The following is a 53,754-nucleotide window of genomic DNA, read 5'->3' as shown; positions in this document are numbered from 1 at the left end:
AGCAGGCCGAGATCGCGGCGTCCCCCGACGACAAGCCGTCCTTCATCGAGGGCAGCCTGTTCACCAGCCTGTTCGAAGGCCCGACCGCCGTGCTGTCGGCAGAGGCCGATCCTGCCGCGCCGACGCGCGTCGCGGTCGGGATGCGCTATGCCGGCGAGGCTGAAACGCGCTGGCGCGATCATGCGCTGATGCGTTGCGAGAACGCGCAGTGGCGCGTCGACGACGTCGAGCTCGGCGGTGACTGGGAATTCGCGTCCGGTGGACGCCTGCGCGATGCGCTGGACGCACGATGAGCCGTCCCGCCCTGGTGCTCGTCGCCGCGCTCGATCGCCAGCGCGCGATCGGCCGCGGCAATGCCATGCCCTGGCACCTGCCCGACGATTTCCGCCACTTCAAGACACTCACGGTCGGCAGGCCGATCGTGATGGGGCGCCGCACGGCGGAGTCGCTGGGGCGCGCGCTGCCCGGACGGACCAACCTGGTGTTGACCCGCAGCGGGCGTGCGCCGTTCGATGGCATGCAGGCCGTCGCGACGCTCGAGGCGGCGATCGCAGCGGCGAAGGCGCAGGACGCGACCGAGCTCTGCGTCATCGGAGGCGGTGAGATCTACGCGCTCGCGCTGCCGTGTGCGGACGTCCTGCAGTTGACCCACGTCGACACGGTGGTCGAAGGTGCGGACGCGTTCTTCCCGGCCTGGGATGCGGCGACGTGGCAGGAGATCTCGCGCACCGCACATGCCGCCGATGCGCGTCATGCGCACGCCTTCGCCTTCGTCGAGTACCGACGCGCCTGATCAGCGCGCCGTGCGGGCGGCGGGCAGGTCCGGCCGGTATCGGCCGATCACCGGATGCGCGAACAGCAGATCCTCTTCGCGCGTGCCGCGGGCGATGTTGTGCAGGATCAGCGGCGTGCCCGCCGTGCTGCGGCGATCCGACACGATGCCGATGTGGAGCAGGCCGCTGCGCAGACGCCAGGCGACGATGTCGCCCGGCCGGTAGTCCGCCGGCCTGTCGCTGATCGCGCGTTGCCAGCCCTGCCGCTCGAACCAGCGCATCTGGTTGGGCACGCGCCGGTGGTCGATGTTGCGATCGGGCGCCCGGGCGCCCCAGTCACGCGGGTATGCGGCGAACGCGGTGCGCATGTCCTCGTGGACCGCGCGCTGCAGATCCAGTCCCTGTGTGCGCAGCGCGCGCACGATGACATCGGTGCAGACGCCGCGGTCTTCGGGCACGTCGCCGCCCGGATAGGACAGACGCACGTATGCGGGGTCGTAGCGGACGGTGACGCCCACCTGGGCGCGCGCGGCGTCGACCAGCGCCGGCATCGCGGCCGCCTGCATGGCAACGCAGGAGAGCAGGAGCAGCAGTGCGAGCCGCGCCGGTGCCCGCATCGGCGTCAGGCCTGGATCTTCCGCGGTGGCAGGCCGGACACGTCACGGCCGGGTACCTGCACCAGGCGCAGGGTGTCGGCGTCGAGCTGGAGCGCGGTGAGGGTGCCGCCCCACACCGCGCCCGTGTCGAGTGCATGCACGCCCATGCCGAGGAACAGACCCAGCGTCGACCAGTGGCCGCAGACGATCTTCAGATCGCGCTCGGCGCGCCCCGGCACTTCGAACCAGGGGTAGATGCCGGGCTGCTGGGTGCCGGGCGTGCCCTTCTCCTCGAACGCGATGCGGCCGCGCGGGGAGCAGTAGCGCATGCGCGTGAACACGTTGATGATCGCGCGGTCGCGGTCGTAGCCGGTGAGGTTCGGCGACCACGCGGGGCGATCGCCGTACATGTTGCGCAGCAGCTTCTTGTAGCCCGGACCGCGCAGCTTGTGCTCGATCTCGCGTGCATGGCGCTGCGCGAGCTCGACATCCCAGCGCGGCGCGAGGCCGGCGTGCAGCATCATCCAGCCGAGTTCGCGGTCGACGTGCAGCAGGGGACAGGTGCGCAGCCAGTCGAGCAGCACATCGCGGTCGTGCGCGAACAGCACGCCCTGCAGGTCGGCATTGACCTTGCGCTGGTCTTCCTCGCGCCGCTCGGCGATCGCCAGCAGCGACAGGTCGTGGTTGCCCAGCACGCTGACGACGTTGTCGCGCAGCGAATGCACCAGCCGCAGGGTCTCGACCGATTCGCCGCCGCGGTTGACCAGATCGCCGCAGAACCACAGACGGTCGACCGCCGGATCGAAGCGGATCGCCTCCAGCAGTCGCTGCGTGGGGCCATAGCAGCCCTGCAGATCGCCGATCGCCCAGACCGCCATCAGTGCAGGGTTCGCGGAATGGAGAGCGTGAACGGCGGGATCGGCGCGTCGAACTGCGCGCCGTCGTCGCCGACCATGTCGTAGGAGCCTTCCATCGTGCCCACCGCGGTCGAGAGCACCGCGCCGGAGGTATAGGTGAAGGCTTCGCCGGGTTCCAGACGCGGCTGCTCGCCGACCACACCGTCGCCATGCACTTCCTCGGTGCGGCCGTTGGCGTCGGTGATGAACCAGTGGCGGGCCATCAGCTGCGCGGGCAGGCGCCCGGTGTTGCGGATGCGGATCGTGTAGGCGAACACGTAGCGATCGTCGTCGGGCGTCGATTCCTCGTCGAGGAAGCGCGTCGCGATCTGGATCTCGAGGGTGTAGTCGGCGGTCTCGTCCATGCTGGAGACAGTGTATCCGCAGGCCATGAATGCATCGACTACGCAGTTACCGGATGATTCGCCAGACGTACGAAATCGGCGACTGCGAGCTGTTCGGCACGCAGCTGCGGATCGATGCCGGCGGCCGCGATCGCGTCACTCTCCATCACGCTCGACAGTGCATTGCGCAGCGTCTTGCGGCGCTGGCCGAACGCGGCGCGCACGATGTCGGAGAAACGGCGCGGATCATCGATGCCGACGCTACCGGGCGCACGCGGCCTGAGACGCACCACGGCCGAATCCACCTTCGGTGGCGGCCGGAACGCGCCGGGACCGACGACGAACAGCATCGTGACCTCGCAGTAGGCCTGCAGCATCACGCTGAGCCGGCCGTAGACCTTGCTGCCGGGGCCCGATGCCATGCGCTCGACGACTTCCTTCTGCAGCATGAAGTGCATGTCGGTGATGACCGCCGCATGGTCGAGCGCGTGGAACAGGATCGGCGACGACAGGTTGTAGGGCAGGTTGCCGACCAGCCGGATCGACGCATCGCCGGCGAGCGCGGTGAAGTCGACGTCAAGCACGTTCGCGTGGATGAGTTCGAGCGCGCCGTGCGCGGCGGCCTGGAGGGTCAGCGGTTCGAGCAGGTCGCGGTCGAACTCGATCGCGGTCAGCGCGCCGTGACGCTTGAGCAGGGGAAAAGTCATCGCCCCCTGGCCGGGGCCGATCTCGACCAGTCGCTCGCCGGGCTGCGGATTGACCGCGAGCACGATGCGCTCCACAACGCCGCGCTCGTGCAGGAAGTTCTGGCCGAGGGATTTCTTCGGCGGCTCGGAGAACGCGCCGGGCGCGGCAGGGGAACGCATCATCGTGTGGTCAAGCCAGGATGTATGGAGAGGGAGATCACAGCAGGCGGGTGCCGGGTGCGACGTCGCCGTCGGGCAGGCACAGGCGCACGTGGCCGTCGACATCGTGGAAGCCGGTGACCAGGCATTCCGACATCAGCGGGCCGATCTGCTTGGGCGGAAAATTGACCACGCCGACCACGAGCCGGCCGAGCAGCGTTTCGGGCGTGTAGTGCGCGGTGATCTGCGCGCTTGCCTTGCGCACGCCGAGCTCGGGGCCGAAATCGACCTGGAGAATGTAGGCGGGGCGTCGCGCTTCCGGGAACGGTTCAGCCGACACCACGCGGCCCACCCGCAGGTCGACGCGCATGAAGTCGTCCCAGCCGATCGCGGCGTCCGTGCTCACGCAGCAGACCTGCGGTTGCGGCCGAGTGCGGTGCACTGTTCGATCGCAGCGAACAGGCTCGACGGATCGGCGCGGCCCGTGCCGGCGAGTTCCAGCGCAGTGCCGTGATCCACGGCGACACGTGGATACGGAAGGCCGAGCGTGAGGTTCACCGCGGACTCGAAGCCGCTGTACTTGAGCACCGGCAGGCCCTGGTCGTGATACATCGCGAGCACGGCGTCGGCATTGGCCAGACGCGCGGGCAGGAACGCGGTGTCTGCCGGAAGTGGACCTTCGAGCAGCAGGCCGCGTGCGCGCAGGCGTTCGAGCACCGGTGTGACGGTCTCGATCTCCTCGTGTCCCAGGTGCCCGGCTTCGCCTGCATGCGGGTTGAGGCCGAGCACGGCGATACGCGGTGCGGCGATGCCGAAATCCGTGCGCAGCGCGGTGTCGAGAATGCGGATCACGCGTTCGAGCAGCGGCGCGGTGATCGCGTCGGGCACGGCCCGGAGCGGCAGATGCGTGGTCGCGAGCGCGACGCGCAGCGTCGGATTGGCCAGCATCATGACCACATCGCAGCCGGCGTCCTGCGCCAGCAGTTCGGTGGTGCCGGTATAGGGCACGCCGCCGGCATTGATCGCCGCCTTGTGCACGGGCCCGGTCACCATCCCATCGAAGCGGCCATCGCGGCAGCCCGCAGCGGCGTGCAGCAGGCCGTCGAGCACGCTGCGTGCATTGCGGGGATCGGGACTGCCGAACGTGGTGGCCGTGGCATGCGGCAGTTCGATCAGTCGCAGTGTGCCGGGCGGCGCGTCGACGGCTTCGGCATCGGTGAAGGCGATCGACAGGTCGATCGCAACGGCGGCGCGCTGGAGGGTGGCACGATCGCCGATGGCGACGAGATCACAGCCCCAGTCACGCCACGCGGCACGCACGCAGAGTTCCGGTCCGACGCCGGCCGGTTCGCCCGGGACCAGCGCCAGCCGGACAGGGCGCATCTCAGCCGCCGCTGCCGATCTCGGGATCGCGGTTCGGACCGACGCGCACGCTGACGTACGCTTCGCCGCGCAGTTCGCGCACGTAGCGGTCCCACTCGTCCTCGAGCTTGCGCTGGCCGATGGCCTCGCGCGCCTGGGCGCGGCGGTTGTTGTCGTTGCCGGCACTCTGGCGCGTGGCCTGGCGCTGCACGATGTGCCAGCCGGCCTGGGTGCGGAACGGCTGGGACACGTCGCCATCGCCGATGGCGGCGACCTGGCTGCCGAAGTCCGGGCCGAACTCGTCCTGGGTGAACCAGCCGAGCTCGCCACCCGTGGCCTTGGTCGCGTTGTCCTCGGAGTTCTCGCGCGCGACTTCGGCGAAATCGGCGCCGCCTGCCAGACGGGCGCGCAGGCTGTCGGCGCGACCCTTGGCAGCGGCGTCGTCCCCGGGCGTGCTGCGGATCAGGATGTGGCGGGCCTGGAACTCGGTGACCGACCCGGCATCGGCCGACTGCGCGGCCTCGCGGCGGTCGACCAGCTGCAGGATCTGGAATCCGCTCGGGCCACGGATCGGGCCGATCGTCTGGCCGGGCTGCAGGCCGGTGACCGCGGCGGCGAACGCGGACGGGATCTCGTCCGCACGACGCCAGCCCAGGTCGCCGCCTTCCAGCGCATTCGGGCTGTCGGAGTAGCGCACGGCAGCCGCCGAGAATTCCATCTCGTTGCGATCGAGCAGGGACTTGATGCCGTCGACCTTCTGCTGGCCGGTCTGGATCTGCTCCGGCGTCGCGCCTTCCGGCAGCGCCACCAGGATGTGGGCCAGACGGTACTGCGCACCGGTCGCCGCGGCCGACAGCGCCGCATCGACTTCCGCGTCGCTGACCGAAATGCGGGTCTGGGCGAAGCGCTGGCGCATGCGCTGGATCATCAGCTCTTCGCGTAGTGATGTCCGGAAGTCGTCGAACGACATGCCGTCACCCGCCAGCTGCTGGCGCAGCTGGTCGATGGAAAAATTGTTCTGCTGGGCGATCGCGGCGACCGCCTGATCGACTTCCTGATCGCTGATGCGCACGCCGGTCCGCTGCGCGTTCGCGGTCTGCAGGCGCATCGTGATCAGGCGTTCGAGCACCTGGCGCTCGAGGATTTCCTGGGGCGGCAGCTGGTCCTGGCGGGTCGCGTACTGGCCACGGATATTGGCCACGGCGCGCTCGAGTTCGCTGGCCAGGATCACGTCCTCGTCGACGACCGCAGCGATGCGGTCGAGCGGCTGGAGGTCCTGCGCGTGCGCAGTCGATACGAACAGCGCGGCCGCGGCCGCGAGGGAATAGATCAGTGTCTTCATTGGCTCAGGCCGGGGGTCAGGGTCTCATCATCGTCGCTGTTACGCAGCTCCGACGGCGGCACGAGATAGAGGTCATCGCGGTAATAACCGAGAATAGCACGGCGCAAACGGTCTTCCGTGTTGGGTCCGGCCGAGCCCAGACCCTTCAGTTCAAGTTCGAACATGATGGCGTTGTTCAGCTCGCCCTGGCGGTTGCGCAGGTAGCGGCGCGCCACCACGCGGGCCGCGAGGCAACAGCTGTCCCACTGGAAGCCGGCAATGCTTTCGAGCAGCCGGTTGTCCGTCAGCGAGTAGTAGTAGCGGCCAATGACGCTCCACGCCGGCGAGATCGGATACAGGAACGACAGATCCACCTGCTCGATCAGGTCGCCGCGGCTTCGATAGGAGAAGTTGGCGATGCCTTCGTCACCGATGAGGTAACGCGTTCGCAGACTGGCCAGATCTTCCTGACGGCTCTTGGGGTCCCACTGGTAGCTGGCGCCGACCGTCCAGCGGTCGTTCACCGCATAGGTCGTGTCCGCCACCCACGCCGAGCGCCCGCGTTCGATTGGCGACCGGTTGGGCAGCGAGACCCGCGAGTCGTCGAGATAGAAGATCTGTCCGACGCTGGCCGACAGTTTTTCCATGCCATCGGATTCGCGGATCAGGCGGGTGCTCGTGGCCAGCGTGATCTGGTTCGCATCCGCCTGACGATCGGCCCCTGAGAACCGGTTGTCGCGGAACAGCTGGCCCCAGCTGAAAGTCAGATCCCGCGTGTCGAACACGGGCAGATCGGACTGGTCCCGGAACGGGGTATGCAGGAAGAACACCCGCGGCTCGAGCGTATGCAGGAAATCCTCACCGCGGAAACGGGTGTTGCGGTCGAAAAAGAGGCCGGCGTCGACCGAGGCGATCGGCAGGTTTCGGCTGGGCGACTCATTGGGAGTGCCCCGGCCGTTGGTGCGGGCGACCTGCGCGGCAAGTTCGTTGGACAGATCGTAGCCCGTATAACGCCACGCGACCGTGGGACGCACGAACCAGCTCGCGCCCTCCAGCGGCATGCTGATGTACGGTTTGATGTCGACGCGGGCGCCACCCGGGCGGGCGGTCGAATCCAGGTGACTGAACTTCGTCGCCTCAGCGTCCAGACCGGCGACGAACAGCCGGCCGATGGGCTGGTCCCAGCTGACCTGCGCATAGGGCAGCCTGTGATACGCCAGCCTGCTTTCGTTGAGCGTGTAGTCCGTCAGCTGGTAGTAGTCGGCACCGATAGCGGCGTTCCAGTACAGGCCCCGGCCGAATACGCCCAACGTACTGCGCGTCGATGTGCTGGAAATGCCATCGATGTTGTTGCTGAAATCCTCGAGATACCGGGGATCGCTCATGTAGGTCAGGTTCGCGCGCGCCTGCCAGCTTCCGGTCACGGCCTGCTGCCCTGCGTAGCTCAGCAGGAAACGGTCGTCTTTGCGCCGATTCTCGGCGATTGGAACTTCGATCAGTTCCAGTTCCCGGTCGTCACGCGTGAGGCCGTCTGACGGCAGGACGTTGAAGTCGAATTCGCCCTTGCCGCCTTCGTTGAGATACCGGAACTCCGTCGCCAGGCCCACGCCGCGCTTGCTCATCCAGCGCGGTTCGAGCGTCATGTCGTAATTCGGTGCCAGGTTGAGATAGATCGGCTGGCTGTAGTCGAACCCATTGCGACCCGACTGCGAGATACGCGGAAACAGGAGACCCGACAGGCGGCGCTCGTCGATCGGGAAGCGGAACCACGGGACGTACAGCACCGGCACCTTGCCCACGCGCAGGGTCGCGCTGCGCGCGGTGCCCATGCCCATGTCGGTGTCGATGTCGATCTGGCCGGCCTTCAGCTCCCACCAGCGGTCGCTGGGCGGACAGGTCGAATAGGTGGAGCCGAGCAGGGCGCCGACGGTGCCGTCCATGCGGATGTGGTCGGCGCCGCCGTTGCCGCGACGCGCGGTCAGCTGGTACTGCACGCTGTCCATGCGGTAGGACTCGGCGATGGTGTCGCCTTCCACGCGGTCGGCCACGACACGCATGCCGCGGTCCTGGTAGCGCACGTTGCCGTCGGCGACGAAGGTGCCATCGTCCTGCGAGAACTGCAGGTCGTCGGTGCCGAGGAACTGGTCGCCGCGGCGCAGGGTCACATTGCCGCTGACGTTGCCGGTGAAATCGCTGTCGATACCGGCCAGGCCGTCGAAGGCGTCGCCGTCGATGTCGGTGGGCTGGCGTTCGCGGTCCTCGACCGTGCCGACGGGGGCCTGTGCGTCGACGAACGCGGGGACGGCGTCTTCGATCGGACACAATGCCCAGTAATTCGGACGCAGCCGGTCGTCGGCGTGGGCGGACAGCGAAACCGCGATGCAGAACGGCAGGGGAAGCAGGCGGAGAGCTGTGCGCACGGTCGATCCGTTCAGCGGGAAAAACGGGCGCCAGCATGACCGATCCACCGGGCAGCGGCAATGCGGCCGACCCGCATCCCGTTCACCTGCGATGCCGGCGTCGTCCGCTAGGGCCGCAAGCGCGCCCAGGCGCGTCTCAGCCGGTCAGTGCGCGCAGGTGGGCCACGCTGCTTTCGCGCAGTGCCTGCAGGTCGTAGCCGCCCTCGAGCATCGACACCACCCGGCCCTCGCAGTGCCGTTCGGCAATCGCGACGAGCTCGCGGGTCAGCCAGCCGAAATCCTCGGCATCGAGCTGCAGTTGCGCCAGCGGGTCGCGCCAGTGGGCGTCGAAGCCGGCCGAGATCATCAGCAGTTGCGGGGCGAAGGCGTCGATTTCGGGCAGCAGGCGCTCGCGCCAGGCCTCGCAGAACCGCGGGCTGCCGGTGCCCGCGGCCAGCGGCACGTTGACGATGTTGCCGACGCCGCGCTCGTCGCGCCGGCCGGTGTCGGGAAACAGCGGCATCTGGTGCGAACTGACGTACTGCACGCGCGGCTCGGCTTCGAAGATCGCCTGGGTGCCGTTGCCGTGATGCACGTCGAAGTCGACGATCGAGACCCGGGTCAGGCCGTAACGGTCGAGCGCGTGCGCCGCGGCGACGGCGATGTTGTTGAACAGGCAGAAGCCCATCGCGATGTCGGCCGTGGCGTGGTGGCCGGGCGGGCGCACGGCGCAGAACACGCGGCGCTCGCTGCCGCCCTGCACCGCGTCCACCGCGGCCACGCCGGCGCCTGCGGCATGCAGCGCGGCCTGGGCCGAACCCGGCGACAGCACGGTATCGCTGTCGAGCGGAATGCGGCCGGTCGGTCGGGAATCGAGCACCGTCTCCAGCAGCGCGGCGTCATGGACACGCAGCAGTTGCCCGCGGGTCGCGGGCGGTGCCTGACGCAGGTCGAGATCGGGAAACGCGGTGCGCAGCGCCTCGATGACCGCAGCCAGGCGTTCCGGGCGTTCGGCATGGCCTGGGCCGGTGTCGTGGTCGAGCAGGCTCGGGTGCGAGAACACCGGTACCCGCCGCAGGTCACCACCGCCGAAGCCGACCGGATGGTGCATCGCTCAGCGTCGCCGCGTGTGGTGCCACAGCACTTCGCCGTGGCCGCTGGCGCGCGCCAGTACCCGGGCGAGCACGAACAGCAGGTCCGACAGGCGATTCAGATAGTGCACGGCCTGCGGACGCACGTCCTCGACCCGCGACAGCGCGACCGACTCGCGTTCGGCGCGGCGCACCACCGTGCGGGCGATGTGGCAGCGCGCGGCTGCTTCGCCGCCACCGGGCAGGATGAAATCCTTCAGCGGTGGCAGATCGTCGTTGTACCGGTCGAGCTGCTGCTCGAGTCGCTCGATATCGGCGTCCTCGATCGCGGCGTGGCCGGGAATGCACAGCTCGCCGCCGAGATCGAACAGCTGGTGCTGCACGGTCGTCAGCAGATCCCGGATGTCGTCGGGCACGTCGGCGGCCAGCAGCAGGCCGATCGTCGAGTTGGCCTCGTCGACCGTGCCGTAGGCGGTGACCCGCAGCGAATCCTTGCCCACGCGCGCGCCGTCGCCCAGACCGGTCGAACCGTCGTCGCCGGTGCGGGTGTAGATCTTCGAGAGCCGGTTGCCCATCGGCGCGACGTCAGTCGGCGCGCAGCGGGCGGCCGGCGGTCGCGGGCTTCGGCAGCACGCGCGTCAGCAGCACGTGGGCCATCGCGGTGGCGCCGACGTACAGCGCGGCGACGCGCAGGTAGGGCAGCAGCCAGTCGCTGTAGTTCTTCCACCAGCCCGCGAGGGTCGGATCGGCCACCGAGGCGCTGATCCAGTAGAAGCTGCCCTGCGCCAGCAGATGGCAGAGCGCGACCGAGGCCACGAGCGCAACGATCAGCTGGCCGATCGCGACCGGCGCGGAGGCCGACAGACGTCGACGCAGCAGGCCGCCACCGGCCCACAGCGCGAAATAGGCCGGCACCAGGCACCAGTAGGCCGGCGACACGCAGTAGTGCTGCCAGAACGACAGGCCCTGGCTGGTGATGACGAACCAGTCGACCGCGACGGCCAGCACCATCAGCGCCGGAAACGCCCAGCGCTGCCAGCGGGCCAGATAGAAACCGCCGATGAAGAACACGGCCCACGACGCGTCCGGGACGGCCCCGAAATGATGCAGCCGAGTCGCGGCCATCAGCGCGGCCAGCAGGGCGAAAATCGTGGCGCGGCGGGCGGTGACGGTCATCGCAGGGCTCCGGTACAGCATCAGGTCGAGGGCGCATTCTAACGGAGCGGCGACCCGGGGCGCAGGAGGCGGCGCGTATCATCACCGGCATGGTCGAAACCTCTCCAGCACCGGTGCATCCGGTCCTCATCGTCGGCGGTGGTCTGGTCGGCGCCTGTCTCGCCATCGCGCTGGACCGCGCGGGCGTCGATGCCGCGCTGGTCGAGGCCACGCCGGCGGGCGCGATGCCCGCGGTTTTCGACGAGCGCAATCTCAGCTTCGCCGAGGCCACGGTCAACGCGCTGACCGCGCTCGGCGTTCTGCAGAAGCTGCGCGCGCCGGGCGGTCCGATCCGCGAGATCCATGTCAGCCGCGCCGGCGATTTCGGCCGGGTGACGCTGGCTGCGGCCGATTACGGACGCGAGACCTTCGGGCAGGTCGTGGTCGCGCGCGATTTCGGCCAGGCGCTGGAAGCGCGGCTGGCGGAACTGCCGCGACTGGTCCGCTACCGGCCGGCACGCTTTGCCGGCTTCGAGGGGATCGAGGACGGTTGCCGCGTGGTCCGGCTGGACGGCCCGGACGGCGACGTCCGCGTGCGCGCACGGCTCGTGGTCGGCGCCGACGGGGCCGACAGCGCGGTGCGCGGCGCGCTGGGCATTGGCGCGGACATCCACGACTACGCGCAGACCCTGTTCATCGCCCGCCTGCGTGCGGCGCGTGCACCGGATGGTCGTGCGTTCGAGCGCCTGACCGATACCGGACCCACGGCGCTGCTGCCGCGCGGCGACCGGCATTACGGTCTGGTCCACGGCGTGGCCAGCGACGACGCCGAGGCGGTTGCCGCACTCGACGATGCGGCCTTCCTCGCACGCGTGCAGATGAGCTTCGGCTGGCGCGCGGGACGGTTCGTGTCGGTCGGTCCGCGCAGTCGCCATCCGGCGCGGCGCGTCGTCGCCGGGCGCTGCATCGACACGCGCGCCGTGCTGGTGGGCAATGCGGCGCAGAGCCTGCATCCGATCGGTGCGCAGGGCTTCAATCTCGGTCTGCGCGATGCGCTCACGCTAGCCGAATGCATCGCCGGCGCGGTCGATCCGGGCGCCCCCGGCGTGCTCGAGCGCCACGTTGCGCGTCGTCGGGAAGACCGCACGCGCACGCTCGCATTCTCCGACGGCTTGGCTCGCGTCACCTCGAACCCCGCGCGGCTGCTGCGACCGCTGCGCAGCCTCGGGCTGCTGGCGATCGATCAGGATTCTGCACTGCAGGCCATGCTCGCCGGCGGCGCGATGGGCTACCGCGGCGACGTGCCGGCGCTGTGCCGTGGAGCGGGCGCATGAGCCGACGCGAGCGACGCGATGTGGTGATCGTCGGCGGCGGCGTGGTCGGCGCCGCGTGCGCGCTGGCGCTGGCGGCGGAGGATCTCGACGTGGTGCTGGTCGAGTCGCGCGTGCCGGCGGCGTGGTCGACGGCGCACCCCGATTTGCGCGTGTACGCGTTCGCCCCCGACAGTGCCGGCCTGCTGCGTGCGGCCGGTGCCTGGGACGCGGTCCGCGCCGCGCGCGCCCATCCCTACCGGCGCATGCAGGTCTGGGATGCGGGCGGGGGCAGCGAACTCGTGTTCGACGCCGATCAGCTCGGCATGCGCGAGCTCGGCTGGATCGTCGAGCACGGCCTGCTGGTCGACCGGCTGTGGGCGCGGCTGGCCTCGGCCGGCGTCGACGTGCGTGCGCCGGCCCAGGTCGATGCGCTGGAGCAGGACGCCGATGGCGTGACCCTGCGGCTCGATGCGGGAAGCCGGATCGAAGCCCGTCTGGCGATCGCGGCGGACGGTGCGGCCTCGACGCTGCGCACGCTCGCCGGCATCGGCGCGCGCGCACACGACTACGCGCAGGCGGGCGTGGTCGGCTACGTCGACAGCGGCGAGCCGCATCGCGACACCGCGTGGCAGCGCTTTCTGCCCACCGGCCCGCTGGCGCTGCTGCCGGTCGGGCAGGGCCGCAGCTCCCTGGTCTGGACGCTGCCCGCCGACGAGGCGGCCCGCGTCTGCGCACTCGACGACGCCACGTTCGCGGATGCGTTGACGCGCGCGTCCGGCGGTCGGCTTGGCGCGCTGACGCCGGTGTCGGTGCGCGCGGCGTTCCCGCTGCGGCGCCAGTTGGCCGATGCGCAGGTCCAGGGCCGCGTGTTGGTGGTCGGCGATGCGGCGCACGTCGTGCATCCGCTGGCCGGGCAGGGCGTGAACCTCGGCCTGCGCGATGTGATCGGGCTGGCCGAAAGCGTCGCCGATGCGCGGCGACGCGGTGCGCGCTGGGATGCGCCGCAGCGGCTCGCGCGCTGGGCGCGCACGCGGCGCAGCGAGAGTGCGGTCGCCGCGCACGCCTTCGAATCGATCAACCGTGCGTACTCGAACGACGCGCTGCTGCCGGTGCTGCTGCGCAGCCACGCGCTGGGGATCGCGCAAGCGCTGCCGCCGTTGCGCAACCTGCTGTGGAAGCGGGCCGCCGGGCTTTGAGACCGTTGCTCCGGTCCCTGCAGGCCTCCGCCGTGGCGCTGTTGGCCTGCGCCGCATCGCCGGCATTCTCGATGACCCGGTGCCCGGTCGAAGCGGTCAAGCCGGGCGGGTTCGTCGCGCTCGGCTACGCCGTGCTCGCGCTTGCGTTGTGCATCGGACTCGCGGCGCCGCTGCTCACCTGGCGGCGCACCCGCGCACTGCGGGCGGGCCTGCGCGCGCTGTGGCTGCTCAGTGCGTGCACCGTCATGCTCGGGATGTGGCTTGCCGGCCTGCTGGTCTGGCTCGGCGCCTTCGTGCTGCCCTGCTGAGCGCCTGCCGTCAGTGCGCAGTCGCCGGCTTGCCGCGCATGCGACGCACCAGGGTGACGACGCCCACTGCTAGGCCACCGGCCACGATGCCGACGACCGCGTTGATCAGCGTCGGCAGCACCGCGCCGAGCACTATGCCGATCTCCGGCAGCGCGCCCAGGCCGCTCGCGGCGTCGTCGATCCAGGTCTGCACGTCGTGCACGCCGTGGGTCAGGATGCCGCCGCCGACGAGGAACATCGCCGCGGTGCCCACGATCGCCAGCGTCTTCATCAGCCACGGCGCGACGCGCAGGATGCCGCGACCGACTGCCTGCGCCGCGCTGGACGCACGCTTGCTCAGATAGAGGCCGGCGTCGTCGAGTTTGACGATGCCCGCGACCAGGCCGTAGACGCCGATGGTCATCAGCGCGGAGATCGCCGCCAATGCGCCGAGCTGGGTCAGGAAGGCGGCGCCGGCGACGGTGCCGAGGGTGATCGCGATGATTTCGGCCGAGAGGATCATGTCGGTACGCACCGCGCCACGGATCTTGTCGCGCTCGAACGCGACCGGGTCGACATCGGCGCCCGCCAGCGCGGCCGTGCGGCCCGGTTTGGCGGCATCGTCCTCGGCCTTGTGCAGCAGCTTGTGCAGCACTTTCTCGAAGCCCTCGTAGCAGAGGAACAGGCCGCCGGCCATCAGCAGCGGCGTGACCAGCCACGGCAGCCAGGCGCTGATCGCCAGCGCTGCCGGCACCAGGATCAGCTTGTTGCGCGCCGAGCCCTTGGCGACCGCCCAGACCACCGGCAGTTCGCGATCGGCCGTGACGCCGGTGACCTGCTGCGCGTTGAGGGCCAGGTCGTCGCCGAGCACGCCGGCGGACTTGCGCGCGGCCACCTTGGTCATCAGGGCCACGTCGTCGAGCACGGTGGCGATATCGTCGAGCAGGGTGAGCAGGCTGGACGCCATGCGGATCAATCCGGAGTGGAGGGCGGGCGCAGTATGCCGCGCGGATGTGGCGGCTGCGTCAGCAGCGATGCGATGTCACAACGCAGCGATGGCCGCCGGCGCCCGCCACCACTGTGCACGTCCGCGCTGGCGTCGTGCGCGCAGCGTGCTCCCAGGTGGACGCCGGCGAGCTCGTGTATCGCAACCGCTTCTAGCGCGCGAGCGCCCAGGCGGCGAGGCCGAACGCGAGCACCGCGGCGGTGGTCGCGACCACCGCCAGGACCTGCGCCCGCAGCAGGCGCCGTTCCACACGCGCCGCGCCCAGCTGCAGCGCCTCGATGGTCTGCTGCATGTCGGCGGCGAGCTTGCCGATCGAATCGGCATTCTGGCTCGCGGCGTCCTGCAGTTCGGTGATCTGCGCGTCGATCACGTCGTTGCGTCGCTGCTGCCCGAGGTCGACCAGGGGCGGGGGCGTCCGGGTGAAGATCGGCCGCGCCAGCCGGACGATTTCCGGCAGGTACGGGGCGACGACGGTGATCCAGCCTGCAGCCATGACGCGCGCTCCGGTTCCGGGTTACTCGACGCTGGCGTAGACCGTGATCTCTTCGCGGTCGTGGTAGAGCTGCCGCGCGCGGATCACCAGGTTGTCGTGCTCGCCGGCGTTGTTGGCGAACAGGTCCAGTGCCAGCAGCGTTTCCTGCCAGCGCTTCTTCATCGGCAGCTTGAGGTTGAAGACCGCATTGCGGCACCAGCCTTCACGGAACCAGGTGGCCATGCGCTCGGCGACCTTGCGCGGCTGTTCGACCATGTCGCAGACCAGCCAGTCGACGGCGCCGACGGGCTGGTAGCGGAACCCGTCGACCCGGTGGTGGTCGACCAGGCCGGTCTCCATCAGATCGGCCTGCATCGGACCGTTGTCGACCGCGACCACGCGCATGTGCTCGCGTGTCAGCACCCAGGTCCAACCGCCCGGGGCAGCGCCCAGATCCACGGCGCGCATGCCCGGCTTGATGCGCGCGTTGCGCTCGCGCTCGGTGAGCAGCGCCATGAACGCTTCCTCGAGCTTCAGCGCCGAGCGCGACGGTGCATCGGCATGGGTGCGCAGGCGCGGGATGCCCATCGCCCACGGCGCGCTGTCGCCGACGACCGACTGGGCGATGTAGGCATGCGTGCCCGACACGAAGAACACATGCAGCCGCGGGAACCGCGCTTCATCCTTCTGGCTCAGGAAGCCGCGCTTGCGCAGCGCCGGACGCAGCGCATTGGCGAAGCTGCGCGCCAGGCCGGCGAGCTGCTTGCCTTCGTCGGATTCGGGATGCTCGACCATCAGCTCGCCGTGGCGGCCGCGGCCGGCGAGCACTTCGAAGATCGGCGTGATGCGGTCGGTCGGGTCAAGGTCGCGCAGTTCGGCCAGCAGCATCATCTTCTGGCGCGCGAAGATCAGCTCGCGGAACGGCAGTTCGCTGGTCAGCGACGGGCCGTTGTCGGAATGGAACAGCACGTAGCCGTCGCCGCGCCGGGTCTGCGCGTAGCCCGCGACGTGCACACCAGCCGCACGCTCGGTCAGCTCCGCGGCCAGGTCGGGCTCGAAGCCCGGGCGGCAGTAGCAGAGCAGGCCGCTGATCGCGTGCAGGGGCGAGGTGGCGTCGTCGGCCGGGCCGGCAATGGTCGGGTCGTGATCGATGTCGGTCATGTCAGTACTTCGCCCCGTCGGTTTCGCCATAGGCGCGCAGCACCGCGCGCGCATCGTCGCGTCGCAGGTCACGCACGACCTCGATGCCGCGCTGGTTGAGGGCGCCGATCCAGTCTTCGGGCAGCGGGCCTTCGTCGAACGGCGTCAGCGCCTCGACGTCTTCGGAGCGTGCGCCGATCAGCAGCCGGTCGATGCCGGCCCAGACGGTCGCGCCGTAGCACATGCAGCAGGGCTGCGAGGACGTCGCGAGGGTGATCGGACCGCCGCGCTCGTTGAGCCGTGGCGTCTGCAGGCGCTGCTGCGCGAGCATGTAGGCCATGGTCTCGGCGTGCGCCACCGAGCAGCTGTGGGGCATCACCCGGTTCACGCCCACGGCGATGATGCGATCGTCGCTGCCGAACACGGCGGCGCCGAACGGACCACCGCTCTGCGCTTCGATGTTCAGGCGTGAAAGATCGATCGCGAGCGCGACCTTGGCGTCGTCGCCGGCGTAGTCACGCGAGACGTCGACGTGTTCGTGCACCCACGCGGGCAGGGTCAGGTGGACCTGGGCATACAGCATTGGAATTTCCGGAAACGAAACGGGGAATCAGCGCAGCAGGCTGCCCGGGGCGGGCGCCTCGCAGCGCGAGTTGACGCAGGCGCAGGACTGGATCTCGACGAAGCCGCAGACCCCGGCGATGCCGCGGCGTGCGCAGTCGGCCTGCACCGCCTGCGGATCGACCTGCGCGTTCGCATTGACGCAGGCCGGCTGGTAACCGCAGCAGCTGCCGACGTTCTTGACCGCGCAGTCGCTGTCGACGCGGCAACTGGTATCGAGATCGGGCACACCCGATGGGGCGACGGGGCCGTCGATGACCGGCACGCCTGCGGGCGGCGCGGCCTCGGCGACCGGCGGGGCAGGCGCCGCGCACGCGACGAGCGCCAGCAACAGCAGGGCAGGCAACAGGCGGAACGACAGGGCGCGCAGGCGGATCATGCCGGCGATGTTACCTGCTCCGGCGCGCCCGCCGCCGCCCGGCGTCCAGGCCGCAGCGCAGGCACCGGCAGCCGACGGGACCGGTCAGCCGCCGGTCCGGTCCGCCGTCCAGGTGTCGCGCAGCGTCACGCTGCGGTTGAAGACCGGCCTCGCGGCCGTGTGGTCGACACGGTCGGCGACGAAATAGCCGAGGCGCTCGAACTGGAACGACTGCTCGGGCGCGGCCAATGCTGCGGCAGGCTCGACGTAGCCGGTCACGCTGCGCTTCGACTCGGGATTCAGATGGTCGCGGTAGGTCTTGCCGGTCGACTCGTCGTCGGGTTTCTCGACCACGAACAGGCGATCGAACAGCCGGACCTCGGCTTCGACCGCATGCGCGGCGCTGACCCAGTGGATCGTGCCCTTGATCTTGCGGTTCGCGCCGTCCATGCCGGGGCGCGACTCGGGATCGAGCGTGCCGCGGAGTTCGACGATCGCGCCGCTGTCGTCCTTGATGACCTCGTCGCAGCGCACGATGCCCGCGCCGCGCAGGCGCACTTCGCCGCCCGGAATCAACCGCTTCCAGCCCTTGGGCGGCACTTCGGCGAAGTCGTCGTGCTCGATCCACAGCTGGCGCGAGAACGGCACCTCGCGCACGCCCTGCGCCTCGTCCTTCGGGTGGTTCGGGAAGCGCAGCGTTTCGGCATGGCCGTCGGCCAGGTTGGTCAGCACCAGCTTCAGCGGATTGACCACCGCCATGCGGCGCGGCGCGCGGGCGTCGAGATCGTCGCGCAGCGCGCCTTCGAGCACCGAGAAATCGATGACCGAATTCTGCTTGCTGATGCCGACACGATCGACCAGCAGACGCAGGCTCGCCGGCGTGTAGCCGCGGCGGCGCAGGCCCTGCAGCGTGTACATGCGCGGGTCGTCCCAGCCGTCGACCAGGCCTTCGGTGACGAGCTGGGTCAGCTTGCGCTTGCTCATCACCGTGTAGTTGATGTTGAGGCGCGAGAACTCGATCTGGCGCGGTTTCGCGGCGACGTTCGGCAGGCCGCGCGCGGTCAGCGAGTCGAGCAGGTCCGGCGTGCCGGCCAGGTCGACGCGGTCCACCACCCAGTCGTACAGCGGGCGGTGGTCCTCGAACTCCAGCGTGCAGAGCGAATGGGTGATGCCTTCGATCGAGTCGCCCAGCGCGTGGGCGAAGTCGTACATCGGATAGATCGGCCAAGCGTCGCCGGTGTTCTGGTGCGTGACCTGCTTGATACGGTACAGCGCCGGGTCGCGCAGGTTCATATTGCCGCTGGTCATGTCGATCTTCGCGCGCAGCGTGCGCGTGCCGTCGGCGAACTCGCCCGCGCGCATGCGCCGGAACAGGTCGAGGTTCTCCTCGACGCTGCGGTCCCGGAACGGGGAATTGCGGCCCGGCTCGACCAGCGTGCCGCGGTACTCGCGCACCTGCTCGGCCGTGAGGTCGCAGACGAAGGCGTCACCCTGTTCGATCAGCTTCTCGGCGGCCCGGTAATAGACGTCGAAGTAGTCCGAGGCGTGGCGCAGCTCGGCCCACTCGAAGCCGAGCCACCGCACGTCATCTTCGATCGCGCGGACGAACTCGAGGTCTTCCTTTTCCGGATTGGTGTCGTCGAAACGCAGGTTGCAGCGGCCGTCGAACTCCGAGGCGATGCCGAAATCGAGGCAGATCGCCTTGGCGTGGCCGATGTGCAGATAGCCGTTGGGCTCGGGCGGGAAACGGGTGCGGACCGAGGCGTGTTTTCCGCTGGCCAGGTCCTCGCGGACGATCTGCCGGATGAAGTCCTGGCGTGCCGGGGTGGCGGGATCGGTCGACGGAACGGTGGAGTCGGCGGAGGACATGGAGGCTCGGGTGGCGGCTGCGGAAGAGCCGCGCAGTGTAGCGGACCGTCCACAAGCGACGCGCCGGGCCGGGCGTGATGGCGTCGTAGCGATCGATGTGACGCAGTCCTGCCATAATTTTGTGACGACGGTACGGAAACCGTGGCACGCGAGTTGCGATGGAACAGACGAGACCAGGGGGGCGACGCATGCGCGATCCAGCGCATCGGGGCATCGGACAGATCCAGGAGCGGCCCTGCGCGGTCGACGGGCAGGCATATTCATGGAGGTAACCGCCTCGCGTGCAATGCCCGGCCACGGCTGGGTGCTGGCCGCCTGCCTGCTGCTGTTGATGGGCCTGTTCGTGGCGCTGGTCTCCGCCACCCAGCTGCGTCCGGGCGAAAGCGTTCCGGTCGAGGTGCAGCCGCAACCGGACGGACGGATGACGCTCGCGTTCGAACTGCCCGGCGAGGTGACCACGCGCTGGGCGCTGTGGTTTCCGCGCGAGCCGGTCAGCCGGCTGCAGCTGGTCGCCACCGACGGCTGGCGCAGCGAGGCACTGGATTTCTTCGCCGTCGGCGCCGAGGAGGGCATCCTGCCGGCCGGCTACGCGTTCCTGTTGCCGCGCGATGCCCACGGTCCGATGGTGCTCGAGGTGGAGGCCGACGGCGGTCTGCGCGGCAGCATGCAACCGGTGCTCGCCCAGGCGATCGACATCCGGCGCGTGGAGCGGTCCGGCGTGGCGCTGGCCGGTGGCGTCTATGGCGGCCTGCTGACCCTGGCGGCGCTTGCGCTGGCCCTGGCCTATGCGTCCCGTGACCGGCTGTTCATCGGCTTCTTCGGGTTCACCGTCGCGCTGGTGCTGTTGCTCCAGGCCATGAACGGGCATCTGTACGGGCTGCCGGGCGTGCGGTTCTTCGGCCTGTGGCGGCTGCAGGGCGTTTCGGCGCTGACACTCCTCCATGCGGCCGCTGCGCTGTGGCTGATCGAAGCCTATGCGATGCGCGGCGTGGTCTATCGGCACGCCCGCCTGGTGCGGGGCATCGGGATCGGCCTGGTCGCCCTGGCTGCGGTGTTCCTGCTCAACCTGCCCGGGCTGGGCGAGGTGTCGCAGGCGCTGAGCGCGGTGGGCTGGACGATCGCGGGGCTCGCGGTGACCGGGATGCTGATCGACGCGGGGCGCCGGGGCGTGCCGATGGCATGGGCACTGACGGCCGCGACGGCGCTGACCGTGCTGACCGGCATGTGGGTGGCCCTGGCGCGGCATGGCCTAGCCCCCGACGGACCGATGCTGCATTTCGGTTACCAGGGCGCCGCCGTCGCGTTCGCGCTGCTGCTCGCGCTGGCGTTGACCCATCGCATCGGTGACTACCGCGAAGCCCGCGACCGGGACCGGCTCGCGCGCCAGGACACCGAGCGCAAGATGCGCCGCGAATCCGCGCGCGCGGACCTGTCGACCGCCCTGCAGACCCAGCTCCACGGTCTCGACCCGGGCGAGATTCCGTGGCAGGGCTTCCGGCTGCTGATGGACCATCTGCTGCCGCTGGTGCCGACCGAATCCTGCATCGCGGTGCTGCGCGGCTACCAGGGCCGCGACCATCTGCTGGTCGAGCCCTCGGACGCGCTGCCGTCGGTGGAGCACGAGATCAACCGCCGTGGCCTGCTGCTGCGCCGGCAGGCGACCGCGGGTCTGGCGCTGCAGCAGCCGGTGCGACCGTCGGTCGGCGGCCCGGTGGTGGCGATGGAAGCGCTGGTGCCGTTCCAGGTCCGCGCCCCGGGCTGGGGCGTGCTGTTGCTGCGCCGCGCCGGGGACGAAGGCTTCACGACCGACGAGATGTCGGTGATCGGCGAGCTCGCGCGCGTGGTGCAACTGCACGTAGACCAGGCCGCCGCTGCGGTCAAGCTGCGCCGCTCGGCGGAGATCGACGCGCTCACCGGCACGATGAACCGCCGCACCATCGATGTCTGGATCGAACGCACCTTCACCGATGCCGAGCGCACGGGGCGGCCGGTCTCGGTGCTGTTCATCGACCTCGACCATTTCAAGTCCGTCAACGACCGCTACGGTCATGCCTGCGGCGACGACTGCCTGCGCGCGGTCTCGACCGCGCTGCGCAGTGTGCTGTCGGACGCCGACATGTTCGGCCGTTACGGAGGCGAGGAATTCATCGCGGTGCTGCCGGGTCGCGATGGCGCGGAAGCGCGTGCGGTCGGCGAGCGTATGCGCACCGCGGTCGAGAACTGCGAGGTGCGCCACGAAGGCCAGCGCGTGCGGCTGACGGTGAGCATCGGCATCGCCACCCGCCAGCGCGGCGAAGACACGCCGGCCGCCGCGGTCGCACGTGCCGACAAGGCGCTGTACGCGGCGAAGCGACAGGGCCGCAACTGCGTACAGGTGGCGCCCGCGGTCTTCAGCTGAAGACCGCAGTGCGGCGCTGCTACGCTGCGCGCTCCCCACGCGAGTCCAACCGATGCACGACACCCCGGCCGGTCGCGCCGCCCTCGCGTGGATGCTGACCGGCGCCGCGCTGATCGGCACCAACGGCCTGATGGTGCGTCTGGCCGGCACGCCGCCGACGGTCTCGGCCTTCTACCGGATGCTGTTCGCCGGCGTGCTGCTGGCTCTGTTCGTGCATCTGCGCCGCGACTGGCGCCCGCTGCCGCGACGCATGTGGTGGCTGGCGCTGCTGCCGGCCACCGCGTTCGCCGCCGACCTGTGGCTGTGGCACCGGAGCATCCTGCTGATCGGCCCGGGACTGGCGACGCTGCTGGCCAATGCGCAGGTGTTCTTCATGGCGCTGGCCGGGGTCGTGCTGTTCGGCGAACGTGTGGGCCTGCGCTTCGTCGCCGGCATTGCGCTGGCGTTCTTCGGCCTGTGGCTGATGCTCGGCGCAGACTGGGCGACGCTGCCGGCCGATTACCGCTGGGGCGTGTGGCTCGGGCTCGCGACCGGCCTGTGTTACGCGGTCTACAACATCGGCCTGCGTCATGTGCAGCGCGCCGGCAATGTCGGCGCGTCGAGCGCAGCCGCTTCCGCGCCGGTGGCGCAGGTGCTGGCGATGGTGTCGCTGCTGTGCGCGGGGCTGCTGGGGCTGGCGGGGGTCGCAGAGGGCGTGTCGTTCGCGATTCCGGCCTGGCAGGCGCTGGGCTGGTTGCTGCTGCTCGCCGCGCTCGGCCACTGCCTGAGCTGGATCCTGATCTCGCGCGCCATGCAGCATCTCTCGGTCGCACTGGTCGGCCTGCTGCTGCTCGTGCAGCCGGTCTGCGCGTTCCTGCTCGACATCCTCGTGCTGCAACGCGAGACCCTGCCGCGCGAATGGCTGGGTCTCGCGTTCACGCTGGCCGGCATCTTCCTCGCGAGCCTGAAGGGCCGCGCGCGGGTGCCGCAGCAGCCGGGCTGAGAACCTGTTCACGTTCCCGGCGTATGTCGCGCCGGAGCGTGCGGGCCTGCATGCCCACAGGCCCGGCCCGCAAGGTGGCCGCAACGCGGCCACGCGACGTGCGTCGGGAGCGCGAACAGATGCTGACACCTTGGAAGCGGGCACGCGCGCCCGCATCCAATACGGACGGCAATCTGCCGCGACCCGGAGATATCGCGATGCTCGGAATCGGAGCCTGGAAACAGCGTCTGCCGCGGCCCCAGGACGCGCTGCCCGGTCGCGACACGCCGGTGACGCTGGACAACACGCATGCCGTGCACGGCCGCCCGCTGCAGGATGCGTTCGAAGGTCTGGAGCAGGTGCAGTTCGGCATGGGCTGCTTTTGGGGCGCGGAACGCAAGTTCTGGTCGCTGCCGGGCGTGGTCACGACCGCGGTCGGTTACGCCGGCGGGGTGACGCCGAACGCGACTTACCGTGAAGTGTGCTCCGGACAGACCGGACACACCGAAGTCGTGCTCGTCGTCTACGACCCGGCGCAGGTCGCGTTCGACACGCTGCTGCAGACGTTCTGGGAAAGTCACGATCCGACCCAGGGCATGCGCCAGGGCAACGACGCCGGCACCCAGTACCGCTCGGCGATCTACTGCACGACGCCCGGACAGGCCGTGTTGGCCCATCGCAGCCGCGACGCCTACGCCGCGAAGCTGCATGCAGCAGGCTATCCGGACATCACCACCGAGATTCTCGACGAGGCGCCGCCGTTCTATTACGCCGAGAACGAACACCAGCAGTACCTGCACAAGAACCCGGGCGGGTATTGCGGCATCGGCGGTACCGGCGTGGCCTGCCAGGTCGGCGTGCCGCTCTGAATCGTTGCGTTGAACCGTGCGGCGCCCGGGTCGGCGCCGCACGCAGGGCGATCAATGATCAGCGGGCGCGACTTCCAGCACGCGCAGGCGCAGGGTGCGACCGCCGCTGACCGGCCAGTCGATGCGCTGGTCGATCGTCAATCCCAGCAGGGCCGTGCCGACGGGCGCGAGGACCGACACGCGGCCGGCGTCCACGTCCGCTTCGTGCGGATAGACGAGGGTGAGGGTGTGTCGGGCGCCGGTGGCGTCGTCGATGCACGTCACGCGTGCATGCATGCCGACGGTCGCGTCGGCGGGCGCATCGTCCGGCAGCAGGTCGGCGCGGTCGAGTTCGCGCTGCAGCGCAGCTGCGCCGGGGTGTTGCCGCCAGGTCGGTGAGGCGAGCAGCGCGTCGAGGCGCGCGAGATCGTGACGGGTCAAACGGATCGACGGTGCGTCGGAGGGCGGCAGGCCGCTGGTGGAATGCGATGACATCAGGAATTTCCTCGGGTTGGGAGGGCGCTCGAACGACGCCCATACGAAAGGCGACGCAGTGCGCCGCCCGGGGTCCATTGTGACGTGTCCCGCGTGCGCGGGAATGACTCAGGCCGCAGCGTGCTCGAACAACGCGGGTGGCAGATCGCGCAGTACGCCCGCCAGTTCCAGCAGGAACGCGTGCATGGCCGAGCTGCGGCGCCAGACCAGGGCGATGCGCCGGGTCGGGCGGGTGTCGCTGAAATCGAGCAGGCGCAGATGCGGCGACGGCGCGACCGGCGGCTTGGTCGCCAGCACCGGCAGCAAGGTCACGCCGACATTCGCGGCGACCATCTGCCGCAGCGTTTCCAGACTGGTGGCGCGGAACTCGGCATGTTCGCCGGCGCCCGAGAGACGACAGACGTCCAGCGCCTGTTCGCGCATGCAATGCCCATCCTCGAGCAGCAACAGCTTCTGCGACGACAGCTCCTGCAGACTCAAACGTTCGCGCGCGGCCAGCGGATGCTGGTCGGACACCGCGAGCAGGAAAGGTTCCTCGAACAGGAATTCGGCATGCAGTGCGTCCTCGTCGACCGGCAGCGCGAGGATCGCAGCATCCAGGCGGCCGTCGCGCAGTCGCGTCAGCAGCACGTCGCTCTTCTCTTCGACCAGCAGCAGTTCCAGCTGCGGAAACCGTGCGCGCAGCGGCGGCACGGCATGCGGCAGCAGATACGGGCCGAGGGTCGGAAACAGGCCGAGCCGGATCGAACCGGCTTCGGGATCCATGCTGCGCCGGGCCAATGCTTTCATCTGCTCGACATCGCCGACGATGCGGCGCGCGCGGTCGGCGACCTGCACGCCGATCGGCGTCAGCATGACCTTGCGCGGTGCGCGTTCGACGAGCGCGACGCCGAGTTCTTCTTCGAGCTTGCGGATCTGCGTCGACAGCGTCGGCTGACTGACGAAACACGCGGCCGCGGCGCGGCCGAAATGCCGCTCGTCGGCGAGCGCGACCAGATAGCGCAGGTCGCGCAGGTTCACGGCGCGCGCTCCGCACACGTCCCGGATCGCGCAGGCGATGCCGGGATATGCAGGACGCGGGCCGCGCGCGGGATCACGCCGCTTCGGCCTCGGCCGTCTCGACGACCGGCACGCGTATCAGATGATCGAACGCGCTGAGCGCAGCCGTGGCGCCCTGGCCCATTGCGATGACGATCTGCTTGTAGGGCACCGTCGTCGCGTCGCCAGCGGCGAACACACCGGGCAACGAGGTCTGGCCGCGATCGTCGACGATGATCTCGCCACGCGGCGACAGCGCGACCACGCCCTTGAGCCATTCGGTATTGGGCAGCAGGCCGATCTGCACGAACACACCCTCCAGTTCGACACGGTGGCTGTCACCGCCGACCCGGTCGCGGTAGACCAGCGCATTGACCTTCGCGCCGTCGCCGAGCACTTCGGTCGTCTGCGCGCTGGTCACGATGCGCACGTTCGGCAGGCTGCGCAGCTTGCGCTGCAGCACTTCGTCGGCGCGCAGCTGCGCGTCGAACTCGATCAGGGTGACGTGGGCGACGATGCCGGCCAGATCGATCGCGGCTTCGACACCGGAATTGCCACCGCCGATCACCGCCACGCGCTTGCCCTTGAACAGCGGCCCGTCGCAGTGCGGGCAATAGGCCACGCCCTTGTTGCGGTACTGGTCCTCGCCGGGCACGCCCATCTGCCGCCAGCGCGCGCCGGTCGACAGCACGACGGTGCGCGACGTCAGCGACGCCCCGTTATCCAGCTGGATTCCGATCAGGCCGTCATCGCCCGCCGGCACCAGCTGCGTCGCGCGCTGCAGGTCCATGATGTCGACGTCGTACTCGCGCACGTGCTGTTCCAGCGCCGCGGCCATCTTCGGGCCTTCGGTCTCCTTGACCGAAATGAAGTTCTCGATCGCCATCGTGTCCAGCACCTGGCCACCGAAACGCTCCGACGCCACGCCCGTGCGGATGCCCTTGCGCGCGGCGTAGATCGCCGCGGCCGCGCCGGCCGGGCCGCCACCGATTACCAGCACCTCGAACGGCTTCTTGGTCGCGATCGCCTTCGCCGCGCGGTCGGCCGCGCCGGTGTCGAGCTTGGCGACGATCTGCTCCAGCGTCATCCGACCCTGGTCGAACTTCTGGCCGTTGAGGAACACCGTCGGCACCGACATGATCTCGCGCGCCTCGACTTCCGCCTGGAACAGCGCGCCGTCGATCGCGGTGTGGCGGATGCGCGGATTCAGCACGGCGGCGAGGTTCAACGCCTGCACCACGTCCGGGCAGTTCTGGCAAGACAGCGAGTAGTAGGTCTCGAAGGTGTAGTCGCCATCGAGCGCCGCGACCTGCTCGATCGTGTCCTTGGCCGCCTTCGACGGATGACCGCCGACCTGCAGCAGCGCCAGCACCAGCGAGGTGAACTCGTGACCCATCGGCAGGCCGGCGAAGCGCACGTCGATGTCCGTATGCGGCGAAGTCAGTGCGAACGACGGCTTGCGCGCGTCGGTGCCGGCGGCGTCGACGGTGATCTTCGGACTCGCATCCTTGAGGTCTTCGAGCAGCGACAGCAGCTCGCGCGACTTCGCGCCGTCGTCGACCGACGCGACGATGTGGATCGGGCGCACCGCGCGTTCCAGATAGGCCTTCAACTGCGCCTTGAGATCGGCTTCCAACATGGCAACGCTCCTGACGACGGGTGGGGGCGTCCGCGACGCGCCGGCAAAGCGGCGCGCCGGAACCGGGGGAGAGGGGTGGACCGCAGCCGGCGGGGGAGGGTGCCGGCTGCGGTCCACCCCCATCCTCGCTGTGCGGGATGGGGGTGGAAACGGCGCGATGGACTGCGCCGTCGTGTCACACGATCAGATCAGGCGATCAGATCTTGCCGACGAGGTCGAGCGACGGGGCGATGGTCTTCTCGCCGTCCTTCCACTTGGCCGGGCAGACCTCGTTCGGGTTGGCGGCGACGTACTGGGCAGCCTTGAGCTTGCGCAGGGTCTCGCTGACGTCACGGGCGATCGCGTTGTCGTGGATCTCGACGGTCTTGATCACGCCTTCGGGATTGATCACGAAGGTGCCGCGCAGGGCCAAGCCGGCTTCTTCGATGTGCACGCCGAACGCGCGGGTCAGCTGATGGGTCGGATCGCCGACCAGCGGGAACTGCGCCTTGCCGACGGCCGGCGAGGTTTCGTGCCAGACCTTGTGCGAGAAGTGCGTGTCGGTGGTGACGATGTAGACCTCGGCGCCCAGCTTCTGGAACTGCGCGTAGTTGTCGGCGGCGTCCTCGACTTCGGTCGGGCAATTGAAGGTGAAGGCGGCCGGCATGAAGATCAGGACCGACCACTTGCCCTTGAGGCTCTCGTTGCTGACTTCGATGAACTCGCCGTTCTGGAACGCGGTGGTCTTGAACGGCTGGACTTCGGTGTTGATGAGGGACATGAAAGCTCCTGGACGGGGGAAGGCGTGCGACTTGCCATCGCGGCCGGCGAATCCGGCTGCACATAGAGTAGGCGCCATCTATCGATATGGGAAATCGATAATAGGAATTCAATCGATAGCCTATGGCTATGGAACGCTGGCGCGAGATCCATCGAAACAGTCTCAATGGAAACGATTACATACGCGCTTGCAATCGCTGTTGCGCTGCAGCAATATCGGGTCAACAGGCGTCGCGCAGTGGTTCTAGGCGGCGCCAGCGGCCCCAAGGGCCGCGCATCGGATTCCGTGTCCGTACCTCCCTCCCACACGCGTCACGGAATTTTTGAAGGCGGCTTCGGCCGCCTTCATTTTGCGTCGGTGTCGGCGTCCACATCGCCCGATACGGGCAGGCCGACGAACCGGCGCACCGCGGGCAGCACATCGGGCGCGCGCTCCGGATCGTAAAACGCGGCCGCGGTGATGAAGTGGTTACCACCCGGGATGACTTCGAGGGTCGAGGCGATGCCCTTGCGGCGCAGAGCGAAATCCAGCTTGCGGCTGTTGCCGACGTCCACCGTCCGGTCGCCGTCTCCGTGGATGAGCAGGAAGGGGGGCTCGTCGCCGTCGACGAAGCGCAGCGCCATCGCCTCGGGCCACTGGCTGCGCGGGCCGAAGATGTCTTCGAGCTTGCCGCTGATCACGAAATCGTACGGACCCGACAGGCCGATCACGCCGGCAAGGTCGCGGGGGCGCAGATCGACCTCGGCCAGATGCCGCGCATCGGTGCCCAGCAACGCCGCGATCTGCGCACCGGCCGAATGACCGGCGATGAAGACGCGCTTCGGATCGCCGCCGAACTGGGCCGCGTGGTCGACCGTCCAGCGCACGGCATGTGCCGCGTCGCCCATGAATGCCGGGAAGCCCGCGGCCGGCCAGGTGCGGTAATCCGCGACCACCGCGACGACCCCGTTCTGCGCCAGGCGGCTGCCGACGAAGGCGTATTGCGCGCGGGTGCCCATCTGCCAGGAGCCACCGTAGAAGAACAGCACGACCGGCGCGTCAGGCGCCGCGTTCTGCGGCCGATAGATGTCGAGCGCCAGTCCGCGTCTGGTGTCGTAGACGGCCGTGGCATCGGGCTGCGCGCTGTCGCGGTTGACGAAGCCGAAGAACGCGCTTTGACAGCCGGAGACGAGCAGGGCGAGCGTGGCGGCGACACAGGCATGGATCGTACGGCGCATCGGTGATCTCCTCGGGGTGCGACACCATGCCCGGCCGGGGCCCGGCTACGATGTGAAATCATGATTACGAATCCGAGTCCCGCATTGGATGCACTGCTGCGCGATGCCGCCGCGCGCATCGACGCCATCGACGCGCGCTGGCTGCTCGCGCACGCCGCAGGCCGTTCGCAGACGTGGCTCTACGCCCATGCGCGCGATCCCGCGCCCGACGGCGTGGCGGCGCGATTCGAGGCGCTGGTCGCGCGCCGCGCCGCGGGCGAGCCGGTGGCCTATCTCACCGGCATGCGGGGGTTCTGGGGGTTCGATCTGGCGGTGACGCCGGCGACGCTGATCCCGCGGCCGGAGACCGAACTGCTGGTCGAGCTGGCACTGGCGCGGCTACCTGCCGGGCACGCGCGGGTCGCGGATCTGGGCACCGGCAGCGGCGCGATCGCGCTGGCCATCGCCCGCGAACGGCCGGATGCCGATGTGCTGGCGACCGATGCCAGCGTCGACGCGCTCACGGTCGCGCGTGGGAACGCGCACGCACTGGACGTGCCACATGTGCGCTTCCATCACGGTGACTGGTATGCGCCGCTGGCGGGTGCGCACTTCGACGTCATCGCCAGCAATCCGCCCTACATCGAAGACGCGGACCCGCATCTGGCACAGGGCGATCTGCGCTTCGAGCCCGCGTCGGCGCTGTCCTCCGGTGCCGACGGCCTGGACGCGATCCGCGTGCTCGCCGCGGGCGCGCGGGCGCACCTCGTGCCCGGCGGCTGGCTGCTGGTCGAACACGGCCTGGCGCAGGGCGCGGCGGTCCGTGCGCTGTTCGAGCAGGCGGGGCTCGTCGAGGTCACAACCGAGCGCGATCTCGAGGCCCGCGACCGCGTCACGCTGGGCCGCGCGCCCGGTGCGCCCGGGACCGGCTGATAGACTGGCGGCCGGTTTTTCCCGGATCCACGCGCATGCGCCAGCTCTATCCCGCCATCGAACCCTTCGACACCGGCATGCTCGCCGTCGACGATCGCCACACGCTCTACTACGAGCAGTGCGGCAACCCGAAGGGCAAGCCGGTGGTGCTGCTGCACGGTGGGCCGGGCGGCGGTTGCAGCCCGAAGATGCGCAGCTTCCACGATCCGGCCAAGTACCGGATCGTGCTGTTCGACCAGCGGGGCGCCGGGCGTTCGACCCCGCATGCCGACCTCGTCGACAACAGCACCTGGGATCTCGTCGCCGACATCGAAGCGCTGCGCGCCCATCTGGGCATCGACCGCTGGCAGGTGTTCGGTGGATCCTGGGGGTCGACGCTGGCACTGGCCTACGCCCAGACGCATCCGCGCCAGGTCACCGAACTGATCCTGCGCGGCATCTTCATGCTGCGCCGCTGGGAGCTGGAATGGTTCTACCAGGAAGGCGCGTCGCGTCTGTTCCCGGAAGCCTGGCAGCAGTACATCGCGGTGATTCCGGAGGACGAGCGGGGCGATCTGATCGCCGCGTTCCACGCGCGTCTGACCAGCGACGACGAGGCCACGCGCCTGGCCGCCGCGCGCGCGTGGAGCGTCTGGGAAGGCGCGACGAGCTTCCTGCACATCGATGCCGATTTCGCCGACAGCCATGCCGACGCGCAGTTCGCGCTGGCCTTCGCGCGCATCGAGAACCACTACTTCACCAACGCCGGCTTCTTCGAGGTCGACGACCAGTTGCTGCGCGATGCCTACCGCATGGTCGACATTCCCGGCGTCATCGTCCACGGCCGCTACGACGTGGTGTGTCCGGTGCAGAACGCGTTCGACCTGCACCAGGTGTGGCCAAAGGCCGAGCTCGTGGTCACGCCGGCCTCGGGTCACTCCGCATTCGAGGCCGAGAACGTCGACGCGCTGGTGCGCGCGACCGACCGCTTCGCCTGACGCACGCGCAGTCGGCCTGCGGCGACGTCATCTCCCATCTCGTTGCGCGACGGCAGGCCCGTCGCGCGCAGGAAATACCGATGTCTGAAGAAGAGCGCGTGGTCAGGGACAGCAACGGCACCCGCCTCGCCGACGGTGATGCGGTCACCGTGATCAAGGACCTCAAGGTCAAGGGCACCAGCGTCACGCTCAAGCGCGGCACGCTGGCCAAGCACATCCGCCTGACCGACGACCCGGACCTGATCGAATGCAACGTCGAGAAGGTGAAGGGCCTGGTGCTGCGGACGGAGTTCGTCAAAAAGGCCTGAGGACTCGCGCCCGTGCCGGCGACCCGCTCAATCCGCGGGTGAACCGTCCGGATTGAAGTCCACCATCCACAGCCCGGCCCAGAGCTTGAGGTCGAGTTCGAAGCCTTCCGCGTGCTTGCGCATCAGCCACGCCGGCGCGGTCGCGCGGGGCACGGTGTGGACGATGATCGCTTCGTCATCGACGCCGCCGCCGTCGCCGACGCGCGTCAGCTCGCGCGCCCGGACGAACGCGACGCGCTCGTTGCTCATGCCGGCGGTGGTCGGGCCGGTCAGCAGCACGTCGACGCGACCGGCGGACCAGCCGGTCTCCTCGATCAGTTCGCGGCGCGCGGCGTCTTCCAGTGAATCGGTGGAGCCGCCATCGCCGACCAGGCCGGCCGGCATTTCGATCGTGCGGGCGCCCAGCGGCACGCGGTACTGCTCGACGAACAGCACCTCGTCGTCGGGCGTCACCGCGATCACCAGCACGGCCATGCCGTTGCCGCCGTGCGTACGTTCGCAGGCCTCCCACGTGCCGTGGCGAACCAGTCGGAGCCAGTCGCCCTGGTAGAGGACTTCGGTGGTGTCGCGCATCGATGGATTCGTCATGCGCCGATGCTAACGCGCGGCCGTGACGATCGACAGCGCTCTAGGCCAGCGCGGGCGGCGCGTAGTCCAGGCCGGCGACGGCGTGCAGACGGCGGCGCGTCAGCGGTCCGAACCGCAGGGATTCGCAGAGCGCGTGCAACGCCCCAGCGTCGCCGTTGCGGCGTGCGAACCCGGTCGCACCTTCGCCCAGCGGCGCATCACAAGCGATCGTCGTCAGCTGGCGGTACAGGCGTGCAGCGTCGGCATGCTGCCGCAACTTCGGCCCGACCTGTCCGGCGCCGCGGAAGCGCAGAAACTGGATCTCGTCGCTGCGTTCCAGCAGCGCGTCGAGCGTACGGAAGTGGTGCAGCAGACTCGCCGCGGTCTTGCTGCCGATGCCGGGCACGCCGGGAATGTTGTCGACCGCGTCGCCGCACAGCGCGAGGTAATCGGCGATCTGGTGCGCTTCGACGCCATGACGGTCGCGCACCCCGGCCGCAGTCCAGCGCACGCCGCGCGCGTAGTCCCACTGCTCGTCGGCGCCTTCGAGCAGCTGCGACAGGTCCTTGTCGGCCGAGACGATGACGCCGTGATGCGCGCGCGCGCGCCCGGCCACGAGCGCGCTGCCGATCAGATCGTCGGCTTCGTACTCGGTATCGGCGAGCACCACGAAACCGAGCGCGCGGCACAGCGCCTTGCAGTGCGCGAACTGACGGCGCAGTTCGTCGGGCGCGGGTGGACGGTTGGCCTTGTAGGCCGGGTAGAGGCGGTTGCGGAAGCAGCTGTCGAGCGCTTCGTCGAACGCGACCGCGATGTACTGCGGGTTCGCCCGCTCGACAAGCTCGGCGAGAAAGCGCGCGAAGCCGTGTACGGCATTGGTCGGCCAGCCCTCGGCATCGCGGAACTCGTCGGGCATCGAATGCCAGGCGCGGAACACGTAGAGGCTGGCATCGACCAGATACAGCGGCGCGGTGGGCGGCGCCGGCGTCGCCTGCAGTGCCTGCGGCGGCAGGGTCACGGCGCGTGCCAGTCGCTCAGCAACGCGGCCGGATCCGGCCGGTCGCGCTCCGGCGCGTCGATCCGCGGCGTGCCGATATGGATGAAGCCGGCGACGCGCTCGTTGGGACCGAGCCCGAGCAGGGCGAGACTCTCGGCATCGTAGGCCGGCCAACCGGTCAGCCAGGACGCGCCGAAGCCCAGTGCCTGCGCAGCCTGCAGCAATGCGAAGCAGACGCTGCCCGCGGTGAGCAGCCGCTCGACCTCCGGGATCTTGGCATCCGCGGGGTCGAGCACAGCGACCACGACGATCACCAGCGGCGCGTGCGAAAAGCGCCGGCGGTCCTTGTCCAGCGCGCCTTCGCCGATGTCCGGATCGCGTTCGCGCGAGCGCGCCGCGAGCCGTTCGCCGAGCGCGTCGCGATCCTCGCCGGCGATGCGCAGGAACCGGAACGGCACGCGCTTGCCGTGGTCGGGCACGCGCGAAGCCGAACGCAACATGCGCAACAGCGTGGCGTCATCCGGTCCGGGGGCGCCGAGCTGCTTGGCGGGGATGGAGCGACGTGCGTCGAGCGCGGACAGCGCCTCGTGTTCAGTATTTGCGGAGATGGTCACAGACCTGCCGTGGGGGTTCGGGAATCTTATGTACGGGGCAGTCTGCCCTTCCCCCGATTCTCCTTCAAATGACGCATCACCACGACATCGGCGCCGCCTCCGGCGTGCGCGCGGGGCCCGCCCGCGACGCCGCGCGCGTCCTCGAAACGCTGCGGCATGACGCGGTGACCGCGCTGGGCGGGGTGTTGTCAGGCTTCTGGAGCGCCATCGAAGAGCAGGTCCGGCTGGCTGCGATCGCACGCCACGACTACATGGTCGCGCAGGAAGAGCGCATGGCCGTGCTCGATCTGAGCCAGCGCGCACTGGAACTCGCGACCCGCTTCCGCAAGACCATCGAAACCGAATTCGACCAGTGGCTGGCCGATCGCCCTGCGCCGCCGGTCGCCGACGGACTGTCGTTGATGTCGGAAGGCGAGTTGGAGGTCCAGTTGGCCGCGCAGCAGATCGTGGAGCTGATGGATCACCAGTTCCTGCATCCGCTCGCTGCGCTCGCCGATCGGCTCGACGCCCTGGCGACCCGTCTCGGAATCGAGGGCGTGCACGCCAACCCCTTGCGTCCGGAAGTCCCGGTCATGGCGTTCATGCGGCTGTTCAAGGCCGACGAACTACCGGCCGGCCTGCGGACCATGGTGTTCAACCAGTTCGACAAGCGCCTGCCGGGCATTCTGGCCGAGGTCTACGCCAAGGCCAACGCATCCATGGATGCGGCCGGGATCGGTCCGGGTGCGGTGACGCCGCAGGCGTCGGCGCGACCCGCCGCGCACGCGGTGGCGCCGGCGCGTGCCGCGCATCGCGAGCCCGCCGGCGACAGCTGGGTGCCCGAAGGCGGCGTGGTGGCCCACGCCGAATCTACCGCGACGAACGCGGCCGAGACGGACGTCGCCGGCTATGGACCGCTTTCGTCGGGCCTGATGGATGTCCTGGCCGCGCACGGCCATCCACACGCCGGTCAGAGCGCACCGCGCGGATACCGCGACCTCGTGCGCGAACAGCTGCACCAGTGGCGCGAGCGCCGTGCACACGACACGCCGACGGATACCGGCGCCGATGGCGCCGGCGGACCGGTGCTGGGCATGTCACAACTGCTCAGCGTCGCCCGGATGCTGCAGGGCGACGATCCCGCGCCATTCGCGCGGGCGCTGGTCGGTGACGACCGCCGTCGTCTGGGCGACGTGATCCGGGACGAGCTCCTGCGCGGCCTGCGCGAGCTGGGCGTGGACCCCGAACAGACGCCGATGCGCCGCGAGGACCAGGACGCGATCGATCTGATCGGCATCCTGTTCCAGTCGCTGTTCGACGCCAACGATCTGCTGCAGCAGGCGCGTGACATCTATGGCCGGCTGGTCATGCCCTATCTCAAGGTCGCGCTGACCGACGACTCGATGTTCAACCAGCGCGCCCACCCCGCGCGCCGGCTGCTGGACGCGGTCACCGAGGCCTGCGACGGCAATGTCGGCGACACGCCCCAGGATCGTGACCTGCTCGACCAGGCCGGTCGCGTTGTCGACCGGGTCGTGGACGAGTACGAGAGCGACCAGGCGGTGTTCGAACTGGCCGCCGGCGAACTGCGCGAACGGCTCGACCAGCAACGCCGGCGCGCGGATGTCGCCGAACGCCGCGCGGCCGAGTCGATCCACGGCCGCGAGCGGTTGCAGCAGGCGCGTCGCAGCGTCGACGACATGGTCGCCTCGCGGTTGTCCGGGCGCAGGCTGACGGCCGCGGTGGCGTTCTTCCTCGATCGCCACTGGCGGCACCACCTCACCCAGACCTGGCTGCGCGAAGGCCCGGATTCCGCGCGGCATCTCACCGCGATCGGCATCGGCGACGCGATGGTCCAGGTCGACTTCGACGCCGCGCACGCATTGGGCGCCGCCGTCGCCGACGAGCTGCTCGCGCTGCAGGTGCCGCTGGCCGAGTGCTATTCCAGTTGCGGTCTCGATGCCGGCGCTGCGCGCGATGCGGTGGCGCGGATCATCGCCGCGCTGGCAATGCCGGATACGCCGCGCAGCGTGCACGCCCCACAGTCTTCGGAAGTCGAGGACGACGCGCCCGATCCCGCCCTGCGTCTCGCGGGTGGCCATGACGCATTGACATTCGATCCCACGATCGCGGCGCGCATGCGCCAGTTGCGCGTCGGCCAGTGGCTGCGCCTGGTCGACGACACCGGCCGCGAGTCCGCCGCGCGCGTCGCGTGGATCAGTCCGCTCACCCAGCGGTTGCTGATCGTGAACCGCCGCGGCATCCGCCGGATGGTGGTGTCGCCGGAGGAACTGGCCGCGCTGGTCGGCGCCGGACGTGCGGTGGTGCGCGCCGTCGATGCCCCCTTCGACGAGGCGATGAAACAGCTGTGGCAGCAGCTCAACGCCGCCAACGACGCCGCGAGCGACGCGGCGACCGCGTGACTGTTGCGGCTTGGCGTTAAGACGCCTCGACAACGCTTGCGTTATTGTCCCGCGATCATTCGAGGGACGGAGTGGGCGCGATGCCCGTGTCGACACAGGGGCCGGGCGACGTATCACGGGCGGAAGCGCCTGCGCAGTTGATGGAAGGCATCCGCCGCGAGGCGACCGCGCGCCTGCTGCCATTGCTCGGCGAGGCCTTGCGTGCGGAACGGACGCGGCTGCAGCGCGTCGCCGACGAAGCGAGCCCCGATGCCGCAGGACGCGACGACGATGCGGAAGACCTCACCAGTCTGACCGTGCTCGCCGCCGAACTGATCCAGCATGAGCATCGCTGGCAGAAGGCGATGGGCGAGGTGTTTGCCGCCTGGCCCGAGCCGCCGCTCACCCATGCACGCAGTGCGTTCTCGCTGCTGTCGGACGACGAACTGCAGGCGCAGCTGATCGGCCAGCCGGTGGCCGAAGCGCTGGACCGCCGCTTCGAAAGCATGCGAGACATCATCGACCGTCGTCTGCACACGCTGGCTGGCCGCTTGGAGTATCGCGGGCGCCCTTCCAACCCCCTGGCGGCGCGGTTTCTGGTCGACTGTTTCCTGCGCGCCTTCCAGGCCGGCGACTGCGGGCGTCGCTTGCGCACGTCGCTGCTGCGCCGGCATGAAGCCCTGCTCGATGCCGAATTGGGTGGGCTCTACGCCTGGTGCAATACGCGTCTGGCTGAAGCCGGCTGCGCCCTGGCGGGCGACAGCGATCATGCGACGCTCATCGCGGGCCTCGCCGGCTCGACCGACGCGCTGCCCGCCAACAAGACCCGGATCTGGGAGCAGGGCAATGCGGTGGTGCGATCCGGCGCCGGTGTGACGCCGGCCGCACATGCCGACGCGCCGCGCGGCAACCTGCTGCGTCGGCACGCGCGCCGCCAGCGCGACGCGCGCCGCGCGGAACTGGATGCCGCCGAACGCAGTTTCCGTCGCGACGAATTCCTGTCCACGCTGGCGCTGCTGCAGTCCGAGCGCAGCCTGCCGTCGGGTGAAGGCCATGCAGTCCGCTTGCGCGAGGGCCTGTATGCAGTCGCCTCCGGTCTCGGCATCGATCGAAAGACGGTCGCATTCGACGGCGAGCAGGACGAGGCGCTGATTCTGGTCGGCGCGTTGTTCGACCTGCTCGTCGCCCGCCACCAGCTCGCGCCTGACGCACGCGAGCGTTTGGCGCTGCTTTCGGTGGTCTGGCTGCATCTCGCGATCGAGGATGCGCATCTGTTCGAGCCCTCGTCGCCGCCTGCGATGCAGCTGCTGTCGGCGCTGGTGGAACTCTGGGACGGCGTCGATTCGGAGGATCCGCAGTCGATCGAACAGCAACTGCTCGCCGATCGCGTGGCCGACGCGGTGCTCGACAGTCCACATGGCGATGGCCGGGTGTTTCCCGCCCAGCTGGCGCAGATCGACGGTGCGCTCGCTGCGCACCGGCGTCGCGCCGAGGCGGTGGAGCGTCGCACCTGGCAGGCCCTGCGCGGTCGCGAGCGACTGGATGCGGCCCGGCGCCGGGCGCGTCTGGAGCTGGCGCGTCGCCTCGACGGGCGTCAGTTGCTGCCGTCGGTCGCCGGCTTTCTCGATGTCGAATGGCGCCGCGCACTCGCGCAGTCGTGGCTGCGCGATGGCGAGACATCCGATCGCTACCGCGAAGTGCTGTCGCTCGGCGACGCACTGGTCGAATCCGACGGCCTGGCGGCGAGCGACGGCGGCAGTGCGGTCGCCGATCGCCTGCTCGGCATCCTGCCCGCCCTGCGCGACTGTTGCGCGCAGTCCGGCGATGATGCCGCTGCCACCGAGGCGCGCCTGGCGGGTCTGGTCGCCGAACATGCCAGCCCCACGGCCCGGCAGGTGCATGCGTCGACGCCGCCGGCCGACGAGGACGCGCCGTTGTTGCCGGACGATGCCGATCCGCAGGCCGGGCTCGCCGACACCACCTTCGCCGAAGGACAGCGTTTCATGCAGCCCGCCGGCGCCGGCGCGGCGCGCACCCTGCGGCTGGCCTGGCGCAGTTCGCTCAGCGGCGCCTGTCTGCTGGTCAATGCGACGGGCGCGCGCGAATGGCTGCTGATGCCGGCGGACCTGCACGCGATGATCGACGCGGGGCAACTGCAGGCCCGTCCTGGCGGGGGCGCGGTGTCGCAGGCGCTGGCGACACTGGCCAAGCAGGCGGGCGCGGGCTGAGCGAGCCGGGACACCAAGGCAGCGATGCGCCGCGAGCGGCGACATGCCCTAGGATGAGGTCGACTCCAGGGCGAGGACGAGGTCGATGTCGGTGATGATCGGCGTGGCGCGTGAAACCGCGGCAGGCGAACAGCGCGTGGCGCTGACGCCGGAGACCTGCAAGAAGCTCGTGGCAGCCGGCGCCCGGGTGCGCGTCGAGCGCGGGCTCGGACGCGCCGCCCATTTTTCCGATGCGTCGTATGCCGACGCCGGGGCGACCCTGGTCGACGATGCGCGCGCCGCGCTTTCGGGCGCGGCGGTCGCGTTGTGCGTGCGGCCGCCGGACGTGAGCCGTCTGCAGTGGCTCGATCCGGGCGCGGCCCTGGTCGGCGTGCTGCAGCCCGAGGCCGATCGCGAGCGCGGCGAGACGATCGTCGCGCGGGGACTGGTCGCGTTTCCGCTCGAACGCCTGCCGCGCACGACGCGCGCGCAGTCGATGGACGTGCTGAGTTCCCAGGCCGGCATGGCGGGCTACAAGGCGGTGCTGATCGGCGCGCAACTCGCGCCGCGGTTCTTCCCGATGCTGACGACCGCCGCCGGCACGATCCGGCCGTCGAAGGTGCTGGTCGTCGGCGCCGGCGTCGCCGGCCTGCAGGCGGTCGCGACGGCGAAGCGCCTCGGCGCACAGGTCGAAGGCTTCGACGTGCGGCCGGAGACACGCGAGCAGATCGAATCGCTGGGTGGCCGCTTCCTCGATCTCGGCGTCAGCGCCGCAGGCGAGGGCGGCTACGCACGTGCGCTGACCGACGACGAGCGCGCCGAACAGCAGCGACGGCTCGGCGATCACCTCAAGGGCATCGACGTCGTGGTCTGCACGGCCGCGGTGCCCGGACGCCCTGCGCCGAAGATCGTCACCGCGGACATGGTGGCCGGCATGCGGTCGGGCAGCGTGATCGTCGATCTCGCGGCGGAGAGCGGCGGCAACTGCGAGGCGACGCAGCCGGGCCAGACGGTCGACATCGGCGGCGTCATCGTCGCGGGTCCGCTGGATCTCGCGTCCATGGGCGCCACGCATGCCAGCGAAATGTTCGCGCGCAACGTCCTCAACTTCGTCCAGCTGCTGCTGGTCGACGGCGCGCTGGCCCCGGACTGGGGCGACGAACTGCTCGCAAACACCGTGTGGCCGGCGCGCCCGGTTGAAGGCGCCCCCGCGGGCTGAGCGCAGCGCTCGTGGCCGGGCAGACCTGCCGGTCGCCGAGGCCGTTCACCGTCTCGACTTCTGCCAGGGGGGCGGTTGCCGTCCTCGATCAGGGACCGCGCGACTCGCGACGCGGCGGCGCCGGGTTCTCCGCGGCCCATCGGCGACGCTGTTCGGGCGTCATCTGCTTCCAGCGCTCGCGCAGGGCTTCGCGCTCGGCGTCCGGCAACGTGCGCAGTTTGGTGTAGAGCGCGCGTGCTTCCTCGCGCTGCTCGGGTGGCAACTGCTTCCAGCTGTGCATGCCGTGACGCGCCTCGGCGCGCTCGGCCGGCGTCATCGCCTGCCAGCGTCGTGCGTGCTCGAGGATACGTGCGCGCTCCTCGGCGCTGGCGCCGTTCCAGCGCTCACGCACCGGGCCGATCAGCTGGTCGCGCTGCGCGGGCGTGAGCTGATCCCAGGCGGGCGTTGGCGTGGACTGCGCGCGCGCGGCGTGGCCGCACAGGAGCACCACGGGCAGCACGACGGCAAGAAGAACGGGACGGGTCAGGAACGGGGACATGGTCATTCCGCGGCGATGAGGGTGGATTCATTGGCGGCGAGCCAACGGTAGAAATCGGGCGATTCGTCGTATCCGGCCAGCGCTTCGTCGACACCTTCGTCGAGATGCGCGGCCGATTCGGCTGCCGCGAGCACCGGCATCGGGGTCGATGATGGCGTTTCGGTGCCCGGCATCAGCATGCGCGCGCCGATGGCCAAGGCACAGAGTGCGGCGAAGCCGGTCGCCAGCGGCAGGCCCCAGCGGCGATGCCCGGATCCGGCGCCCTGGACGGCGTCATGGCGCGCGCGATGCAGGCGCGCGGTGGTCGCGGGCGTGATCGTGTCCTGCGCCTGACGATAGAGCGCGCGCAGGGCGGCATCGTCGTGCGGGTCGTGCGACCGGTTCATCGGAATTCCTCCAGGTGTTTCTGCAGCGCCTCGCGGGCGCGGAACAGATGGGTTTTCACCGAACCTTCGCCGCATCCCATGATGCGGGCGGTGGTTTCGACATCGAATTCTTCGAGCACGCGCAGCGAAAATGCTTCGCGCTGGCGTCGCGGCAATTGCCGCAGGCCTTCCGCCAATCGTCCCCAGGCCTCGCGGCCATCGTGGTTGCGGGCCGGGTCGGGACCGGTGTCGGCCCAGTCGATCTCCTCGCCGTCCGGCATGCGCGCATCGCTGAGCCAGCTCAGGCGGAACGTGCGGCGCCGTTGCACGTCGATGATCCGGCTGCGCAGGACGGTCCAGAACAGCGGTGTCCATTCCGTTGGCGGTCGGTCGCGATAGCCGAGCATCTTGATCATCGTGTCCTGGACCGCGTCCAAGGCGTCGTCGCGATGCCGCAGGCCGAGCTCGGCAAAGCGGAAGGCGCGGCGCTCCACACTGGCGAGAAAGCCTTCCAGCGATGTGGGCGGGGCAGGGCGGGCGGCGTCGGCCGCGACAGAGGAGTCGGTCACGTCGCCAAGCCTACCGTGAGCGCGGTGCGCTCGTGAGTCTGGGAAGTGGCTGCCATCCATTGTCAGGGTCGTCGCCAGTGGCGGGGTGTGCACAGGTCAACGCATGTCGGCCCCGGCGGTTGACGTGGCCCGGCGGCGTGCCGCTGGCGCGCCGTTCAACGGCGGTTATGATGCGGACGACAGGCACGGGGACTCGCGATGATCGATGGTGTCGTGGCGCTGTACATCTTCATGCTGGCGGCGATCGCCGGCCACGTGATCATCTCGCGGGTGCCGGTGATCCTGCACACCCCGCTGATGTCGGGTTCGAACTTCATCCACGGCATCGTGCTGATCGGTGCAATGCTGGTGCTCGGCCACGCCGAGACCACGCTGGAGAAAGTGATCGGCTTCATCGCCGTGTTGATGGGCGCCGGCAACGCCGCCGGTGGCTACGTCGTGACGGAGCGGATGCTGGAGATGTTCAAGCCTTCCGGCCGTCCGGGGAAGCCCGAGTGATGGCCTTCGGCGCGCAGACGGGTTCGCACGCAGGGTGCATCGCATGAGCGGCCTGCAGTGGCTCGTGGCTGCAAGCTATTTCATCGCTGCCACGCTGTTTCTGCTGGGCCTGCAGCGCATGGCCTCACCGCGGACCGCGCGTTCGGGCATCCAGTGGGCCGGCGTCGGCATGGTGCTGGCGACGGTGGCCACGTTCTTCGTGCCGGGGCTCGCGAATCTCGGCCTGATGCTGGTGGCGATCGCGCTCGGCACCGGGCTCGCGTGGATCTCCGGCAAGAAGGTGGCGATCACCGACATGCCGCAGATGGTCGCGCTCTACAACGGCCTGGGCGGCGGCTCGGCGGCGGCGATCGGCGCGGTCGAACTGCTGCGCTGGTCGTCGTCCGGCGAGGCGCCGGCAACGTTGTCGCTGGTGCTGGCCGTGCTGGGCGCCCTGATCGGCGCGATCGCGTTGTCGGGCTCGGTCATCGCCTGGGCCAAGCTCGACGGGCGCATGGACAAGCGCTACGTGTTCCCGGGGCAGCAGCTCTTCAATCTGGCGGTGTTCGTCGGCGCGCTGATCGCCGGCGGCCTGATCGTGCATGCGCTGGGCGTGCCGGCGATTGTGGTGTTCTTCGTGCTGGCACTCGCGCTGGGCGTGCTGATGACATTGCCGATCGGCGGCGCCGACATGCCGGTCGTGATTTCGCTCTACAACGCGCTGACCGGGCTCGCGGTCGCGTTCGAAGGCTATGTGCTGGGCAACGAGGCGCTGATCATCGCCGGCACCATGGTCGGCGCGGCCGGCATGCTGCTCACCCGGCTGATGGCCAAGGCGATGAACCGCTCGATCTCCAGCGTGCTGTTCTCGAGCTTCAGCGGCGGCGGCACCGCGGCGGCGATCGAAGGCAGCCAGAAACCGATCGAGGCGGCGGACGTCGCCGCGCTGATGGCGTACGCGGAGCGGGTGGTGATCGTGCCGGGCTACGGCATGGCCGTGGCCCAGGCGCAGCACAAGATCTGGGAACTGAGCCAGCGGCTGATCGAACGCGGGGTCAAGGTGCGCTTCGCGATCCACCCTGTTGCGGGGCGCATGCCCGGGCACATGAACGTCCTGCTGGCCGAGGCCGGTGTGCCCTACGATTTGATCGTCGACATGGACGACGTCAATCCGGAGTTCCCGAACACCGACGTGGTGCTGGTGATCGGCGCCAACGACGTGGTCAACCCGGTGGCGAAGACCGACCCGCAGAGTCCGATCTACGGCATGCCGATCCTGGACGTGGTGCTGGCGAAGAATGTCGTGGTGATCAAGCGCGGCAAGGGCACGGGCTTCGCCGGTATCGAAAATGCGCTGTTCTACGCCGACAACACCCGCATGCTCTATGGCGACGGCGCGGAGGCGGCAGGCGCGCTCGTCGCCGAGCTCAAGGCGCTCGACGGCGGCCACTGAGCCGCCACACGGCTCAGCGCGATGCCACCGCCGCGATCACGATCGCAGCGCCGATCCAGGCCAGATCCACCGGCGCGTTGGCCAGCAACGCCAGCGTGTACGCATGATGCGGACCGAGCTTGAGCACCGACTCCCACGGCAGCATGCCCATCGGACGCGCGAGCTGGGCGGCGACGATGCCGAAGTTGGCGACCACGATCGCCAGTGCGGTGGCCGCCACGCCGGCCAGCGCGCGAACCGGGCCAGGGCGGGTGCGGGCCAGCCGCAGCAGCCAGGCCGCGTCGAGCGCCGCGATCACCGCCATCCAGCTGGTCTGGGTGCCGCGGGCGTCGGCGAGCAGGATCCAGGCCGCCGCAATGCCGAAGCTGCCGAGCAGCAGCAGGGCGGTCGCCATCGGCCAGCGCCGGGCGCCCTGGGGGTGGTGCCTTGGCGGCATGGAAGGCTGCATCGCGGAAATGGCCGGCCAGCATACCGGCGCGCGGCGATACAATGACAGCACTTGTCGTGGCCGTCCCTGGCCACCATCTGATGGTCCTATGTACTCCCGCAGCAGCGAACCCGTCCGTTTCGAGCGCGATTGCGCCGCCGTCCTCGTGCCGGCCGGCGAACACGTGACCCTGCCCGCGGGCAGCGCCGGCTACATCACCCAGGCACTGGGCGGCAGCTACACGCTGTTCGTGGAAGGCAACCTGTTCCGGATCTCCGGCCGTGACGCGGATGCGATCGGCAAGGAACCGCCGGTGCCGCTGGAACTGCCCGACGGCGCGGACGATGCCGCGGTCGAGCGGATGGTCTGGAACCAGCTGCGCACCTGCTTCGATCCCGAGATCCCCATCAACGTGGTCGATCTTGGTCTCATCTACGAGGCGGAAGTGCAGCCGTCGGACGACGGCCAGCGCCGGCTGGAGGTCAAGATGACCCTCACCGCGCCGGGCTGCGGCATGGGCGACATCCTCGTCGATGACGTGCGCAGCAAGCTGGAGCTGATTCCCACGGTCGTCGAGGCCGATGTGGAGCTCGTGTTCGACCCGCCGTGGAACCGCTCGATGATGTCGGAAGCCGCGCGCCTCGAGACCGGCATGCTCTGACGGCCCCGCTGCACGACGGCCCGCGTCGCCGGCAGCACCACGCCCTGCGCCCGGAACACCCGACGCGATCTCGAACGAAGAACCCGGCCGCGCTGCGCGCGGCGCCTCGTCGTGCGCGTGTCCATTCCCGCACCTGACGGCGCTGTCCTGACGCACCAGCCGCGTCACGTCACGCCGGTGCCACGCGCCATTCAGGCTTTGCGCTGTTCAGAAAGCCTGCCCCGTATTGTCATTTTGTGACGATACGCGCTCTTTTTCATGGAAAATTAACGCCTCGAACCGTTGCGGATCGGTTGCGCTGTCGCGTAGCGTCAGTTTGCGGTCAGTTTTGTCACGTCCGCATGTGCATCACCTCGGCGTTGCCCGGAGTTTAGCTGGCGACGCCGGTCTCCAATTTGCCGCCCGCGGGCGGTCCACTCACGGTTCTGGGGGTTATCGGATGTCGAATCACCTGCGTCATGCGCCGCGCCGTCGTCTGCTCGTCGCCGCCACGTCCCTCGCGCTCGCGGCGCTCGCGCCGCTGTCAGTCAATGCCGCCGAGCGGCTCAACCTCAGCGGCCTGCAATCGGCCGACACCCACGACCGCTTCATCGTGAAGTACCGCGACGGGTCTGCCGTGCAGGCGAATCCGGCCGCGATCGACACCGCGCTGCGCGCATCCGCAGGCCGGATCGCCGTCAGCGGTGGCGGCAAGCAGCTGCGCCTCGAACACGTCCGGCGCATGACGCAGGGCGCCGACGTGGTGCGCACCAGCCGCAAGCTCGACCGTGCGGACGCCGAATCGCTGATGCGGCAGATCGCTGCCGATCCGAACGTCGAATTCGTGGAAGTCGACAAGCTCAACCAGGTGTTCTGGACGCCGAACGACCCGCGTTTCAGCCAGCAGTACGGGTTCGGCACCGGCCCCGGCGGCATTCGCGCCACGCAGGCCTGGGACGTCACGAAGGGCGCGGGCACCGTGGTCGCGGTGCTCGACACCGGCATCGCCAGCCACAGCGATCTCAACGCGAACATCCTGCCCGGCTACGACTTCATCATCGATCCCACCGTGGCGGGCGACGGTGGTGGCCGCGACGCGGACCCGAGCGATCCCGGCGACTTCTCCGGCGGCCGCGCGTCCAGCTGGCACGGCACCCATGTGGCCGGTACGGTGGCCGCGGTGACCAACAACGGCGTCGGCGTCGCGGGCACCGCGCCCGAGTCGAAGGTCGTTCCGGTCCGCGTCCTCGGACGTGGTGGCGGCTACGACTCCGACATCGCCGATGCGGTGATCTGGGCGTCGGGCGGCACCGTGAGCGGCGTGCCGGCGAATGCGAACCCCGCCGAGGTGATCAACCTCAGCCTCGGCGGCGGTGGCGCCTGCGGCAACGCGATGCAGACCGCGATTAACGGCGCGGTCGGCCGTGGCACCACGCTGGTCATCGCCGCGGGCAACAGCAACGCCAACGTGTCGGGTTTCTCGCCGGCCAACTGCAGCAATGTCATCGCGGTCGCGTCGAACACCAGCACCGGCGCGCGTTCGAGCTTCTCGAACTACGGCGCCGGCATCACGATCTCGGCGCCGGGCTCGGGCATCGTCTCCACGCTCAACAGCGGCCAGACCACGCCGGGCAGCGAGAGCTACGCGACCTACGACGGCACCTCGATGGCGGCGCCGCACGTCGCCGGCGTCGTCGCGCTGATCCAGGCGGTCTCCAATCCGGCCAAGACACCGGCGCAGATCAAGACGCTGCTGACCAGCACCGCGCGCGCGTTCCCGTCCACGCCGTCCCAGCCGATCGGCGCGGGCATCGTCGACGCTGCCGCCGCGGTGGCGGCCGCAACCGGTGGCACCACGCCGGGCCCCGACCCGGATCCGGGCACCGGCGGTCTGCAGAACGGCGTGCCGGTCACGGGCGTGTCGGGTGCGGCCGGCAGCACGCGGACCTGGACGTTCACCGTGCCGTCGGGGGCCCGCAACCTGGTCATCGCGACCTCGGGTGGCAGCGGCGACGCCGATCTGTACGTGCGCCGCGGCAGTGCGCCGACCACGTCGACCTACGACTGCCGGCCGTATCGCACCGGCAACACCGAGAGCTGCTCGTTCGCAACGCCGCAGGCGGGCACGTACCACGTGATGGTGCGCGGCTACACATCGTTCTCCGGAGTGACGCTGCGCGCCAGCCACAACTGAGGGCGGGTCGGGGAGTTCCGGGGGAGGAAAGGGCAGGCAGCGGGCATCGTGATCGTGATGCCTGCCGCCGGCGGAGCACGCCGTACGCGGTGTGCTCCGTTTTTTCTGGTCACCAACGAGGGGTAGAGAACAGGATGAAGACACTCATCGCCTGCATCACCGCCGGCACGCTGTCGGTCGGTGCTGCCGCGGCGGCAACGCGCGACGCGCGGCCGGCCGCATTCGACAACCGCCTGCCGGCCGAACAGACGGTCGAGCTCAAGCGCATGCCGGCCGTCGACGCCGCGCGGCTGCGCGCCGAAGACGCGCGGCAGGACCGCGCCATGGGCCAGCGCCCGATCCGCTTCGCGACGCCGCACACCGTCGACCTGACGCCGAACAACGCCGGTGACTGGGACGAGATCGCGGGCGGCAACCTGGTGTGGCGCCTGCGTGTGGAGTCGAAGGACGCGCTGTCGCTGAACTTCGGGTTCTCCGAATTCCATCTGCCCGAAGGCGCACGCCTGCTGATCTATCCCGAAGGTCTGGACAGGAACGCCAACCCCGAGGCCATCCGCGCGTTCACCGCCGCCGACAACAAGGCGAACGGCAGCCTGTGGACCCCGCTGGTGCCGGGCGACAACGCGGTCATCGAAGTCGTCGTGCCGAAGGCGCGCGTCGGTGACCTCAAGCTGCGCCTGCGCAGCGTCAACCACGATTACCTCGGCTTCGGCCGGCTCGCCCGCGAAGGCGCGCTCGCGCAGACCAAGGGTGTGTCGGGCAGCTGCAACGTCGACGTGGTGTGTCCGGACGGCGACGACTTCCGCGACGAGATTCCGTCCGTGGGCGCCTACACGCGCTTCGGTGTCGAGTACTGCAGCGGGTCGCTGGTCAACAACACCGCCGGCGACCAGAAGATGTACTTCCTGACCGCCAACCACTGCCAGATGGGCACCGCCGACGCGGCGGCCAGCATCGTCGTCTACTGGAACTACCAGAACTCGACCTGCCGCACGCCCGGCAGTCCCGAGAGCGGCGCCAACGGCGACGGCAGCCTGGCGCAGAACCAGACCGGCGCGGTGGTCCGCGCGACCTACGCGCCGTCCGATTTCACCCTGCTCGAGTTCGACGACGCCGCCGACCCGGCATTCAACCTGAGCTGGTCGGGCTGGGATCGCCGCGATCTGGCCCCGGCGGGCGCGACCGGCATCCACCATCCGCGCGTCGCCGAAAAGCGCATCACCCATTCCGACAATCCGCTGCGCGTCGAGGGCTACTTAGGCAACAGCGGCAACACGCATCTGTGGGTGCAGTGGAACCAGCGCGGCACCACCGAAGGCGGTTCCTCGGGTTCGCCGATCTACAGCCCCGAAGGCCGCGTGATCGGCCAGCTGCATGGCGGCTACGCCTCGTGTTCGACGACCGGCGATGACCACGTCGACTGGTACGGCCGTCTGTTCACGTCGTGGACCGGCGGCGGCACGGCGGCCACACGCCTGAGCGACTGGCTCGATGCCGCAGGCACGGGCGATGCGTTCGTCGACACCATCGGTGCCGACGGCGGCGGCGCGCCGGGCCTGCCGGTGGCCGGCTTCGACTTCAGCGTCGACAACGACACCCTCACCGTGACCTTCACCGATACCTCGACCGACGACGGCGAAATCGTCAGCCGCGACTGGGCGTTCGGGGACGGCACCACGTCCACCGAAACGAATCCGGTCAAGACCTACGACGCGGCCGGCGTGTATTCGGTCGCGCTGACGGTGACCGACGACGCAGGCAACACCCGCACCCGCACCCAGCAGGTGGAGGTGGGCGATCTCACGCCGGATGCGATCGAGCTGACCAACCGCACGCCGGTGTCGGGCCAGTCGGGCGCGGCGGGTGACACGCTGCTCTACAGCATCGCCGTGCCGGAAGGCGTCAGTGGTCCGCTGTCGGTCACGACCTCGGGCGGCAGCGGCAACGTCACCCTGTACGTCAGCCAGGACGAAGAGCCGCAGCCCGATGCCTACGATTTCATCTCGCAGCGTCCGGGCAACAACGAGGTGGTGCGTATCGCCAATGTCGAGGCGGGCACCTACTACGTGAAGGTGGCCGGCGTGTCCGCGTTCGCCAACGTCAGCGTGCAGGCGCGCCACAACCCGCCGAGCGAAGGTGGCGGAGACGGCGGTCTGCGGAACGGCGTGCCGGTCACCGGTCTGAGTGGTGCGACGGGCAGCCAGCAGTTCTGGACCATCCAGATCCCGGCCGGCACCAGCAGTCTGACGGTCGCGATGAGCGGCGGCACGGGTGATGCGGATCTCTATCTCCGTGCGGGCACCCAGCCGACCACTGCGACCTACGACTGCCGCTCGTGGGCGACCGGCAACGCCGAGACCTGCACCATCAGCAATCCGGCAGCGGGGATCTACCACGTGCTGGTCAATGCGTACGCGACCTTCAGCGGCGCGTCGCTGGTCGCAACCTGGTAAGGCCGGATGTGTTCACCCCGGGTACGCCCGGGGTGACGGCATCATGCGGTGTCGCACGCACGCGCGTGCTCCGCGGAGACCGTCATGCCTCGATGCCATCCTGAAATCGCGCGGCGCTTCGGCGCCGCGTTTTTCGTCACGGGCCTGCTGCTGTCGGGCTGCGTGATGGGCGGCGATCCGCCCGCCACCCCGTCCAGCGAGGTCAGTGCCATGCAGCAGCGTTTCATCGTCCGCTACGTACCCGGCAGCGCGCCGGAACGGGATCCGACGCTGGTCGCCGATCGCATCGCCGGAAGCGCGCGCGGCGCGGGTCTCATGGATGCCAAGGGCATGCCCCGCAAGGTGACCTGGCTGCGCCGGCTCGCCGTCGGCGCCGATGTCGTGTCGATCGAGCCCACGCTCGATGCCGCCCAGGCCCGGCGCCTGCTCGATGCGCTCGATGCCGATCCCGACGTCGAGTACGCGGAACCCGACTCTCGCATGACCATCGGTCCCGGCACCGACATGCCGATGCGCGGGCCCACGGTCGACTGAGCGTCAGCCCAAGGGCTCGAAGCGGTTGGCTTCGACGTTCTTGCGGACCTTGAGCGGGTCCCAGATGCGGCCGTTCATCGCCACGTAGACACCGGGAGGCTTCGACTGCACGGCGCCGACGGCGGTACCGATGTTGAATTCCGCATCGGAACCGCGGAACCGCGCCGGGCTCAGCGCACCGGTCAGGATGATGGTCTTGCCTGCGATCGACGACAGCACCTTGGCGGTCTCCACCATCGAATCCGTGCCGTGCGTGAGCAGCACGTGCTTCGCGGGCTGCGCGGCGATGGTCGCGCGGATCAGCTCGCGGTCCTCGTCGTTGATGTGCAGCGAGTCCTTGCGGATGATCGGAATCACCCGGAAGCGGAACGCGACGCCCAGTTCCTCGAGCATGCGCCCGATCTGCGGATCGCCCACCTGGAAGTCCGACTTGTCGTCGAAGTAGATCTTGTCGATCGTGCCACCGGTGGTGACGATCAGCAGCTCGTCCATCGTGATGCGGTCCTGGCGGTGAAGCGGGCCGCCCATGATACCGGCGGCGACGGCCTGCGCGTCCTGGACGTTCAGGCCGCGGGCGAGCGGCGCTTCGAGAAGCGCGCGCGCATGCCGGGCAGGCTGGCGGAAAACACGACCGCCAGCGACAGCGCGATCCCGGCCCACGGCCACAGGCCGAGTTCCGGGTGCGACCAGGCATACATCACGCCATGCGAGAACCAGAATAGCGCCGCGATGCCCGACCACAACGGCGCGCTGGGCCGGCGCAGCAGCACGCCGGCCAGCAGCAGCAGCGGCGGCAGCACGAAGACCAGCAGGGCCGCGCCGAAATGTGCGTCGTCGCGGTACCAGCCGGCATACAGCGCCGCGATCAGCACCAGCGAGGTCGCCAGCACGCGCGTGGAGGGCGGCCGCAGGTTGCTCATGCGCCGAGCTTCGCGGCGAGCGTGGCGATGCGCCGGCCGAGCGCACGCGCCAGCACGGCCTCGTCTTCGGTCGGCTGCGGGTCGTCCTGCTGGCCGGCGACGTGGCTGGCGCCGTAGGGCGTGCCACCGCCGCGCGTGGTCGTCAGCGCCGGCTCGGTGTACGGGATGCCGGCGATCACGCAGCCGTGGTGCAACAGCGGCACCAGCATCGTCAGCAGCGTCGCCTCCTGGCCGCCGTGCTGGGTGGCGGTCGAGGTGAACACACCGGCTGGCTTGCCGACCAGCGTGCCGCTGGCCCATTCGGCGCCGAGTCCATCGAGGAAATGTTTCAGCGGCGCGGCCATGTTGCCGAACCGCGTCGGGCTGCCGAGCAGCAGGCCGGCGCACTCGGCCAGGTCCACGCGCTCGACGTAGGGCGCGCCGTCCTCGGGCACCGGTGGCGCCGCCTGCTGGGTGATCGACGCAACCGGCGGCACGGTGCGCAGCCGCGCCTGCATGCCCTCGACTTCGCCGACGCCGCGCGCGATCTGTTTTGCGAGGCGGGCCACGGACCCGTTGCGGCTGTAGTAGAGGACGAGGATGTCGGGCATGGAAACGCCTGTGTGCGAAAACGGGGAGCAGGCGCGTCGACCCGTGTCGCGTCGAGGCCGCGGAGCCGCGGTGCGCCATGCGTCCGCATTCTCGCGCAGTGGGACGCGCATGTGGGAATCGGGACGTCGCGGCGCTCTCGACACCGTCCGGCTGCGCCGCGATGTCGGGCACGAGCCGGCGCACCCGCGTGCAGCCCGCGCATCCGCACGCAAGCGCTTTGCTACGCTGCGCCGATGGAGCCACTCGCCACTGTCAACCGCTGGACCGAACGGATGGTCGATCGCGCACGCGCGTTGAGTTTCGCGCGCTTCCTGTGGCGACGCTTTCTCGACGATCGCCTGTTCGAAGCCGCCGGCGCACTCGCCTTCACCACCGTGTTCGCGCTGGTGCCGCTGTCGATGGTGGTGTTCGGCGTGCTGTCGGTCTTTCCGGCGTTCGGCCAGTGGCGCGACCAGCTCAGCGACTACATCTTCTCCAACTTCGTGCCCGACTCGGCGCGCGCGGTGGAGTCGGTGCTGCTGCAGCTCTCGGCCAACACCGGGCAGCTGACGACGATCGGCGTGATCGCGCTGGTGATCTCGGTGCTGGTCACGCTGCTCAGCGTGGAAACCACGTTCAACCGGATCTGGCGGGTGAAGTCGGCGCGGCCGACATTCGGGCGCTTCCTCGTCTACTGGACCGTGCTGACGCTCGGCGCGCTGGTCGCGACCGCGAGCCTGGCGGTGTCGGCGCGGTTCTTCGCGCTGGAGATCTTCAGCACCGATTCGGGACGCCTGCTGCGCGGCCTGATGCTGTGGGCGGCGCCGATGCTGATCGAGCTCGCCGCGTTCACGACCATCTTCCGCGTCGTGCCGCATCGCACCGTGCAATGGCGGCACGCGCTGGCGGGCGCGGCGCTCGCGGTGATGCTGTCGGAAATCGTGAAGTGGGCGATCGGCCTGTATCTGGGCAGCTTCGACGCCTACGAGAAGATCTACGGCCAGATCGCGTTCCTGCCGATCTTCCTGCTCTGGGTGTATCTGAGCTGGGTCGCGATCCTGCTCGGCGCCTCGTTCGCCTCGTCGATCTCGGCGTTCCGCTACCAGCCCGCGCACATGCGCCTGCCCGGCGGCTTCGAACTCTACGGCCTGCTGCGCCTGCTGGGCCGCTTCTCGGCCGCGCGCGTGCAGGGGCGGGGACTGCACAGCGACGAGATCCAGGCGCTGGAGCCGATGCTCACCGATACGCTCGTCCAGCAGATGCTCGCGCAGCTCGAGGAGATCGCGCTGGTGCGCCGTGCCGAATCCGGCGAGTGGCTGCTGGGGCGCGATCTCGACACGCTGACCGTCGGCGAACTCTACGAAGCCTGCGACCTGCGCATCCCGGTCGCCGAAGCCCATCTGCCGTGCCGCGACGATGCCCTCGGGATCGCCGCGTCCGCGGCGCTCGACGACCTGCGCATTCCGCTGCGCGACCTGCTCAAGCGGCGGGTCGGCAGCCTCTACGACTCCCCGGAGATTTCCGCATGAACCGCCTCGCCGCCTGCATCGCCCTCGCCATCCTGCTCGCCGCCTGCAAACCCGACGCCCAGACGCCGGCCGACGGTGCGGCGCCCGCGGCCGCCGCGCCGGCAGACGGACAGGCCACGACGGCGTCCGCGCCCGCGCAGGCCGCCTCGAAAGCGCATCCTGCGCTGCAGGTCGACACCATCGAAGGTGGGCGCTTCAATCTCGCCGAACATCGCGGCCAGTGGGTCGTGGTGAACTTTTGGGCGACCTGGTGCGCGCCGTGCCTGAAGGAAATGCCGGAGCTCTCGGCGCTCGATGCGATGCGCGAGCACGTCCAGGTGATCGGGCTGGCCTACGAGGAGATCGAGCCCGACGACATGCGCGCGTTCCTGCAGAAGCATCCGGTGGTGTACCCGATCGCGATCGTCGACACCTTCGATCCGCCCGCCGATTTCGACACGCCGCCGGGCCTGCCGATGACCTATCTCATCGGTCCCGAGGGCCAGGTGGTGGAAAAGATCCTCGGTCCGGTCACTGCCGAAAGCCTCGAAACCATGATCGCGGCCGCGGGCGGTCCGGCCGTCGAGGCCTGAGAGCGACCGCGCTCAGGGCTCGAACGGCGTGATCGGCTGCAGCACGTCGTAGCGTTCCTGCCGCGGTTTGCGCTTGAGCGCGGGGAAGCGCAGCGCCGGGGCATCGACATGGCTGTCGGGCAGCCGGTCGAGCAGGTCGCGGATCAGGGTCAGGCGTCCGCGGCGCTGGTCGTTGAAGTCCACCAGCGTCCACGGCGCATGCGCGGTATGGGTCTCGCGCAGCATCACGTCGCGCGCCCGGGTGTAGTCGTCGTAGCGCGATCGCGCGGCCACATCGACCGGCGAAAGCTTCCAGCGCTTGAGCGGGTCGTGCAGGCGCTCGGCGAACCGCGCCTCCTGCTGCGCCTGGTCGCAGCCCAGCCAGTACTTGAACAGCAGGATGCCGTCGTCGACCAGTTGCCGTTCGAAGCCGGGCGTCTGGTCGAGGAAGGCGTCGACCTGCGCAGGTGTCGCATAGCCCATCACCGATTCGACGCCGGCGCGGTTGTACCAGCTGCGATCGAACAGGGCGATTTCGCCGGCCGACGGCAGCTGGGTGACATACCGCTGGAAGTACCACTGGCCGGCTTCGCGATCGCTGGGTTTGGGCAGCGCCACCACATGGCACTGGCGCGGGTTGAGATGCTCGGCGATCGCCTGGATCGCGCCGCCCTTGCCGGCCGTGTCGCGGCCCTCGAACAGCACGAGCAACCGGCGGCCGCTGTGCTGCAGCCAGCGTGCGACTGCGGCGAGTTCGATCTGCATGGGTGCGAGAGCGGCTTCGTACGCCTTGCGCTTGAGCGGTTGCATCACGGACTCCTGAGAGGGATGGCTAGTCGCGCGACCTGCGCGGCGGCGCCTGCGCCATGGTGCGCGCGACCTCCAGCAGCGCGCCCTGCTGCCGGGTGTTGAGCGCGCGATAGGCGGCGAGCAGGTCGTGCTCACCCTTGGTGCGCGCCGGATCCAGCGTGCTCGCGAGGGTGGCGAGCAGTGCGCCGGCGGGCACCCCGAACGCTTTCGCCAGCGCATCGAGCTGGTCCTGTCCCGGCGTCTTCTCGCCGCGCAGCCAGGCCGAAACCGTGGCCGCGCCGGCGCGTGGAATCGCCGCGGCCAGTTCGCCGACACTCAGGCCGCTTGCCTTGACGAGCAACCGCAGGGTCTGGTCGAGGGCCATCAGGCTTCTTTGAGGCGCGGACGGATCGTCGCGAGGTTGCAGGGCTTCGTGCGCGCATCCAGCTGGTGGCGGACGATCTGCTCCCACGCCGTGCGGCAGGCCGAGGTCGAGCCGGGCAGGGCGAACACGAAGGTCGCATTGGCGAGGCCGGCGAACGCGCGCGACTGCAGCGAGGACGTGCCGATCTCATCGAAGGAAATCGCGCGGAACAGTTCGCCGAAGCCCGGCATCTCCTTGTCGAGCAGCGGCAGCAGGGCCTCGGGCGTCGAGTCGCGGCCGGTGAAACCGGTGCCGCCGGTCACGAGGACGCCGTCGACGGTGGCATCGGCGATCCACTTCGACACCAGGGCGCGCATCGCATAGCGGTCGTCAGGCAGCAGGGCGCGTTCGGCCACTGCGTGGCCCGCGGCGGTCAACGACTCGACGAGGTAGTCGCCCGAACTGTCGGTGTCGAGAGTGCGGCTGTCGGACACCGTCAGCACGCAGATCTGCAAGGGGATGAAATCGGATTGGCTGCTCATGCGGCGAGGGTACCGCAGCACATGGGACGGAGACATCGTGAGCCGGTGGCGATGCGCGCCTTCCGGCGCGGTCACTCACTGCGCGGTCATGCGCGCCAGTTCGTCGGCCTGGTGTTCCTGCGACAGCCGCGCGATCAGGCCGTCGAGATTGCCCTCGAGCACGTTCGGCAGGTCGTACAGGGTGAGGCCTTCGATGCGGTGATCGGTGATCCGGCCCTGCGGATAGTTGTAGGTGCGGATGCGCTGGCTGCGATCGC

The 53,754-nt window shown here is 69.6% G+C and carries 57 protein-coding genes and 1 pseudogene (2 of these 58 cut by a window edge); 22 read left to right on the top strand and 36 right to left on the bottom strand.

Going from position 1 to position 53,754, the window contains the following annotated elements; genetic code table 11:
• A protein-coding gene (locus tag CURTO8I2_RS07640; RefSeq protein ID WP_159680035.1) for a hypothetical protein crosses the window boundary here: on the top strand, positions 1-293 show its 3' portion. The gene continues 262 nt to the left of window position 1, outside the view; 293 of the gene's 555 nt are visible here — the last part of the coding sequence; the start codon falls outside the window, past its left edge; it ends in the stop codon at positions 291-293.
• Positions 290-793 (top strand): dihydrofolate reductase, encoded by a 504-nt coding sequence (locus CURTO8I2_RS07635; RefSeq protein WP_201295490.1) that lies wholly within the window; start codon positions 290-292, stop codon positions 791-793. Before CURTO8I2_RS07640 ends, CURTO8I2_RS07635 begins: the two co-directional genes overlap by 4 nt.
• Here the strand turns inward: CURTO8I2_RS07635 and CURTO8I2_RS07630 are convergent, their stop codons facing one another.
• From CURTO8I2_RS07630 to CURTO8I2_RS07580, 11 genes are all read right to left on the bottom strand, one after another.
• Positions 794-1,339 carry a DUF1287 domain-containing protein gene (locus tag CURTO8I2_RS07630; RefSeq protein ID WP_236551128.1) on the bottom strand — a complete coding sequence of 182 codons (546 nt, stop codon included), beginning with the start codon at positions 1,337-1,339 and terminating at the stop codon, positions 794-796.
• Positions 1,340-1,395: 56 nt separating this feature from the next.
• Positions 1,396-2,247: a symmetrical bis(5'-nucleosyl)-tetraphosphatase gene (locus tag CURTO8I2_RS07625; protein WP_159680032.1), complete on the bottom strand. Its 852-nt coding sequence runs from the start codon at positions 2,245-2,247 to the stop codon at positions 1,396-1,398.
• Complete coding sequence (gene apaG, locus CURTO8I2_RS07620; RefSeq protein WP_159680030.1) at positions 2,247-2,630, bottom strand: Co2+/Mg2+ efflux protein ApaG; 384 nt, start codon at positions 2,628-2,630, stop codon at positions 2,247-2,249. The genes CURTO8I2_RS07625 and apaG overlap by 1 nt, the downstream gene beginning before the upstream one ends.
• 38 nt (positions 2,631-2,668) lie before the next feature.
• Entirely contained in the window at positions 2,669-3,475 is an 807-nt protein-coding gene (gene rsmA / locus CURTO8I2_RS07615) for a 16S rRNA (adenine(1518)-N(6)/adenine(1519)-N(6))-dimethyltransferase RsmA (RefSeq protein WP_159681599.1), read from the bottom strand.
• A 37-nt stretch (positions 3,476-3,512) separates the two neighbouring features.
• Positions 3,513-3,842, bottom strand: a complete 330-nt coding sequence (locus CURTO8I2_RS07610; RefSeq protein ID WP_255475804.1) for a tRNA-binding protein — start codon at positions 3,840-3,842, stop codon at positions 3,513-3,515.
• A gap of 14 nt (positions 3,843-3,856) precedes the next feature.
• On the bottom strand, positions 3,857-4,837 hold the full coding sequence (gene pdxA / locus CURTO8I2_RS07605; protein ID WP_159680028.1) for a 4-hydroxythreonine-4-phosphate dehydrogenase PdxA: 981 nt from the start codon (positions 4,835-4,837) through the stop codon (positions 3,857-3,859).
• A 1-nt stretch (position 4,838) separates the two neighbouring features.
• A complete protein-coding gene (locus tag CURTO8I2_RS07600) occupies positions 4,839-6,158 on the bottom strand; it encodes a peptidylprolyl isomerase (protein WP_159680026.1) in 1,320 nt (439 codons plus the stop codon).
• Positions 6,155-8,557 (bottom strand): LPS-assembly protein LptD, encoded by a 2,403-nt coding sequence (gene lptD / locus CURTO8I2_RS07595; RefSeq protein WP_159680024.1) that lies wholly within the window; start codon positions 8,555-8,557, stop codon positions 6,155-6,157. Before lptD ends, CURTO8I2_RS07600 begins: the two co-directional genes overlap by 4 nt.
• Before the next feature lie 136 nt (positions 8,558-8,693).
• Entirely contained in the window at positions 8,694-9,647 is a 954-nt protein-coding gene (locus CURTO8I2_RS07590) for a histone deacetylase family protein (RefSeq protein ID WP_159680022.1), read from the bottom strand.
• A 3-nt stretch (positions 9,648-9,650) separates the two neighbouring features.
• Positions 9,651-10,202, bottom strand: coding sequence for a cob(I)yrinic acid a,c-diamide adenosyltransferase (locus CURTO8I2_RS07585; RefSeq protein WP_159680020.1), 552 nt, complete (start codon positions 10,200-10,202; stop codon positions 9,651-9,653).
• Positions 10,203-10,212: 10 nt separating this feature from the next.
• Positions 10,213-10,803, bottom strand: coding sequence for a hypothetical protein (locus tag CURTO8I2_RS07580; RefSeq protein ID WP_159680018.1), 591 nt, complete (start codon positions 10,801-10,803; stop codon positions 10,213-10,215).
• A gap of 89 nt (positions 10,804-10,892) precedes the next feature.
• Here CURTO8I2_RS07580 and ubiH point away from each other — a divergent pair, with 89 nt between their 5' ends.
• Genes ubiH through CURTO8I2_RS07565 form a run of 3 tightly spaced genes read left to right on the top strand, consistent with a single transcriptional unit; the run spans position 10,893 to position 13,599 of the window.
• Positions 10,893-12,116 carry a 2-octaprenyl-6-methoxyphenyl hydroxylase gene (gene ubiH / locus CURTO8I2_RS07575; protein ID WP_159680016.1) on the top strand — a complete coding sequence of 408 codons (1,224 nt, stop codon included), beginning with the start codon at positions 10,893-10,895 and terminating at the stop codon, positions 12,114-12,116.
• Positions 12,113-13,291, top strand: a complete 1,179-nt coding sequence (locus CURTO8I2_RS07570; protein ID WP_159680014.1) for an FAD-dependent oxidoreductase — start codon at positions 12,113-12,115, stop codon at positions 13,289-13,291. Before ubiH ends, CURTO8I2_RS07570 begins: the two co-directional genes overlap by 4 nt.
• 5 nt (positions 13,292-13,296) lie before the next feature.
• Positions 13,297-13,599 carry a hypothetical protein gene (locus CURTO8I2_RS07565; RefSeq protein ID WP_159680012.1) on the top strand — a complete coding sequence of 101 codons (303 nt, stop codon included), beginning with the start codon at positions 13,297-13,299 and terminating at the stop codon, positions 13,597-13,599.
• Positions 13,600-13,609: 10 nt separating this feature from the next.
• Here CURTO8I2_RS07565 and CURTO8I2_RS07560 read toward each other — a convergent pair whose 3' ends face one another.
• From CURTO8I2_RS07560 to CURTO8I2_RS07535, 6 genes are all read right to left on the bottom strand, one after another.
• Positions 13,610-14,545: a DUF808 domain-containing protein gene (locus CURTO8I2_RS07560; protein WP_159680010.1), complete on the bottom strand. Its 936-nt coding sequence runs from the start codon at positions 14,543-14,545 to the stop codon at positions 13,610-13,612.
• A 190-nt stretch (positions 14,546-14,735) separates the two neighbouring features.
• Positions 14,736-15,077 (bottom strand): hypothetical protein, encoded by a 342-nt coding sequence (locus tag CURTO8I2_RS07555; protein WP_159680008.1) that lies wholly within the window; start codon positions 15,075-15,077, stop codon positions 14,736-14,738.
• A 21-nt stretch (positions 15,078-15,098) separates the two neighbouring features.
• Entirely contained in the window at positions 15,099-16,148 is a 1,050-nt protein-coding gene (gene rlmM / locus CURTO8I2_RS07550) for a 23S rRNA (cytidine(2498)-2'-O)-methyltransferase RlmM (RefSeq protein ID WP_159681597.1), read from the bottom strand.
• Between the two features lie 70 nt (positions 16,149-16,218).
• Positions 16,219-16,779, bottom strand: coding sequence for a nucleoside deaminase (locus CURTO8I2_RS07545; RefSeq protein WP_159680006.1), 561 nt, complete (start codon positions 16,777-16,779; stop codon positions 16,219-16,221).
• Between the two features lie 27 nt (positions 16,780-16,806).
• Positions 16,807-17,196 carry a hypothetical protein gene (locus CURTO8I2_RS07540; protein ID WP_159680004.1) on the bottom strand — a complete coding sequence of 130 codons (390 nt, stop codon included), beginning with the start codon at positions 17,194-17,196 and terminating at the stop codon, positions 16,807-16,809.
• Between the two features lie 84 nt (positions 17,197-17,280).
• Positions 17,281-19,044: a glutamine--tRNA ligase/YqeY domain fusion protein gene (locus CURTO8I2_RS07535; RefSeq protein ID WP_159680002.1), complete on the bottom strand. Its 1,764-nt coding sequence runs from the start codon at positions 19,042-19,044 to the stop codon at positions 17,281-17,283.
• Between the two features lie 262 nt (positions 19,045-19,306).
• On the opposite strand from CURTO8I2_RS07535, the gene CURTO8I2_RS07530 reads away from it, so the two are divergent.
• The 3 genes from CURTO8I2_RS07530 to msrA all read left to right on the top strand — a co-directional run bounded on the left by CURTO8I2_RS07530 (position 19,307) and on the right by msrA (position 23,272).
• Positions 19,307-21,442: a GGDEF domain-containing protein gene (locus CURTO8I2_RS07530; protein WP_159680000.1), complete on the top strand. Its 2,136-nt coding sequence runs from the start codon at positions 19,307-19,309 to the stop codon at positions 21,440-21,442.
• A 52-nt stretch (positions 21,443-21,494) separates the two neighbouring features.
• Positions 21,495-22,424 carry a DMT family transporter gene (locus tag CURTO8I2_RS07525; protein WP_159679999.1) on the top strand — a complete coding sequence of 310 codons (930 nt, stop codon included), beginning with the start codon at positions 21,495-21,497 and terminating at the stop codon, positions 22,422-22,424.
• 197 nt (positions 22,425-22,621) lie between these two features.
• A complete protein-coding gene (msrA, locus tag CURTO8I2_RS07520) occupies positions 22,622-23,272 on the top strand; it encodes a peptide-methionine (S)-S-oxide reductase MsrA (RefSeq protein WP_159679997.1) in 651 nt (216 codons plus the stop codon).
• Positions 23,273-23,323: 51 nt separating this feature from the next.
• Here the strand turns inward: msrA and rnk are convergent, their stop codons facing one another.
• From rnk to CURTO8I2_RS07495, 5 genes are all read right to left on the bottom strand, one after another.
• A complete protein-coding gene (rnk, locus tag CURTO8I2_RS07515; RefSeq protein ID WP_159679995.1) occupies positions 23,324-23,746 on the bottom strand; it encodes a nucleoside diphosphate kinase regulator in 423 nt (140 codons plus the stop codon).
• Between the two features lie 108 nt (positions 23,747-23,854).
• Positions 23,855-24,766, bottom strand: coding sequence for a LysR substrate-binding domain-containing protein (locus CURTO8I2_RS07510; RefSeq protein ID WP_159679993.1), 912 nt, complete (start codon positions 24,764-24,766; stop codon positions 23,855-23,857).
• Positions 24,767-24,839: 73 nt separating this feature from the next.
• Positions 24,840-26,423: an alkyl hydroperoxide reductase subunit F gene (ahpF, locus tag CURTO8I2_RS07505; RefSeq protein WP_159679991.1), complete on the bottom strand. Its 1,584-nt coding sequence runs from the start codon at positions 26,421-26,423 to the stop codon at positions 24,840-24,842.
• 196 nt (positions 26,424-26,619) lie between these two features.
• The gene (ahpC, locus tag CURTO8I2_RS07500; protein ID WP_159679990.1) at positions 26,620-27,183 is read right to left on the bottom strand and encodes an alkyl hydroperoxide reductase subunit C; all 564 of its coding nucleotides are present in this window, start codon (positions 27,181-27,183) and stop codon (positions 26,620-26,622) included.
• 344 nt (positions 27,184-27,527) lie between these two features.
• Positions 27,528-28,400 carry an alpha/beta hydrolase gene (locus tag CURTO8I2_RS07495; RefSeq protein ID WP_159679988.1) on the bottom strand — a complete coding sequence of 291 codons (873 nt, stop codon included), beginning with the start codon at positions 28,398-28,400 and terminating at the stop codon, positions 27,528-27,530.
• A gap of 60 nt (positions 28,401-28,460) precedes the next feature.
• Between CURTO8I2_RS07495 and prmC the strand changes: the two genes are divergently transcribed.
• From prmC to CURTO8I2_RS07480, 3 genes and pseudogenes are all read left to right on the top strand, one after another.
• The gene (gene prmC / locus CURTO8I2_RS07490) at positions 28,461-29,312 is read left to right on the top strand and encodes a peptide chain release factor N(5)-glutamine methyltransferase (RefSeq protein WP_201295489.1); all 852 of its coding nucleotides are present in this window, start codon (positions 28,461-28,463) and stop codon (positions 29,310-29,312) included.
• Between the two features lie 35 nt (positions 29,313-29,347).
• Positions 29,348-30,289, top strand: a complete 942-nt coding sequence (gene pip / locus CURTO8I2_RS07485) for a prolyl aminopeptidase (RefSeq protein WP_159679986.1) — start codon at positions 29,348-29,350, stop codon at positions 30,287-30,289.
• A 98-nt stretch (positions 30,290-30,387) separates the two neighbouring features.
• Positions 30,388-30,597: pseudogene (locus CURTO8I2_RS07480) on the top strand (alkylphosphonate utilization protein); the annotation flags it as partial.
• Positions 30,598-30,624: 27 nt separating this feature from the next.
• Here the strand turns inward: CURTO8I2_RS07480 and CURTO8I2_RS07475 are convergent.
• From CURTO8I2_RS07475 to CURTO8I2_RS07465, 3 genes are read right to left on the bottom strand one after another with little or no spacing between them, the layout of a single operon-like run.
• On the bottom strand, positions 30,625-31,185 hold the full coding sequence (locus CURTO8I2_RS07475; RefSeq protein ID WP_236551031.1) for an NUDIX hydrolase: 561 nt from the start codon (positions 31,183-31,185) through the stop codon (positions 30,625-30,627).
• Positions 31,186-31,225: 40 nt separating this feature from the next.
• Positions 31,226-32,182, bottom strand: a complete 957-nt coding sequence (locus tag CURTO8I2_RS07470) for a 5'-3' exonuclease H3TH domain-containing protein (protein WP_236551030.1) — start codon at positions 32,180-32,182, stop codon at positions 31,226-31,228.
• Complete coding sequence (locus CURTO8I2_RS07465) at positions 32,179-32,775, bottom strand: nitroreductase (RefSeq protein WP_159679982.1); 597 nt, start codon at positions 32,773-32,775, stop codon at positions 32,179-32,181. The genes CURTO8I2_RS07470 and CURTO8I2_RS07465 overlap by 4 nt, the downstream gene beginning before the upstream one ends.
• A gap of 68 nt (positions 32,776-32,843) precedes the next feature.
• Between CURTO8I2_RS07465 and CURTO8I2_RS07460 the strand changes: the two genes are divergently transcribed.
• From CURTO8I2_RS07460 to CURTO8I2_RS07450, 3 genes are all read left to right on the top strand, one after another.
• Positions 32,844-35,177, top strand: a complete 2,334-nt coding sequence (locus CURTO8I2_RS07460) for a DUF1631 family protein (protein WP_159679980.1) — start codon at positions 32,844-32,846, stop codon at positions 35,175-35,177.
• Between the two features lie 80 nt (positions 35,178-35,257).
• A complete protein-coding gene (locus CURTO8I2_RS07455; RefSeq protein ID WP_159679979.1) occupies positions 35,258-37,384 on the top strand; it encodes a DUF1631 family protein in 2,127 nt (708 codons plus the stop codon).
• Between the two features lie 85 nt (positions 37,385-37,469).
• Positions 37,470-38,582 (top strand): NAD(P) transhydrogenase subunit alpha, encoded by a 1,113-nt coding sequence (locus CURTO8I2_RS07450; protein WP_159679977.1) that lies wholly within the window; start codon positions 37,470-37,472, stop codon positions 38,580-38,582.
• Positions 38,583-38,670: 88 nt separating this feature from the next.
• On the opposite strand, the gene CURTO8I2_RS07445 is transcribed toward CURTO8I2_RS07450, so the two are convergent.
• The 3 genes from CURTO8I2_RS07445 to CURTO8I2_RS07435 are packed head-to-tail and all read right to left on the bottom strand — an operon-like array spanning position 38,671 to position 40,114.
• Positions 38,671-39,120 carry a DUF3106 domain-containing protein gene (locus CURTO8I2_RS07445; RefSeq protein ID WP_159679975.1) on the bottom strand — a complete coding sequence of 150 codons (450 nt, stop codon included), beginning with the start codon at positions 39,118-39,120 and terminating at the stop codon, positions 38,671-38,673.
• Between the two features lie 2 nt (positions 39,121-39,122).
• A complete protein-coding gene (locus CURTO8I2_RS07440) occupies positions 39,123-39,506 on the bottom strand; it encodes a hypothetical protein (protein ID WP_159679973.1) in 384 nt (127 codons plus the stop codon).
• The gene (locus tag CURTO8I2_RS07435) at positions 39,503-40,114 is read right to left on the bottom strand and encodes an RNA polymerase sigma factor (protein ID WP_159679971.1); all 612 of its coding nucleotides are present in this window, start codon (positions 40,112-40,114) and stop codon (positions 39,503-39,505) included. The genes CURTO8I2_RS07440 and CURTO8I2_RS07435 overlap by 4 nt, the downstream gene beginning before the upstream one ends.
• A 138-nt stretch (positions 40,115-40,252) precedes the next feature.
• On the opposite strand from CURTO8I2_RS07435, the gene CURTO8I2_RS07430 reads away from it, so the two are divergent.
• Both CURTO8I2_RS07430 and CURTO8I2_RS07425 read left to right on the top strand, forming a co-directional pair.
• A complete protein-coding gene (locus tag CURTO8I2_RS07430; protein ID WP_159679969.1) occupies positions 40,253-40,552 on the top strand; it encodes an NAD(P) transhydrogenase subunit alpha in 300 nt (99 codons plus the stop codon).
• 43 nt (positions 40,553-40,595) lie between these two features.
• Positions 40,596-41,984: an NAD(P)(+) transhydrogenase (Re/Si-specific) subunit beta gene (locus tag CURTO8I2_RS07425; RefSeq protein WP_159679967.1), complete on the top strand. Its 1,389-nt coding sequence runs from the start codon at positions 40,596-40,598 to the stop codon at positions 41,982-41,984.
• A gap of 13 nt (positions 41,985-41,997) precedes the next feature.
• Here CURTO8I2_RS07425 and CURTO8I2_RS07420 read toward each other — a convergent pair whose 3' ends face one another.
• Positions 41,998-42,378 carry a hypothetical protein gene (locus tag CURTO8I2_RS07420; RefSeq protein ID WP_159679965.1) on the bottom strand — a complete coding sequence of 127 codons (381 nt, stop codon included), beginning with the start codon at positions 42,376-42,378 and terminating at the stop codon, positions 41,998-42,000.
• A 142-nt stretch (positions 42,379-42,520) separates the two neighbouring features.
• Here CURTO8I2_RS07420 and sufT point away from each other — a divergent pair, with 142 nt between their 5' ends.
• The 4 genes from sufT (at position 42,521) to CURTO8I2_RS07400 (ending at position 48,232) form a co-directional block, all read left to right on the top strand.
• Complete coding sequence (sufT, locus tag CURTO8I2_RS07415) at positions 42,521-43,072, top strand: putative Fe-S cluster assembly protein SufT (protein WP_159679963.1); 552 nt, start codon at positions 42,521-42,523, stop codon at positions 43,070-43,072.
• Between the two features lie 439 nt (positions 43,073-43,511).
• Positions 43,512-45,245, top strand: a complete 1,734-nt coding sequence (locus CURTO8I2_RS07410) for a S8 family peptidase (protein WP_159679961.1) — start codon at positions 43,512-43,514, stop codon at positions 45,243-45,245.
• A gap of 134 nt (positions 45,246-45,379) precedes the next feature.
• Positions 45,380-47,698 (top strand): pre-peptidase C-terminal domain-containing protein, encoded by a 2,319-nt coding sequence (locus CURTO8I2_RS07405; protein ID WP_159679959.1) that lies wholly within the window; start codon positions 45,380-45,382, stop codon positions 47,696-47,698.
• Between the two features lie 84 nt (positions 47,699-47,782).
• Entirely contained in the window at positions 47,783-48,232 is a 450-nt protein-coding gene (locus CURTO8I2_RS07400; RefSeq protein WP_159679957.1) for a hypothetical protein, read from the top strand.
• Positions 48,233-48,235: 3 nt separating this feature from the next.
• Here the strand turns inward: CURTO8I2_RS07400 and CURTO8I2_RS07395 are convergent, their stop codons facing one another.
• The 3 genes from CURTO8I2_RS07395 to wrbA all read right to left on the bottom strand — a co-directional run bounded on the left by CURTO8I2_RS07395 (position 48,236) and on the right by wrbA (position 49,742).
• Positions 48,236-48,724 carry an asparaginase domain-containing protein gene (locus tag CURTO8I2_RS07395; protein WP_159679955.1) on the bottom strand — a complete coding sequence of 163 codons (489 nt, stop codon included), beginning with the start codon at positions 48,722-48,724 and terminating at the stop codon, positions 48,236-48,238.
• 71 nt (positions 48,725-48,795) lie between these two features.
• Positions 48,796-49,152, bottom strand: coding sequence for a DUF2069 domain-containing protein (locus tag CURTO8I2_RS07390; protein ID WP_201295488.1), 357 nt, complete (start codon positions 49,150-49,152; stop codon positions 48,796-48,798).
• Positions 49,149-49,742 (bottom strand): NAD(P)H:quinone oxidoreductase, encoded by a 594-nt coding sequence (gene wrbA / locus CURTO8I2_RS07385; RefSeq protein ID WP_159679953.1) that lies wholly within the window; start codon positions 49,740-49,742, stop codon positions 49,149-49,151. Before wrbA ends, CURTO8I2_RS07390 begins: the two co-directional genes overlap by 4 nt.
• 234 nt (positions 49,743-49,976) lie before the next feature.
• Here wrbA and CURTO8I2_RS07380 point away from each other — a divergent pair, with 234 nt between their 5' ends.
• Both CURTO8I2_RS07380 and CURTO8I2_RS07375 read left to right on the top strand, forming a co-directional pair.
• Positions 49,977-51,251: a YihY family inner membrane protein gene (locus CURTO8I2_RS07380; RefSeq protein WP_159679951.1), complete on the top strand. Its 1,275-nt coding sequence runs from the start codon at positions 49,977-49,979 to the stop codon at positions 51,249-51,251.
• A complete protein-coding gene (locus tag CURTO8I2_RS07375; RefSeq protein WP_159679949.1) occupies positions 51,248-51,823 on the top strand; it encodes a TlpA disulfide reductase family protein in 576 nt (191 codons plus the stop codon). Before CURTO8I2_RS07380 ends, CURTO8I2_RS07375 begins: the two co-directional genes overlap by 4 nt.
• 12 nt (positions 51,824-51,835) lie before the next feature.
• On the opposite strand, the gene ppk2 is transcribed toward CURTO8I2_RS07375, so the two are convergent.
• The 4 genes from ppk2 to prfA form a co-directional block, all read right to left on the bottom strand.
• Complete coding sequence (gene ppk2, locus CURTO8I2_RS07370) at positions 51,836-52,612, bottom strand: polyphosphate kinase 2 (protein ID WP_159679947.1); 777 nt, start codon at positions 52,610-52,612, stop codon at positions 51,836-51,838.
• Positions 52,613-52,634: 22 nt separating this feature from the next.
• Complete coding sequence (locus CURTO8I2_RS07365; RefSeq protein WP_159679945.1) at positions 52,635-52,976, bottom strand: helix-turn-helix transcriptional regulator; 342 nt, start codon at positions 52,974-52,976, stop codon at positions 52,635-52,637.
• Entirely contained in the window at positions 52,976-53,497 is a 522-nt protein-coding gene (gene moaB, locus CURTO8I2_RS07360; protein WP_159679943.1) for a molybdenum cofactor biosynthesis protein B, read from the bottom strand. Before moaB ends, CURTO8I2_RS07365 begins: the two co-directional genes overlap by 1 nt.
• A 75-nt stretch (positions 53,498-53,572) precedes the next feature.
• Positions 53,573-53,754, bottom strand: the final stretch of a protein-coding gene (prfA, locus tag CURTO8I2_RS07355) for a peptide chain release factor 1 (RefSeq protein ID WP_159679941.1). 901 nt of this gene lie beyond the right edge of the window; only the last 182 of its 1,083 coding nucleotides appear in the window; its start codon lies beyond the right edge, outside the window; the stop codon is at positions 53,573-53,575.

The organism is Luteimonas sp. 9C, assembly GCF_902506295.1.
Taxonomy (GTDB): Bacteria; Pseudomonadota; Gammaproteobacteria; order Xanthomonadales; family Xanthomonadaceae; genus Luteimonas.
Note: the sequence above shows the minus strand (reverse complement) of the source record. Positions and strands in the feature narration are given on the sequence as shown.

Excerpts from the sequence above, each read along its gene's own strand:
- CURTO8I2_RS07635 (WP_201295490.1), top strand. The coding sequence starts at position 290 with ATGAGCCGTCCCGCCCTGGTGCTCGTCGCCGCGCTCGATCGCCAGCGC.
- CURTO8I2_RS07630 (WP_236551128.1), bottom strand. The coding sequence starts at position 1,339 with ATGCAGGCGGCCGCGATGCCGGCGCTGGTCGACGCCGCGCGCGCCCAG.
- CURTO8I2_RS07625 (WP_159680032.1), bottom strand. The coding sequence starts at position 2,247 with ATGGCGGTCTGGGCGATCGGCGATCTGCAGGGCTGCTATGGCCCCACG.
- apaG (WP_159680030.1), bottom strand. The coding sequence starts at position 2,630 with ATGGACGAGACCGCCGACTACACCCTCGAGATCCAGATCGCGACGCGC.
- rsmA (WP_159681599.1), bottom strand. The coding sequence starts at position 3,475 with ATGCGTTCCCCTGCCGCGCCCGGCGCGTTCTCCGAGCCGCCGAAGAAA.
- pdxA (WP_159680028.1), bottom strand. The coding sequence starts at position 4,837 with ATGCGCCCTGTCCGGCTGGCGCTGGTCCCGGGCGAACCGGCCGGCGTC.
- CURTO8I2_RS07600 (WP_159680026.1), bottom strand. The coding sequence starts at position 6,158 with ATGAAGACACTGATCTATTCCCTCGCGGCCGCGGCCGCGCTGTTCGTA.
- CURTO8I2_RS07590 (WP_159680022.1), bottom strand. The coding sequence starts at position 9,647 with ATGCACCATCCGGTCGGCTTCGGCGGTGGTGACCTGCGGCGGGTACCG.
- CURTO8I2_RS07585 (WP_159680020.1), bottom strand. The coding sequence starts at position 10,202 with ATGGGCAACCGGCTCTCGAAGATCTACACCCGCACCGGCGACGACGGT.
- CURTO8I2_RS07580 (WP_159680018.1), bottom strand. The coding sequence starts at position 10,803 with ATGACCGTCACCGCCCGCCGCGCCACGATTTTCGCCCTGCTGGCCGCG.
- ubiH (WP_159680016.1), top strand. The coding sequence starts at position 10,893 with ATGGTCGAAACCTCTCCAGCACCGGTGCATCCGGTCCTCATCGTCGGC.
- CURTO8I2_RS07570 (WP_159680014.1), top strand. The coding sequence starts at position 12,113 with ATGAGCCGACGCGAGCGACGCGATGTGGTGATCGTCGGCGGCGGCGTG.
- CURTO8I2_RS07560 (WP_159680010.1), bottom strand. The coding sequence starts at position 14,545 with ATGGCGTCCAGCCTGCTCACCCTGCTCGACGATATCGCCACCGTGCTC.
- CURTO8I2_RS07555 (WP_159680008.1), bottom strand. The coding sequence starts at position 15,077 with ATGGCTGCAGGCTGGATCACCGTCGTCGCCCCGTACCTGCCGGAAATC.
- CURTO8I2_RS07545 (WP_159680006.1), bottom strand. The coding sequence starts at position 16,779 with ATGCTGTATGCCCAGGTCCACCTGACCCTGCCCGCGTGGGTGCACGAA.
- CURTO8I2_RS07540 (WP_159680004.1), bottom strand. The coding sequence starts at position 17,196 with ATGATCCGCCTGCGCGCCCTGTCGTTCCGCCTGTTGCCTGCCCTGCTG.
- CURTO8I2_RS07535 (WP_159680002.1), bottom strand. The coding sequence starts at position 19,044 with ATGTCCTCCGCCGACTCCACCGTTCCGTCGACCGATCCCGCCACCCCG.
- CURTO8I2_RS07530 (WP_159680000.1), top strand. The coding sequence starts at position 19,307 with ATGGAGGTAACCGCCTCGCGTGCAATGCCCGGCCACGGCTGGGTGCTG.
- CURTO8I2_RS07525 (WP_159679999.1), top strand. The coding sequence starts at position 21,495 with ATGCACGACACCCCGGCCGGTCGCGCCGCCCTCGCGTGGATGCTGACC.
- msrA (WP_159679997.1), top strand. The coding sequence starts at position 22,622 with ATGCTCGGAATCGGAGCCTGGAAACAGCGTCTGCCGCGGCCCCAGGAC.
- rnk (WP_159679995.1), bottom strand. The coding sequence starts at position 23,746 with ATGTCATCGCATTCCACCAGCGGCCTGCCGCCCTCCGACGCACCGTCG.
- ahpF (WP_159679991.1), bottom strand. The coding sequence starts at position 26,423 with ATGTTGGAAGCCGATCTCAAGGCGCAGTTGAAGGCCTATCTGGAACGC.
- ahpC (WP_159679990.1), bottom strand. The coding sequence starts at position 27,183 with ATGTCCCTCATCAACACCGAAGTCCAGCCGTTCAAGACCACCGCGTTC.
- CURTO8I2_RS07495 (WP_159679988.1), bottom strand. The coding sequence starts at position 28,400 with ATGCGCCGTACGATCCATGCCTGTGTCGCCGCCACGCTCGCCCTGCTC.
- prmC (WP_201295489.1), top strand. The coding sequence starts at position 28,461 with ATGATTACGAATCCGAGTCCCGCATTGGATGCACTGCTGCGCGATGCC.
- pip (WP_159679986.1), top strand. The coding sequence starts at position 29,348 with ATGCGCCAGCTCTATCCCGCCATCGAACCCTTCGACACCGGCATGCTC.
- CURTO8I2_RS07475 (WP_236551031.1), bottom strand. The coding sequence starts at position 31,185 with ATGACGAATCCATCGATGCGCGACACCACCGAAGTCCTCTACCAGGGC.
- CURTO8I2_RS07460 (WP_159679980.1), top strand. The coding sequence starts at position 32,844 with ATGACGCATCACCACGACATCGGCGCCGCCTCCGGCGTGCGCGCGGGG.
- CURTO8I2_RS07455 (WP_159679979.1), top strand. The coding sequence starts at position 35,258 with ATGCCCGTGTCGACACAGGGGCCGGGCGACGTATCACGGGCGGAAGCG.
- CURTO8I2_RS07450 (WP_159679977.1), top strand. The coding sequence starts at position 37,470 with ATGTCGGTGATGATCGGCGTGGCGCGTGAAACCGCGGCAGGCGAACAG.
- CURTO8I2_RS07445 (WP_159679975.1), bottom strand. The coding sequence starts at position 39,120 with ATGTCCCCGTTCCTGACCCGTCCCGTTCTTCTTGCCGTCGTGCTGCCC.
- CURTO8I2_RS07440 (WP_159679973.1), bottom strand. The coding sequence starts at position 39,506 with ATGAACCGGTCGCACGACCCGCACGACGATGCCGCCCTGCGCGCGCTC.
- CURTO8I2_RS07435 (WP_159679971.1), bottom strand. The coding sequence starts at position 40,114 with ATGGATGGCAGCCACTTCCCAGACTCACGAGCGCACCGCGCTCACGGT.
- CURTO8I2_RS07430 (WP_159679969.1), top strand. The coding sequence starts at position 40,253 with ATGATCGATGGTGTCGTGGCGCTGTACATCTTCATGCTGGCGGCGATC.
- CURTO8I2_RS07425 (WP_159679967.1), top strand. The coding sequence starts at position 40,596 with ATGAGCGGCCTGCAGTGGCTCGTGGCTGCAAGCTATTTCATCGCTGCC.
- CURTO8I2_RS07420 (WP_159679965.1), bottom strand. The coding sequence starts at position 42,378 with ATGGCGACCGCCCTGCTGCTGCTCGGCAGCTTCGGCATTGCGGCGGCC.
- sufT (WP_159679963.1), top strand. The coding sequence starts at position 42,521 with ATGTACTCCCGCAGCAGCGAACCCGTCCGTTTCGAGCGCGATTGCGCC.
- CURTO8I2_RS07410 (WP_159679961.1), top strand. The coding sequence starts at position 43,512 with ATGTCGAATCACCTGCGTCATGCGCCGCGCCGTCGTCTGCTCGTCGCC.
- CURTO8I2_RS07405 (WP_159679959.1), top strand. The coding sequence starts at position 45,380 with ATGAAGACACTCATCGCCTGCATCACCGCCGGCACGCTGTCGGTCGGT.
- CURTO8I2_RS07400 (WP_159679957.1), top strand. The coding sequence starts at position 47,783 with ATGCCTCGATGCCATCCTGAAATCGCGCGGCGCTTCGGCGCCGCGTTT.
- CURTO8I2_RS07395 (WP_159679955.1), bottom strand. The coding sequence starts at position 48,724 with ATGGACGAGCTGCTGATCGTCACCACCGGTGGCACGATCGACAAGATC.
- CURTO8I2_RS07390 (WP_201295488.1), bottom strand. The coding sequence starts at position 49,152 with ATGAGCAACCTGCGGCCGCCCTCCACGCGCGTGCTGGCGACCTCGCTG.
- wrbA (WP_159679953.1), bottom strand. The coding sequence starts at position 49,742 with ATGCCCGACATCCTCGTCCTCTACTACAGCCGCAACGGGTCCGTGGCC.
- CURTO8I2_RS07380 (WP_159679951.1), top strand. The coding sequence starts at position 49,977 with ATGGAGCCACTCGCCACTGTCAACCGCTGGACCGAACGGATGGTCGAT.
- CURTO8I2_RS07375 (WP_159679949.1), top strand. The coding sequence starts at position 51,248 with ATGAACCGCCTCGCCGCCTGCATCGCCCTCGCCATCCTGCTCGCCGCC.
- ppk2 (WP_159679947.1), bottom strand. The coding sequence starts at position 52,612 with ATGCAACCGCTCAAGCGCAAGGCGTACGAAGCCGCTCTCGCACCCATG.
- CURTO8I2_RS07365 (WP_159679945.1), bottom strand. The coding sequence starts at position 52,976 with ATGGCCCTCGACCAGACCCTGCGGTTGCTCGTCAAGGCAAGCGGCCTG.
- moaB (WP_159679943.1), bottom strand. The coding sequence starts at position 53,497 with ATGAGCAGCCAATCCGATTTCATCCCCTTGCAGATCTGCGTGCTGACG.